Source organism: Ruegeria sp. BB10, from assembly GCF_056535725.1.
Genome location: NZ_JBQFIW010000002.1, coordinates 228,943 through 273,827, shown reverse-complemented (window position 1 = coordinate 273,827; position 44,885 = coordinate 228,943). Strand labels below are relative to the sequence as shown.

41 protein-coding genes and 1 riboswitch (1 of these 42 running past the window's edge) are annotated in these 44,885 nt (G+C 54.7%); of the genes, 11 read left to right on the top strand and 30 right to left on the bottom strand.

Annotated features, from left to right (window positions below):
• Nucleotides 1–326 precede the first annotated feature (326 nt).
• From ACR3EP_RS20250 to ACR3EP_RS20220, 7 genes are all read right to left on the bottom strand, one after another.
• Nucleotides 327–1,340: a FecCD family ABC transporter permease gene (locus ACR3EP_RS20250; RefSeq protein ID WP_480639214.1), complete on the bottom strand. Its 1,014-nt coding sequence runs from the start codon at nucleotides 1,338–1,340 to the stop codon at nucleotides 327–329.
• A gap of 1 nt (nucleotide 1,341) precedes the next feature.
• Complete coding sequence (locus ACR3EP_RS20245) at nucleotides 1,342–2,289, bottom strand: ABC transporter substrate-binding protein (RefSeq protein ID WP_480639213.1); 948 nt, start codon at nucleotides 2,287–2,289, stop codon at nucleotides 1,342–1,344.
• 18 nt (nucleotides 2,290–2,307) lie between these two features.
• Complete coding sequence (locus ACR3EP_RS20240; protein ID WP_480639212.1) at nucleotides 2,308–3,093, bottom strand: ABC transporter ATP-binding protein; 786 nt, start codon at nucleotides 3,091–3,093, stop codon at nucleotides 2,308–2,310.
• Entirely contained in the window at nucleotides 3,090–3,446 is a 357-nt protein-coding gene (locus ACR3EP_RS20235; RefSeq protein ID WP_480639211.1) for a DUF1636 family protein, read from the bottom strand. Before ACR3EP_RS20235 ends, ACR3EP_RS20240 begins: the two co-directional genes overlap by 4 nt.
• Before the next feature lie 102 nt (nucleotides 3,447–3,548).
• Nucleotides 3,549–3,755: riboswitch (cobalamin riboswitch) on the bottom strand.
• A gap of 165 nt (nucleotides 3,756–3,920) precedes the next feature.
• Nucleotides 3,921–4,193 carry a DUF6525 family protein gene (locus ACR3EP_RS20230; RefSeq protein WP_480639210.1) on the bottom strand — a complete coding sequence of 91 codons (273 nt, stop codon included), beginning with the start codon at nucleotides 4,191–4,193 and terminating at the stop codon, nucleotides 3,921–3,923.
• Nucleotides 4,190–4,804 (bottom strand): DUF1826 domain-containing protein, encoded by a 615-nt coding sequence (locus tag ACR3EP_RS20225; protein WP_480639209.1) that lies wholly within the window; start codon nucleotides 4,802–4,804, stop codon nucleotides 4,190–4,192. Before ACR3EP_RS20225 ends, ACR3EP_RS20230 begins: the two co-directional genes overlap by 4 nt.
• A gap of 17 nt (nucleotides 4,805–4,821) precedes the next feature.
• The gene (locus ACR3EP_RS20220) at nucleotides 4,822–6,033 is read right to left on the bottom strand and encodes a GTP-binding protein (protein WP_480639208.1); all 1,212 of its coding nucleotides are present in this window, start codon (nucleotides 6,031–6,033) and stop codon (nucleotides 4,822–4,824) included.
• A 104-nt stretch (nucleotides 6,034–6,137) separates the two neighbouring features.
• Between ACR3EP_RS20220 and ACR3EP_RS20215 the strand changes: the two genes are divergently transcribed.
• From ACR3EP_RS20215 to ACR3EP_RS20200, 4 genes are all read left to right on the top strand, one after another.
• Entirely contained in the window at nucleotides 6,138–6,542 is a 405-nt protein-coding gene (locus tag ACR3EP_RS20215) for an RrF2 family transcriptional regulator (protein WP_170351190.1), read from the top strand.
• Between the two features lie 232 nt (nucleotides 6,543–6,774).
• Nucleotides 6,775–7,860 (top strand): polyamine ABC transporter substrate-binding protein, encoded by a 1,086-nt coding sequence (locus ACR3EP_RS20210; RefSeq protein ID WP_480639207.1) that lies wholly within the window; start codon nucleotides 6,775–6,777, stop codon nucleotides 7,858–7,860.
• Nucleotides 7,861–8,115: 255 nt separating this feature from the next.
• A complete protein-coding gene (locus ACR3EP_RS20205; protein WP_480639206.1) occupies nucleotides 8,116–11,799 on the top strand; it encodes an AMP-binding protein in 3,684 nt (1,227 codons plus the stop codon).
• A 98-nt stretch (nucleotides 11,800–11,897) separates the two neighbouring features.
• Nucleotides 11,898–12,080 carry an AraC family transcriptional regulator gene (locus ACR3EP_RS20200; RefSeq protein ID WP_480639205.1) on the top strand — a complete coding sequence of 61 codons (183 nt, stop codon included), beginning with the start codon at nucleotides 11,898–11,900 and terminating at the stop codon, nucleotides 12,078–12,080.
• A gap of 146 nt (nucleotides 12,081–12,226) precedes the next feature.
• On the opposite strand, the gene ACR3EP_RS20195 is transcribed toward ACR3EP_RS20200, so the two are convergent.
• Nucleotides 12,227–13,081, bottom strand: a complete 855-nt coding sequence (locus ACR3EP_RS20195; RefSeq protein WP_480639204.1) for a Rossmann-like and DUF2520 domain-containing protein — start codon at nucleotides 13,079–13,081, stop codon at nucleotides 12,227–12,229.
• Nucleotides 13,082–13,119: 38 nt separating this feature from the next.
• Between ACR3EP_RS20195 and ACR3EP_RS20190 the strand changes: the two genes are divergently transcribed.
• Nucleotides 13,120–13,515, top strand: a complete 396-nt coding sequence (locus tag ACR3EP_RS20190; RefSeq protein WP_480639203.1) for a hypothetical protein — start codon at nucleotides 13,120–13,122, stop codon at nucleotides 13,513–13,515.
• A gap of 104 nt (nucleotides 13,516–13,619) precedes the next feature.
• On the opposite strand, the gene ACR3EP_RS20185 is transcribed toward ACR3EP_RS20190, so the two are convergent.
• Nucleotides 13,620–14,405, bottom strand: coding sequence for a FadR/GntR family transcriptional regulator (locus ACR3EP_RS20185; RefSeq protein ID WP_170351185.1), 786 nt, complete (start codon nucleotides 14,403–14,405; stop codon nucleotides 13,620–13,622).
• Nucleotides 14,406–14,731: 326 nt separating this feature from the next.
• Here ACR3EP_RS20185 and ACR3EP_RS20180 point away from each other — a divergent pair, with 326 nt between their 5' ends.
• From ACR3EP_RS20180 to dld, 4 genes are all read left to right on the top strand, one after another.
• Nucleotides 14,732–15,781, top strand: a complete 1,050-nt coding sequence (locus ACR3EP_RS20180; protein WP_480639202.1) for a TRAP transporter substrate-binding protein — start codon at nucleotides 14,732–14,734, stop codon at nucleotides 15,779–15,781.
• A gap of 118 nt (nucleotides 15,782–15,899) precedes the next feature.
• Nucleotides 15,900–17,963, top strand: a complete 2,064-nt coding sequence (locus ACR3EP_RS20175; protein WP_480639201.1) for a TRAP transporter large permease subunit — start codon at nucleotides 15,900–15,902, stop codon at nucleotides 17,961–17,963.
• Between the two features lie 12 nt (nucleotides 17,964–17,975).
• The gene (locus ACR3EP_RS20170) at nucleotides 17,976–19,160 is read left to right on the top strand and encodes an alpha-hydroxy acid oxidase (protein WP_480639200.1); all 1,185 of its coding nucleotides are present in this window, start codon (nucleotides 17,976–17,978) and stop codon (nucleotides 19,158–19,160) included.
• Nucleotides 19,157–20,851, top strand: a complete 1,695-nt coding sequence (gene dld, locus ACR3EP_RS20165) for a D-lactate dehydrogenase (protein ID WP_480639199.1) — start codon at nucleotides 19,157–19,159, stop codon at nucleotides 20,849–20,851. Before ACR3EP_RS20170 ends, dld begins: the two co-directional genes overlap by 4 nt.
• On the opposite strand, the gene ACR3EP_RS20160 is transcribed toward dld, so the two are convergent.
• From ACR3EP_RS20160 to ACR3EP_RS20125, 8 genes are all read right to left on the bottom strand, one after another.
• Entirely contained in the window at nucleotides 20,827–22,365 is a 1,539-nt protein-coding gene (locus ACR3EP_RS20160; protein WP_480639198.1) for a M81 family metallopeptidase, read from the bottom strand. The genes dld and ACR3EP_RS20160 overlap by 25 nt on opposite strands.
• Nucleotides 22,365–24,011, bottom strand: a complete 1,647-nt coding sequence (locus ACR3EP_RS20155; protein WP_480639197.1) for an amidohydrolase — start codon at nucleotides 24,009–24,011, stop codon at nucleotides 22,365–22,367. Before ACR3EP_RS20155 ends, ACR3EP_RS20160 begins: the two co-directional genes overlap by 1 nt.
• Nucleotides 24,012–24,022: 11 nt before the next feature.
• Entirely contained in the window at nucleotides 24,023–24,946 is a 924-nt protein-coding gene (locus ACR3EP_RS20150; RefSeq protein ID WP_170362623.1) for an oligopeptide/dipeptide ABC transporter ATP-binding protein, read from the bottom strand.
• Entirely contained in the window at nucleotides 24,943–25,923 is a 981-nt protein-coding gene (locus tag ACR3EP_RS20145; protein WP_480639196.1) for an ABC transporter ATP-binding protein, read from the bottom strand. The genes ACR3EP_RS20150 and ACR3EP_RS20145 overlap by 4 nt, the downstream gene beginning before the upstream one ends.
• Nucleotides 25,920–26,777, bottom strand: a complete 858-nt coding sequence (locus ACR3EP_RS20140) for an ABC transporter permease (RefSeq protein ID WP_480639195.1) — start codon at nucleotides 26,775–26,777, stop codon at nucleotides 25,920–25,922. Before ACR3EP_RS20140 ends, ACR3EP_RS20145 begins: the two co-directional genes overlap by 4 nt.
• Nucleotides 26,778–26,789: 12 nt before the next feature.
• The gene (locus tag ACR3EP_RS20135) at nucleotides 26,790–27,728 is read right to left on the bottom strand and encodes an ABC transporter permease (RefSeq protein ID WP_170351176.1); all 939 of its coding nucleotides are present in this window, start codon (nucleotides 27,726–27,728) and stop codon (nucleotides 26,790–26,792) included.
• Between the two features lie 87 nt (nucleotides 27,729–27,815).
• A complete protein-coding gene (locus tag ACR3EP_RS20130; RefSeq protein WP_170351175.1) occupies nucleotides 27,816–29,381 on the bottom strand; it encodes an ABC transporter substrate-binding protein in 1,566 nt (521 codons plus the stop codon).
• A 21-nt stretch (nucleotides 29,382–29,402) separates the two neighbouring features.
• Nucleotides 29,403–31,379, bottom strand: coding sequence for a CocE/NonD family hydrolase (locus ACR3EP_RS20125; RefSeq protein WP_480639194.1), 1,977 nt, complete (start codon nucleotides 31,377–31,379; stop codon nucleotides 29,403–29,405).
• 128 nt (nucleotides 31,380–31,507) lie between these two features.
• Here ACR3EP_RS20125 and ACR3EP_RS20120 point away from each other — a divergent pair, with 128 nt between their 5' ends.
• Nucleotides 31,508–32,269: a helix-turn-helix transcriptional regulator gene (locus ACR3EP_RS20120; protein WP_480639193.1), complete on the top strand. Its 762-nt coding sequence runs from the start codon at nucleotides 31,508–31,510 to the stop codon at nucleotides 32,267–32,269.
• A 138-nt stretch (nucleotides 32,270–32,407) separates the two neighbouring features.
• Here ACR3EP_RS20120 and ACR3EP_RS20115 read toward each other — a convergent pair whose 3' ends face one another.
• The 4 genes from ACR3EP_RS20115 to ACR3EP_RS20100 all read right to left on the bottom strand — a co-directional run bounded on the left by ACR3EP_RS20115 (nucleotide 32,408) and on the right by ACR3EP_RS20100 (nucleotide 36,540).
• Complete coding sequence (locus tag ACR3EP_RS20115) at nucleotides 32,408–32,608, bottom strand: sulfotransferase family 2 domain-containing protein (protein ID WP_480639192.1); 201 nt, start codon at nucleotides 32,606–32,608, stop codon at nucleotides 32,408–32,410.
• A gap of 1,731 nt (nucleotides 32,609–34,339) precedes the next feature.
• The gene (locus ACR3EP_RS20110; RefSeq protein ID WP_480639191.1) at nucleotides 34,340–34,837 is read right to left on the bottom strand and encodes a hypothetical protein; all 498 of its coding nucleotides are present in this window, start codon (nucleotides 34,835–34,837) and stop codon (nucleotides 34,340–34,342) included.
• 106 nt (nucleotides 34,838–34,943) lie between these two features.
• Complete coding sequence (locus ACR3EP_RS20105; RefSeq protein ID WP_480639190.1) at nucleotides 34,944–35,969, bottom strand: hypothetical protein; 1,026 nt, start codon at nucleotides 35,967–35,969, stop codon at nucleotides 34,944–34,946.
• 223 nt (nucleotides 35,970–36,192) lie between these two features.
• Complete coding sequence (locus tag ACR3EP_RS20100; RefSeq protein ID WP_480639189.1) at nucleotides 36,193–36,540, bottom strand: hypothetical protein; 348 nt, start codon at nucleotides 36,538–36,540, stop codon at nucleotides 36,193–36,195.
• Nucleotides 36,541–36,736: 196 nt separating this feature from the next.
• On the opposite strand from ACR3EP_RS20100, the gene ACR3EP_RS20095 reads away from it, so the two are divergent.
• Entirely contained in the window at nucleotides 36,737–37,093 is a 357-nt protein-coding gene (locus ACR3EP_RS20095; protein ID WP_480639188.1) for a hypothetical protein, read from the top strand.
• 484 nt (nucleotides 37,094–37,577) lie between these two features.
• On the opposite strand, the gene ACR3EP_RS20090 is transcribed toward ACR3EP_RS20095, so the two are convergent.
• From ACR3EP_RS20090 to ACR3EP_RS20050, 9 genes are all read right to left on the bottom strand, one after another.
• Nucleotides 37,578–37,850, bottom strand: a complete 273-nt coding sequence (locus ACR3EP_RS20090; RefSeq protein ID WP_480639187.1) for a glycosyltransferase — start codon at nucleotides 37,848–37,850, stop codon at nucleotides 37,578–37,580.
• A gap of 155 nt (nucleotides 37,851–38,005) precedes the next feature.
• Nucleotides 38,006–38,344, bottom strand: coding sequence for a hypothetical protein (locus ACR3EP_RS20085; protein ID WP_480639186.1), 339 nt, complete (start codon nucleotides 38,342–38,344; stop codon nucleotides 38,006–38,008).
• A 77-nt stretch (nucleotides 38,345–38,421) separates the two neighbouring features.
• Nucleotides 38,422–38,754 carry a hypothetical protein gene (locus tag ACR3EP_RS20080; RefSeq protein ID WP_480639185.1) on the bottom strand — a complete coding sequence of 111 codons (333 nt, stop codon included), beginning with the start codon at nucleotides 38,752–38,754 and terminating at the stop codon, nucleotides 38,422–38,424.
• Entirely contained in the window at nucleotides 38,751–39,851 is a 1,101-nt protein-coding gene (locus tag ACR3EP_RS20075) for a glycosyltransferase (RefSeq protein WP_480639184.1), read from the bottom strand. The genes ACR3EP_RS20080 and ACR3EP_RS20075 overlap by 4 nt, the downstream gene beginning before the upstream one ends.
• Before the next feature lie 344 nt (nucleotides 39,852–40,195).
• Entirely contained in the window at nucleotides 40,196–41,194 is a 999-nt protein-coding gene (locus ACR3EP_RS20070) for an ABC transporter ATP-binding protein (RefSeq protein ID WP_170351165.1), read from the bottom strand.
• Nucleotides 41,191–42,186 (bottom strand): ABC transporter ATP-binding protein, encoded by a 996-nt coding sequence (locus ACR3EP_RS20065; protein ID WP_480639183.1) that lies wholly within the window; start codon nucleotides 42,184–42,186, stop codon nucleotides 41,191–41,193. Before ACR3EP_RS20065 ends, ACR3EP_RS20070 begins: the two co-directional genes overlap by 4 nt.
• The gene (locus ACR3EP_RS20060; RefSeq protein ID WP_170518260.1) at nucleotides 42,183–43,325 is read right to left on the bottom strand and encodes an ABC transporter permease; all 1,143 of its coding nucleotides are present in this window, start codon (nucleotides 43,323–43,325) and stop codon (nucleotides 42,183–42,185) included. The genes ACR3EP_RS20065 and ACR3EP_RS20060 overlap by 4 nt, the downstream gene beginning before the upstream one ends.
• A 5-nt stretch (nucleotides 43,326–43,330) precedes the next feature.
• A complete protein-coding gene (locus ACR3EP_RS20055; protein ID WP_170351162.1) occupies nucleotides 43,331–44,335 on the bottom strand; it encodes an ABC transporter permease in 1,005 nt (334 codons plus the stop codon).
• Between the two features lie 72 nt (nucleotides 44,336–44,407).
• On the bottom strand, nucleotides 44,408–44,885 hold the end of the coding sequence (locus ACR3EP_RS20050) for an ABC transporter substrate-binding protein (protein ID WP_480639182.1). The gene runs 1,562 nt beyond the window's last position; the window shows 478 of its 2,040 coding nt (coding positions 1,563–2,040); its start codon lies off the right edge, out of view — the gene reads right to left on this strand; its stop codon occupies nucleotides 44,408–44,410.

Sequence of the window (44,885 nt, the reverse complement as noted above, 5' to 3'; positions counted from 1 at the left end):
AGTACGGTATTGCGAAATTGAAAGGCTGCTCCTGAAAACTCTGCCATATTCATGTCGAAGCGGGCTCCCGTAGTTGTTTCACTGACCTGCTTTGCCGCTAGGTAACCTCACGCGGCGTTCACAACACTTAAAGGCGCCGATCCGAGTGAACTAGTAAGCCTGCGCGCGATTTGGATCACACCCGCTGACAAGCGCGAGACAGAATTTTCCGTATCTGTGAGGTCATTGAAACAAATTGGATTGTTGGTGGAAAAATGCGCATCCCTCAGCAGGCCGGGTAAAAGCTTTAATCTTGCCCGGGTCGGTTGGTCGGCGGCCTTAAAAAGCTACCTCTGGCTTCTCGATGTTCTGAACAGAAGCAGGAACACGAAAACGGAACCAATCGAGGTGGTAACGATCCCAACGGGCAGTTCTTGCGGAGCCAGCAAAAGGCGGCTGAGAATATCTGAACCTGTCAGCAAGGCTGCCCCGACAATCGCTGCGGTGGGTAATAGATGCCGGTGCAACGGCCCTGCGATCCCACGGGCGATATGAGGGACCATCAGGCCGACGAAACCGATTACGCCTGCCACCGAGACGAACACAGCTGTTGCAAGGGCCGCGACAAAGAACATGCTGAACCGCAGCCCCTGCACCGGCACGCCCAGCGTTGCAGCTGTCAGGTCTCCGGTCAGCAATGCGTCTAGCCAGCGGGCGCGATAGAGCGCGTAGGCCAGAATAAGCAGCAATCCGGCGCAGACCAGCGGGAACGTCTCCCACCGGGCTAGGCCCAGACCGCCCAGCATCCAGAAGATCACCGAATGCGCGGCGCGGCTGTCGCCTGCGAAGATCAAATAGTTGGTGATGGCAGAGAACAAGAAGGACACGGCCAAACCGGCCAATATCAGTTTCTCGGGTGCGCTGGTGCGCAACCCGTGAACCAGCGCCAGCACGATACCCGACGCTACAAGTCCTCCGCAGAACGCGGCCAGAGGTAAGGTCCAAAAGCCCAGAATATCCCCGGTCACTGTGATGACGAACACGGCACCTGCCGCCGCGCCCGAGGACAGGCCAAACAAAAACGGGTCGGCCAAATCGTTGCGCGTTGTGGTTTGCAAAACCACACCGACAATGCCCAGACCAGCCCCGATAACGGCCGCGAACAAGGCGCGCGGCAGGCGCAGGTCAAAGACGATCCGGTGCAGCGGCGACATCACTCCTTCACTCAGCCCCGTTCCCAGCAGTATAGCCGTGACCGTGTCCGTGACAGGGATGGATGTGGTGCCATAGATGGTGGACATCAGTAAGAGGGCGGCCAATACGGCCGCCCCCAGCACAAGTGTCAGGCCCAGTCGGCCCATATCAGTTGAGGCCTGGATGCATGGCCTGAGCCATTTTCGAAATCGCTTCGATATTTGCCGGTCCGGGGGTCAATTCCTCGTACCGCAAACCGATCCAGCGCTCGTTTTTCACGGCTTCAGTCTGCGACATCACTGGATGTTCCTGCAAAAATTTGAACGTGTCCGCAGCGCCATTGCCTGTCTGATAATCAAGCAGCACAAGGAATTCCGGGTTTGCGGCGGCGACCGCCTCCCACGAGGTTCGACCCCAGCTTGTTTCCATGTCGTGGGTCACGTTTTCACCACCCGCGGCAGCAATCATAGCATCGGGGATGGCGAACTTACCTGCGGTGAATGGCGCGTCCGCCGGGCCGTCCAGCAAGAAAACGCGGGGTTTCGCCAGGTCGGCAGTCTGCGCTTCGATCACTGAGAGTTCGTCTTTCCAGCCCGTGACCAGCGCCTCGGCCTTGTCTTCAACGTGCATGACCTGACCCAGGCGCAGGACGTCATTGAACAGCAGGTCCATGCTGGCTTCGGGGCGATCCTTGTCCAGATGCACACAGCTTTCGGTCAGGATCATGGTCTTGATACCAAAGGGCTCCAGCGTATCCGGAGTCACATCTCCGCCCGGCTTCATGCCGTAATACCAGCCAGCAAAGAACAGGTCGGGTTCCACGGCAACAAGGTTTTCGACAGTTGGGTATTTCGGTGCCAGTTCGGGGATATCACCGCGCAGGGTGTCGAATTCCGGGCTGGTTTTGTACCAGCCGGTGATGCCGGTCAGACCGACGATCTTGTCCTGCAGGCCCAACGCGAAGGCCATATCGGTCATGTTCATGTCATGCACAACCAGACGCTCGGGCTGGGTTTCGAACACCAGCGGCGCTCCGCAGTTGTCGACGGTGACCTCGTGGGCGGACGCGCCGCCTGCCATGGCTGTGACCAGCGCCACGGACCAGATGTGTTTCATTGGGGAAGGTTCCTCGGTTTAGGTTGAGATTGTGGATTTTCGGATATCCAGCGCTGGAATCACGCGGCCTTCGTGGTGAAAGCACAGGTATTCAACGCCAAAAGTATCGCGGACCCGCTCGGGGGTCAGCACTTCGGCCACGGGGCCAAATCCCGTCAGCCGCGTTGATTTCATCAGCGCCACGTGGGTGGCAAATTCCGGGATCATGACAAGATCATGGACAATCATCACAACCGTGATGCCGAGTTCGGCGACCAGAGACAGCATCCGACCCTTGGCATCCGGATCGAGATGGTTGGTTGGCTCATCCAGGAACAACAACGATGGGTTCTGTGCCAGTGCCCGGGCGATATGCGCGCGTTGACGTTCGCCCCCGGACAGTACCGCCATGCGCTTGTCTGCCAGCGCGCCAAGGTCGGTCAGCTCAAGAATTCTGTTCAGTTCTCTGGCATGTTCATTCGCCGAACGGTCGGCCCAGATCGGAATCTGGCCCATGGCAACATAGTCCCGCAACAACAGCCTGCCATCCGGCTGCTCTTGCTGACCCACAACCGCGATCATGCGGGCGCGCTCCATGGCGGGCATATGTTTCAGGCTGCGTTTCTTGACCAATACCTGGCCCAGCACAAGCTCAGCTGCCCCGCACAGAAGGTTTAAAAGCGTGGTTTTCCCCGCCCCATTCGGACCGGCAATTGCCAGTATCGCGCCCTCGGCCAATTCAAACGAGACGCCTTGCAGAAGAACGTCACCATTGAGCGCATAATATTCGAGATCACGCGCAACCAGAAAAGATGAGGTCGTCATGATGGCTCCTCCAATTGAATTCGAGGCAAACGAGAAAGGGTTTTTGCAAATAGTGGTTGCGGCCGGTCCGTCGCGTTGGTCCAACCGTCTGCGACGTTGCGGTACTGATGTGCGAATTCCGCCAGCGCGTTGACATCTTCTGCAGTTTCAATATCGCCGAACAGGTACTGAGCTTTGCCAGCGGCCTGAAATCCGACGGTCGTTGGTCGCGCGCAGCCCGCCATGCAGGTAACGGTGCGCACTGCGAACCCGGTCGGCAACCTGCCGGTCAACGCATTGCGCATGACATCAACAGGCAATGCGCCGGTACAAGTCGAGCAGATCAGAAGGAAATGGTCAGGTGTTTCCGGCATTGTCCGCTCCGCTTGAAGCCAAGCGCGGACAGAAGGTGCCGATCATGTACACACGTTTCAGACGTGCCATCAAAGCCTCCTTCCAGGACGCCCCGCCCCGGGTTGGTTGAACATGTGATGGCAGGTCTCCTGACTTGCGGGTCGATGCTTGGCCATCCTTCCCGGCCCAATGGCCAGTGGATTTTGGCGTCGCTCACCGCTTACAGTTGCGGGGGCAGTCACGGATTTGGCGCCAAAGTGGCGAACCGCACCGTATTCCCTTTTCATCCCTTGGGCGTACCATCGGGAACCATCTGGCCCTTGCTTGTCTTAGACTGGGGGCCATGTCAATCACGATTTGAAACAACAACTTTTCGATCGGAACTCAAACGCTCTGGGTTTCGAAATCTGCCGCATGCGTTTTCGCTGCAAGTGCGGCACCCAGTGTCGCATGGGTCGCGACAGCATACTGTGTTAGAGGTGGCAATTTTTTCCTCATGTTTGAGAATTTAATTTGAAAACAGTCGATTGCCGGTCACGCGCGAGCGTTCGGGCTTCGGCCTGGCTGAGTGACGCGAGCGTTTCTTCTGATGAAAGCCCCTTGGCCCGCGATTTTGACCAGATGCGGCGTGCGGATACCGGGGACCATGGCAACGCCGCTTCTGACAACCACTGTCGCAACGGGGCTGGAAGGCCGTCAAACACATCCATCGGATCGGTTGATCGATGCTTGCGGCGCAAGCTGCATTGCCCGAGGTTACGTCTCATGCTTCGGTTTCCGGATTTTCCACTGGGTCCAAAACCAAGACGAGACGGGATTCACTGGTACCTTCGATTGGAGGCGAGCGATGCACCACCCCTGACGATGGTCGCTCGGGCCAGAGTGTTCCCCGTAGCAGGATCGGAGCGCCGGTCTGAACGGTAAACACAAGCGCGGGATCGTTTCCATCAGTCGAGGTGCCGTATTGTGTTCCAGTGCCACGATAGGTGCAGACCAACCGGGCGGTGACAGCATCGGTATGAAATTTACGGCAAGCATTGGTGGTGACAACATCCAGCCGCAGCCGCAGGAAGTTGGCGTTCATCAGCTCGCAGAACATGTCGGCCAGAGAAGTGATATCATCCTGAAGCCACGCTCTTTCAGTCCCGTTAGGCATACCGGAGATATCGCAGAGTTGCCCCACGGTCGTCTTAACGGCGCTTGGTGGAAGAATGACTCGCCCACTTGGCAAAGCCTTGGGATCAAGTTGGTCAAGCCAGCTTTGCATATCCGGCGGGGTTCGCCGGCGCCAAATCAAAGCGGCACAGTTTGGCTGTGCAAAAGTGCGGATTGCCGCCGGATCATCTGCGAAGTTCACACCGGTGACCTTGTCTTTCACGGGCTTTCTAACGAAGTTCATGCGGCATCCTCTGCCCGGCGCCAAATCGGGAAGGGGTCCGGCAGGTTCGGCAAATTGTCGGGCCCTGACGCCGTAACTGCTGGAATAAGGCAATTGTCCAATCGTGCCTTCAAACTTTGCCAGTCGATCCCGGCACCGATGAAAACGATCTCTTGACGGCGGTCGCCCCACGGCTCTTGCCAGTGGGCCTGCATATAGGCGCGGGCGCTGTCATGTGCGGGGCGTCGCTCTTCGGGAACTGATGCCCACCAGGTGCCGAGTGGTTTGACGCTGGACAATGCACCGGCGAGTGAAAATTCAGCCACCCAGTCCGGGCGTGTCGAAATCCAAAAGTGGCCTTTGGCCCGGATCACCCCTGGCAGATCACCGTTGAGAACGTCCAAAATGCGTTCGGGAACGAACGGAAGTCGCGCCCGGTAAACGTATGACGCAACCCCGTATTCCTCAGTCTCAGGCACATGGCCGGCAAAGCCGTACAGTTCCTTTGCCCACATCGGGTGTTCATGGGCTTGCTCGAAGTTAAACAGGCCGGTGTCCAGGATCTTTTCTGCGGCAACTTCCGAATGGTTGGTCTCGATGATCTCGGCATCTGCATTCAGACTGCGGATGATCTTGCGGGCCGCATCAACTTTTTCTGACCCCGCATCATCAACCTTGTTCAGGATCACTACATCAGAGAATTCTATTTGATCCGTAAGCAAGTGGACCAGAGTTCGCTCGTCTTCCTCTCCCATCGTTTCGCCTCGGTCTCGTAGGAAATCGTGGGACGAGAAATCGTTCAGCAAGTTCACCGCATCGACAACCGTTACCATGGTGTCGAGCCGCGCCACGTCCGACAAGCTGTCGCCCGCTTCATCTCGGAAATCGAAAGTTGCTGCCACAGGCAATGGTTCGGAAATGCCTGTGGATTCAATAAGCAGGTAGTCAAAACGTCCTTCCGCAGCGAGGCGCCGGACTTCCTCCAAAAGATCGTCCCGAAGGGTACAACAGATGCAGCCATTCGACATTTCTACCAGAGTTTCATCCGTCCGGCTGAGTTCGGTATCGGCCCGTACCAGATCGGCGTCGATATTCACCTCGGACATATCGTTGACGATAACCGCGACCCGACGCCCTTCGCGGTTGTTCAGGATTCGGTTCAAAAGGGTGGTCTTGCCCGCCCCTAAGAAGCCGGAAAGGACGGTGACAGGAAGTCGGGTATCTGACATGGGTTGCTCCGAATGGTGCCTTGAGAGTCACGTAACTTACGCAGTTACTAGACGAATGCAACAGTTATTGTTACGTGTGATATCTGTTTGGAGAAGAACGACAAATGAAGCGCAATAGCCGCCTATCCCTCGCCCTGCACACGCTCGGCCACATGGCCGGAGATCCGAATCGTAAGCGTACATCTGCGGATATCGCCGAGCATTCAGGGACGAACCCGGTGGTGGTACGCCGCGTCTTGGGACGGCTTCGTGACGCGGGTCTGTTAACTTCGGAAAAAGGCCACGCAGGAGGGTGGAGTCTAGCACGCGAACCAGACAGCATAACCCTGGCGGATGTGTATCTTGCGTTGGACGAAAGTCTGATCGCCTCTGGCAGAGAAGACCATGCCCCCAAATGTTCAGTGGAACATGCGTTGCACCGTCGCGTTTCGAGTATCATGAAGGAGATCGAGCAAAGCCTAGTCGACCGTCTCGGCGAGACAACCATCTCCGAAGTCAGAGGCAAGTAATACCTGATCAAGTATCGCGGCAAGTTTCTCTTCATTCTCACCACATCGTTTGACGCTATGGGTGCAACATTCCTGCTGTTTAAGGGTTGCACCAACTAGGGTGGGGGTACGTCCTTTGGTAAGGCTCAGCTTAAACTTCGGGCTTGTTGGATCTGCCTCATGACCATAAGACGGGTGGACCGCGTTTCTCACAACCCACCGGGAACATGTTGCAAAGCCCTAGGAGTACACAATGAAATCAATATTGACGGCTGCGTCGATGACCTTGCTTTTCACAACCGCGCTGTACGCCGAGGAAAAGGTCTATGTTTACAATTGGGCTGACTATATCGACGAGTCTCTGCTGCAGAAATTCACCACCGAAACGGGGGTCGAAGTCGTCTACGATAACTTCGATTCCAATGACTTGCTTGAAACCAAAATGCTTGCAGGCAAGTCTGGTTATGACGTTGTGTTTCCCTCGGGCACGTTTTTGCAACGTCAGATAGAAGCCGGTGTCTTCCAACGGCTCGACAAAGCCCAGTTGCCCAACTCGGTTAACCTGTGGGATGCTATCGAGCAACGAACCGCGACCTTCGATCCGGAGAATAGCTACTCAGTTAACTATATGTGGGGTTCAACGGGCATTGCTGTGAATGTCGAAAAAGTTCGCGAGGCGCTTGGTGACGATATCCCACTGGATTCGATGGAGCTGCTGTTTAACCCGGAGTACGTGTCCAAGCTGTCCGATTGTGGCGTGAATTTTCTGGATGCTCCGTCCGAGCTTATCCCCGCTGCCCTGACCTATATCGGAGAGGATCCGAATACGCGCGATCTCGATGTTATCGCCAAAGCTGAACCGGTTCTTAACGCGGTTCGTCCTTACGTCAGGAAATTCAATTCGACAGGCTATATCTCGGACCTTGCGACCGGTGAAGTGTGCGTTTCAATGGCCTGGTCAGGTGATGGCCTGCAAGCCCGAAGCCGGGCCGCCGAATCCGGAAACGGGATTGTAATTGAGTATAGCGCTTTCCGAGAAGGTTCGGGCATGTGGTTCGACCAGATCGCGATCCCTGCGGATGCCCCTCATCCGGAACTGGCCCATAAGTTCATCAACTTCCTGATGGAGCCAGAAAACGCGGCCGCAATTTCAAACTATGTTTGGTATGCAAACGGAAACCTTGCGTCGCAAGAGTTTCTGAACGAAGCGATTTTGAATGATCCGGGCCTCTATCCGTCTGAAGAAGGGATGAAGAACCTCTATATGAAGATGCCTTGGGACGCTGAGATGCAGCGTTTCGTGACGCGCATGTGGACGCGGGTTAAATCTGGCGTGTAGGTCGCCTTTTGACGCTAACCTATTCGTCTAAGAAGCACAAAACGACTGATACGTGTAAAATGTTGGGGCTGGGAAAAGCTTGCCTTGCCCCAATGCACTTTGCAGAAGGCCCCAGCCGGTGTCGTAGGTCGCAGTCTGTGCTTTTTTCACATTTGACCCCGGCTGACGACGCAATAAGACTTAGCTTCAAAGCGGAAACCAAGGGTTTGAAAAGGGATCGCGACCAAACAGCTAATTTGGGGCAGGAAAAGTAAGATGACACCGAATGATGGCAGCGCGAGTACGTTAGAAAAAATCCTGTGCGCAATCGCCGTGTGTTTGGATCGACAAGCAGAGACTTCGCCTGAATACCCAAATTCAAACCTCTCCAGCCCAGATTTTGGTTACCAGGTACGACAAAACCAGATTTGCGCAGTCGGTTGGTTGCTTTTTTTGTTTGGCGCAACACCGCGCAGAAGGTTGGGCCGACTTGTTCTGAAATCAATGCGGGATGTGGGTCTTGCAAAAGTCCCCCGTTGGAAATTGTCACAGGCGATTGACGATGCAGCGGGCTCGTTGAACGACCAATACCCAAATGTCGTGAACAAGGCGATTGTCGGCACGCCGGATGATAACTCCGATCGTATTGTGCAAAGAGTTCAAAGCCTTATTGGCTTGCGTGCCTTCGATAGCGCGCGCAAATTGTTGACGCAAAATAAGACCGAACTGCGTGAGAAATATGAACCGCTTCGGACACGCTTAATCAGGCACGAGACTGGGAATCCAATTTCGGAATGCGGTCACAGGCTGGCGGGCCGTCCTGGCGAAGCTTCGGTTGGAGAACCCGGCTCTGAACAACCTTTTGAAACAGAGTGGCGAACCGCCAACCAGGAAATTGTGAATGCCCTTCTGGCCAACGAAGAAGGGAACACTTCAGATATCGATGCGTTGCTTTGCGACATTTCTAATGATCCCCAGCGCGCCCTGTCATTAGTTGTTTTTCTGAACCATGGTTTGGATGCCAGCTACAAATCCACGCTGATTATTTCTGCATCGCGCCTTCCACCAATGGCGCGTTTCGTGATTTTTTCACACTGGCATTGGGTCGATGAAAAGCATCTGGTTAACGCGCTAGATGAGGCAATCTCAGACGGTAGAACCTACTATGTCGAAGCATCGCTTACTCGTGCGATGTCGGGTCGAATATCTCCGCCAAGAAAGAACGCGGCAAAGAAGCGGTTGTTCGACAATCTGTTACGCCTTGCAAGGGGTTGGGCGTCGTTTGGAAAGGACCCACTGATTGAGGTGGCGAAAACCCAAGGTGTGCGCGTGGTTGGTCCAGAATCAATGCCCGCCGCATTTCCAGCAGATCAGGACTATGCAACCTCGTCGAGAGGGGTGGCATACGGTGTCGATTCTGCGCTTACCGATCGGGCGAAATCCTGGCTGGAAAACAATTCTGAAAACGCGAACGGTATCGTAGTGTACTCGCCTCACTCTCAGAACCTGACTTTCGCTTCAAGACGTTTGCAAGTCGCATTGGCGGGAATGGGGAAGCCGGTACAAACACTTGTCGAGGTTGCACCCGAAGTTGGCGACCCTGCTGAACCCTCGGACTTTCTGACCGCCGCGCGTCGCGAAGGCTACGACATCACTTTATCGGGTCGGCGGGTGACGAAACGCAATTCCTACTCAAACCGATACTTGGACCATTTGCGGGCGGGCGCAGTGCTTCAAATTTACTTCGACGGAGAAAGAGCCCCCGGCAAACGGTTGTTGGTACCGTGGCTTTTACGCCCCGGCAAACTGCCCGGATTTCCGGCGCAACTTGCGATTTCCAGCGGTGCGGATGTCTGCTTTGCTGCGACATGGATTGACGAGGATGGCGTGCCGGTCATTGACCTCGTCCCGCTCAAACTGCCGCCTCGTTCGGGTTCAAATCTGGTTCAGCGGTTGTGGCTTACCCAGCAACTGGCCCGCACTTGCCGAAGCTTTGTTTTGACACAGAAAATGCCGGTTCAGCGGCATTTGATCGCCGCTTACGGAGGAGCAATGCCAAGGCGCGAACTGGTTGATCTGGAAACCTGGGCGCGCAGCGACACGGTGCGCCGTAGTAAGTTGTGTTGGCTATCCAATCATGACCCGGACCATGTCGCTATTCGAACAGTGTCTGGGTTTATCACCTATGGGGTTTTGGCAAGCCTGTGTTTGCGCATGTCCAGCATGTTGTTGCATTTTCAGGATACTGCCCCCAATCACTCAGACCCCGTGCGTAAATTTGGGTGCCAACACCGGGTTTTGTGCCTGCTACCGGCCAGCCCTGCGGCAATTGTGACGCAACTGGCCTCGACGGCAATCGGAAGTCTGCTTTGCGTGGGTCTACCAGAGGACTCAGACGAACAGCTTGTGGGTCGCCTGAAAGCGTTTGACCCTGATTTGGTTCTTGTCACGTTTTCACTTTGGAGTCGTTTGATAGCTTCAAACCCAGAGCTTGAGAATGTGAACGCTGTGATTATCGGCGACGAATGCGACGCAACTGCTCTGGACTTTCTTTTAGACAGTTTTTCCGAAGCCCCAGCTTTGCCACCCCTTGATCATCGGTGTCCCGCCTATGTTGTTTACACGTCTGGCAGCTCGGGCGAGCCCAAAGGCGTTGTCCTGGCAGCGGGCATGGCCTCGCGGATGCGGGTGTTCGATTATGATCAGCCGCAAACTTTGCTAACAGTTGTGCGTTGGGACACGGCAACCGCGCTGGAAACACTGCCTGCTTTTGTGGGGGGGCACACGATTGTTCTGCCTCCAATCACCGGGTTCTCCGATCTAAAGCAGCTTTGTGATCTTATGGTCGCAACGTCCACCACGGCTTTGTCCGCACCGTGCAGCGTATTGCACGGTATGTTGCAAAACCCCGATTTCTCACCCGAGTTTTTGCCCGGATTGTTCGTCTTTTACCCCTGGGGGGAACCGAGTCGCGCGCGTCTCATCGGGGATTTAGTGAAGCGTTTTCCCAAAGCTGAACTAAACGCGACCTACGGCGCTTCGGAGTTTATTGAAGTTTCACATGGAAAGCTTCCCGCCGAAGGTTTTGCCAAGTATCAGGGATCTCCGGGTGGAATGTTCTTGGCTGGCGCAAAAGCAGTCAATGCAGACGGTCACGACTTGCAACCCGGCGAAATTGGCCGGGTCAAGGCCGTTGGCTACGACCGGACCCTGGGCAATTTCAAGAATTTGCAGGCAGGTGAGCCGGTTTTTGATCCACTCAAGGATCCCATTCTTCTTGATGATTGGGTGACCATTCTGCCTGACGGGAGTTTAGATGTATTGGGAAGAGTGGACGATGTGGTTAACATCCGGGGGCGTAGACTGTCGCTGAATGCCGTTACCGAAATCGCAGAAAACGTAGCAGGGATCGAGCGGGCCTTTGTCACCGTCGCGCAAATTCGCGAGGCAGATGCGGTTGCCATTGCCATTGAAACCAAACGCAAGGATGTCGACATTCTGAAAAAGGAATTGCGGCAGGCCATTACCGAAAATTTCTTTCCCGCCGCCGCGCCATTGAGATTTGTACACACAGAGGAACTGCCGCGTCTTCCCAGTGGGAAATTGGATCGTAAAAGGCTTCGATCAATATTGGAAAATGGGGGGGCAGACACATCTGGTTTGCCAACGCGGCAACCGAAGGCTGCTACTGTGTCTGAGTCACCTCTGTCCCCTATGCTTGAGGTGTTGCGAAACTTCGCAGATCACGAGGGGTTGGTCCCGCGCGCAGGTTTTGATCCTGACAACACACACCCGTTTCTCGATTCCATTCTTAGCCTGATACTCATGCTGAGCATTGAAGAGAAGTTTGGAAATATCCCACCCGCAAACGTCTTTGATCGTCAGGAATCAGCAACCTGGCGCGAGCTTGCAGAAGCTCTTGGACCGAAAGCCTGTGTTAACTCGCGGTCTGAAAACTGATGTTCCTAGGGTCGGACTTTATTGACGCAGCGCCTGAAACAGTTTGAGGGTCAATAGCCTGCTAGGAATGTTGGAAGGTTCCGGCCCAGAGGAGTGTTTTGGAAGCGTTTGCCAAAAACACGCCCGTCGGTGTTGTGGCACAGGATTTTGGGTACGGCAGTACCAGCGCCTTTTCCGCTACATTCCGCAAAGTTTTCAGTGTCGGCCCGACAGAGGTACTGAACGTCAACAGCAAAGCTGCCCCGAGAGAACGGTTCCCCGATCAGAACACTCCGACATAGCTGAGTTAGAAAACACCACTGAATTTTGACCAGGCCGACGAGGAACCACTGAAATTGAAACAGGCCTTTAGATCACGCGCTGCTCCACCATCTTCTTTTGGTTCTTGCTGGGGCAATGCGATCTCTCGAAAACTGACTATCGAAACTCAACGATCAGATTTGGTTACGCCACTCGTTTTGAGTGACCGGGCCATGTCGCTCAAAATTCGGTAAACCTCCCCAGCATCAGGGTGCCAGTCCGCAACATCTTTGCCCTGCGAGGTGACAACTTCATCGTCTCCTCTGGCTGCTGGACCGGTCAACGCGCGTCGGGGGCCCAGGGCAATGACGTTCTGAGCAGTGCTTTCCATCAGTTTGGCATTCAATGGCGCGATAACATCTTCCGAAACGCCGGCCACCGTCCATGCTTCTTGCGCAATTGCTTGTAATACCACGGCAAAATTGTTCGAAATCACAGCCCCGGCGTGATAAAGACTTTTGGCGTCGGAACGGATCGAAAAACATTCAGCGCCAAGATTGCCCAACAAGGGCCGAAGGAATTCAAGGGCGTCGGCGTCTCCTTCCAGCCCACATAGCGCACCCTTGAACTGATCCTTTGCCTTGTCGGGATCTGCAAAGGACAGAACCGGATGGACACTTGCCAGACGCCAGTTCAATCCGCGCAGCCGAGCCATTTCATCGGCCGCAAAATACCCGCTGCAGTGAAAGGCGATGGGTGGTTTTGGTGTGCCATCTGTCGCGGAAAGCTTTGTTGCCAGATCAGAGGCAACCGCTGCTATCTGAGTATCAGGGACAGCGATGACCCAAAGATCGGCGGGGCGTAAATCGGAAATGCTTTGCACGGCATGACCGGCGTTTGCCCTCTCAACGGCTTCCTGAGCGGAAGCGAAACGCGCGCTCAGGACGTCTTGAATTTGGCAATATGGTAATGAGTTCAACAGGCTCAGGAAGGTCTGGCCGACCCGGCCCGCGCCGATCAGGTTTGCTTTGATCTGGTCCATATCCACTCGGTCCAATGCGAAAATTCGATAGGTGCAATATGCCACGTGGCTTCCCGGTCCGCCTCAAAGATTTTGGGACCGCGCAGTTTTACATTCAGGGCTTGCAGCTTCAGATGGTGGTTGCCGCAATCGATCATCCGTCAGGAAGGATCAGACATGTCACAGATGATTTTTGCGATTGTAAAAATTTGCAAAACCCTGCTCGACATCCATCATTTGCGAAATATGAGAACAGCTATGAGAATACTTGGCTTCTATTTGAACAGTGCGAATGTCGCCGGTGGCTAGATGCGACTAGCCCCAAGTTGAAAAGCGCGCAGGGCTATCTTTATACAACGGTCGACAAATTCGCTGATCCACTAGACTTTGTTATCGCGCAGTTTTGCTCCGGCCTGAGCCAGATGTTCGGCAATCCACGGGATCGATTGTTGTGACCCACAAACAACCAGCAGCGGAATATTCGGCTGCGCTGCCTTGGGCAACAGATCGCATTTTCCTTAGGCAAAGATGTGTGGCCCATCCTCATGATCTGAAAGCGCTACGAAGGTTTTTGATCCGACAGCAGACGGCGTTTTTCAGCCATTGCTTCCCTGCGGCTGCGTTCGATCCCCAACCTAAAGGACTCCTCGACGAAATCGATGTGGTCGGTTGCGGCCTTTTCTGCACGTTCCTCGTCGCCGTCGATTACGGCCCGGCCAAGCTCCATATGTTGATCCAGCAGCTTCTTGCCGGTGCCATCGATCGTCTTAAGAAAGTCGCGATTGTAGAATACGCCCTTGCGCGTAAGTTCGTAGATTGAAGCCATGATATGGATCAGTGTTGCGTTCTGGCTGGCGTCGACGATTGCAGAGTGCAGCGCAAAATCTGCCTCTTGAGAGGCTTTGGTGTCGTTTTCACGCCAGGCGCGTTCATTTTCGACCAAAATCTCGGCAATCCTCTCTTGATCTGCTTTTGTCGCGCGGCGCGCTGCAAGGCGGGCGGCAAAGCCTTCCTGTTCGCGCCGATATTCCAGATAATCGAAAAAGGCGGGCTCATGTCTCTCATAAAGTGCGAGTAGTGCCGGCATCATGGCCTGACCTGTCAGAGCCGCGACAAAGGTTCCTTCACCATGTTGCGTCGTGACCAAGCCGCGCTCTTCCAGAACGGACAGAGCCTCGCGCAGTTTCGGGCGCGAAACACGCAGCATCTCCGCGAGGTCTCGTTCCGAAGGCAGTTTGCGACCCTGTTTCAGAATGCCCGAGGCGATCAAATCTTCGATCTGAGACACAACAGCCTCGGCCAGTGATTCGTGTCCAACCGGTTCAAATATCGCTGTGGGGCTCATGGTGCTGTGCCTCTGTTCGATGTCTTAAGTAAAGATCACTGGTAAATAAATATAACCATAATCTGTTTAGATTCAAGCAGTGAGACCCGGAAGATCACCGTATAACAGGTGACTGTTTTTGAACGTAATTTGATCGATTTTCTTTTCTTCTTTGCGAGTGACGTATGTAGCTGAGGTGACTGCGTTGTTTCGTCGACTTAATTCCAGTGGTAAATAAAGTTGTTGACTGGTTTTTATTGGTAAAGTTAGTTTACCACCGGAATGGTGTGGGAGGGACCTGCGCCGCTGATCAGGACAATGTTCCGACCTACCCTGGAGGAGAATTCATGAAGAAGACCCTGACGAGCCTCGCCGTAGCTGCCAGCCTGCTGGCCGCACCTGCAGTTGCCGCAGACAAACTGTTGCTGAAAACCCCGATTGCCTTTTCGACCGAGCTGCCGGGCCTGGGTTCACCGATCCCGCGCGTTGCCGAACAGCTTGAGTTGATGTCGGGCGGTACGTTGAAGATGAAAGTCTACGAGCCAGGCAAACTGGTTCCGCCGTTTGAAATTCTGGACGCTGTGTCGACCGGCAAGATCAATTCTGGCTACACTACGGCCGGATATTGGGCGGGTAAAATCCCTGCCGCGCCGCTGTTCTCGGCCGTTCCTTTTGGCCCCGAGGCGGGCGAATACATGGCTTGGCTGTATTACGGCAACGGCCTGACTCTTTACCAAGAGATGTATGATCAGGCGGGCTTCAACGTCAAAGTTCTGCCCTGCGCGATCATTGCGCCTGAAACTTCGGGCTGGTTCGCATCCGAGATCAATTCACCCGAAGACCTGAACGGCCTGAAGATGCGTTTCTTTGGTCTGGGTGGAAAAGTGATGCAGAAACTGGGCGTGGCGACCTCGCTGCTGCCAGGTGGTGAGATTTTCCCTGCGCTGGAAAAAGGCGCGATCGACGCGACCGAGTTTTCGATGCCTGCCATCGACGCGCGACTGGGGTTCCACAAGCTGGTCAAATACAATTACTTCCCTGGCTGGCATCAGCAGGCAACTGTGTTCGAACTGCTGATCAACAAGGACGTCTGGAACGAAACCAGCGACCAGCACAAAGCGATCATTGAAAGCGCCTGTAAAGCTTCGATGGCGGACAGCTTTGCCGAAGGCGAAGCCATTCAGCACGCTGCGCTGATCGACAACATTGAAAACAACGGTGTCACCATCAAACAGTGGTCGCCTGAGATGCTGGATACCTTCCGCGCAACTTGGGATGAGGTTGCTGCTGAAGAAGCTGCTAACGACGCCTTCTTCGCACAGGTACTGGCCGACATGAACGAGTTCCGCGACGGCTATGACCTCTGGAAAACGAATGCGTTCCTCCCTCGTCAGTAATCTCCCTTGCTGACGCAACCGGGGCGGCGGTATCCGTCGCTCCGGTTCTTATTTCCTGATCTTCGGAATTTCTATCCTTTCACTGCCCGCGCGCCGGGCTGCTGAGCGAGGTATGACCATGACCACACAGAACAACCTTACCGATCCGGTCGAAGCCTATGAAGGCATCCTGGAACATCCCGAAACTGACCGTCAGAAGATCGCGGTCGCGATAGACGCAAGCGTCAAGGCTGTCGGCCATGTGGTCATGTGGGCAAATGTCCTGCTGATGGGGGCAATTTTCACCCAGGTCGCTCTGCGCTATTTGCTCAGCCAGAACTACCCCAAGTTGGACGAGATCCAGTGGCATTTCTACGGCATCGTGACGATGATCGGCATCTCTTATGCTTTGATCACCGACAGTCACGTGCGCGTCGATGTTCTGCACATGCAGCTGTCACGCCGGGCTCAGCGGGTCATCGAGGTGATCGGTATTCTTACCCTGCTGACCCCGTTCATCTATCTGATGATCGATCAGGGGTACGACTATTTCTACGAAAGCTTCCGGGTCAATGAACGCTCGGACAGCCCAACCGGCCTGCCTGCCCGCTGGGCTTTCAAGGCAGTAATCCCGATCAGCTTTGTTCTTCTAGCACTGGCGGCGCTTGCGCGACTGATCCACGATGGGCACGCGCTTTTGTATGGACCGGCCTCAGAGCGCGAAGGTGCATCTTTGCGTCGTATCCTGCTGGTTCTGGCCGTGTTTGCCGCTGTTTGCGTCGGCTTGACCTTCCTCGTGGAAACTACCGAGGAAAAGCTTGTCATCGCCATGTTCCTGACCTTCATTGCGCTGTTGTTTACCGGGTACCCGGTGGCCTGGGTTCTGGCGGGTGTCGGCGTTGCCTATTGTGGTCTGGCCTATCTGTTCGACAACGATCTGATGCTGTGGACCGGGTTGGAGAGCACCTTTACAGGGCTCGACTATCTGACCCTTGGTGCGGTTGTGAACCGTGTTTATGCGACGATGTCCAATGCGGTTCTGGTTGCGTTGCCGATGTTTATTTTCATGGGTCTGATGCTGGACGAATCCGGTGTTGCGGAACGTCTGATGTCCTCGATGCAGCGCCTGTTTGGTACAGTGCGTGGAGGATTGGCCATCACCGTTACCCTGATCGGTATCATTCTGGCGGCCTCGACCGGTATCATCGGTGCATCAGTGGTGTTGCTGGGCGTGCTGTCCCTGCCGTCAATGATGCAACAGAAATACCAGCCGACGCTTGCGGCGGGCGTGGTCTCGGCATCCGGTACGCTGGGTATTCTGATCCCGCCCTCAATCATGCTGGTGATCATGGCCGACCAGATGGCGCTGTCGGTGGGTGACCTGTTCATGGCCGCGGTCTTCCCGGGTGTGATCATTGGTGGCCTTTACCTGACATACATCTTCATACTCGCACTGGTGAAACGTGACGCGGCCCCCGTGCCTGAAGGCGCGAAGGCCCCCGACTGGGCTGCGGTCAAAGACGTAATGATCGCCGTCATTCCGACGCTAATGTTGATCCTTGCGGTTCTGGGTTCGATCTTTGCTGGTTTGACCACTCCGACCGAAGCCTCTGGCATCGGCGCACTGGGCGCGACGCTGTTGGCCCTGGGCTATCGCAAGCTTACCTTCCACAAGTTGTGGAACGTGCTGGTGTCGACCTTCAATACCACCGCCTACATCTTTGCCATCTTCCTTGGTGCAACCGTGTTTTCGTATGTCCTGCGGGAACTGGGCGGCGACGAGTTGATTGAACATGTGGTGCAATCCACCGGATTCAGTGCAAACGGTACCATCCTCTTTATCCTGTTCATCGTCTTCCTGCTGGGGTTTGTGTTGGACTGGATCGAAATCACGCTGATCGTGTTGCCCCTGATGCGCCCCATCGTGAACGGCCTTGGCATCGACATCCCGGGCTTTGGCGTTTTGGACGAACCCGCGCTGGTGTGGTTCGTGATCCTGGTCGCGGTAACGCTGCAAACCAGCTTCCTGACACCGCCCGTGGGTTTCGCGCTGTTCTATCTAAAAGGCGTCTGCCCGCCCGAGATCAAGCTGATGCATATCTACAAAGGGATCATTCCCTTTGTGCTGCTGCAGCTTACCGGTCTGGCCCTGGTCTTCTTATGGCCGACCCTTGCCACCTGGTTGCCTTCGGTCGCCTATTAAGGAGTTCGCGTGATGCGTCTGAGCCAATGCCACAACTTTCATGACTTTCGGCGGCTGGCTAAAAAGCGGCTGCCGGGGCCCATCTTCAACTATATCGATGGCGGTGCGGATGACGAGGTGACGTATCGCGAGAATACAAACGCATTTGACCGCTGCGATCTGCTGCCCTCGGTTCTGCGCGGGGTATCGGATGTTGATATGTCGGTCACAGTGATGGGTCAAAAGCTGGACATGCCCGTCTATTGTTCGCCCACAGCACTGCAGCGCCTGTTCCACCATCAGGGCGAACGCGCGGTGGCCGCAGCGGCCGAGAAATACGGCACCATGTTTGGCGTATCGTCACTGGGTACCGTATCGCTTGAAGAGCTGCGGCAAAAGCACAAGAACCCGCAAGTCTATCAATTCTATTTCCACAAGGACCGCGGCCTGAACGCCGCCATGATGCAGCGCGCCAAAGAGGCCGGTGTCGAAGTCATGATGCTGACCGTCGACAGCATCACCGGCGGCAATCGCGAGCGTGACCTGCGCACCGGCTTTTCGATCCCGTTCCGGCTGACGTTGGGGGGTATGATCCAGTTCGCAATCAAGCCGATGTGGGGGATCAACTATGTGACCCACGAGAAATTCCGCCTGCCGCAGTTAGAGGAACATGTAGACATGGGTGGAGGTGCCAGTTCGATCGGCGGGTATTTCACCGACATGCTGGATCCGTCGATGACCTGGAATGACGTCGCTCAGATGGTGCGGGATTGGGACGGTCAATTCTGCCTGAAAGGGATCATGACCGTTGAAGACGCGCGTCGCGCGGCCGAGATCGGATGCACCGGGATTATCCTGTCAAACCATGGCGGTCGTCAGTTGGACGGCTCGCGCACGCCGTTCGACCAACTGGCCGAGATCGTCGATGCGGTCGGTGACAAGCTGGACGTGATGATGGACAGCGGTATCCAGCGCGGAACCCATGTGTTGAAGGCGCTGTCGCTGGGGGCAAAGGCCGTTGGGGTAGGGCGTCACTATTTGTATCCGCTTGCCGCTGCGGGGCAGGCAGGTGTCGAACGCGCGTTGGGATTGATGCGGGCCGAGATTGAACGCGATATGAAACTGATGGGTGTGACCCGTATCGACCAGTTGAACCGCAATAATGTTCGGTTCAGGGACACTGCGCCCACTTTGAATGTACAAAGGGACGCAGCATGACCAATGAGGACCTGATCGGGACGTTCCGCGCCATCGTCGGCTCTCGCCATGTCCTGACCGACAAACGCGCGACTGAACGGTTTTGCCGCGGCTTTCGCTCGGGTGAGGGCGAGGCATTGTGTGTCATTCGACCGGGTACGCTGTTGGAACAGTGGAGGGTGCTGCAAGCCTGCGTCGCGGCGGATAAAATCGTCATCATGCAAGCGGCCAACACCGGCCTGACCGAGGGCTCGACCCCATCCGGCCACTATGACCGAGATGTGGTCCTGATAAACACTCGCCGGATGGACACCCTGGTTACTTTGAATGACGGCGCGCAGATTGTCAGCTTTCCGGGTGCCACACTTTTCGCACTGGAAAAACTGTTGGCTCCGCTGGGACGCGAGCCGCATTCGGTAATTGGGTCGTCCTGTATCGGGGCGTCGATTGTTGGTGGAGTCTGCAACAACTCGGGAGGTTCCCTGGTCGAACGCGGCCCAGTTTACACCGAACTTTCGGTCTATGCCCGGATCACCGAACAGGGTGATCTAGAGTTGGTCAATCATCTGGGTATTGATCTGGGCGAGACGCCCGAAGAAATTCTGACCAATCTGGACGCCGGAACCTTCAACCGGACACCAGAATCCTCTAACAAACGCGCCTCGGCCAGTGACTATGCGCAGATCGTGCGCGATGTGGATGCTCAAACGCCTGCGCGGTTCAACGCCGACACGGGAAAACTGTTCGAATCCGCCGGGTCTGCTGGAAAGTTGGCCGTATTCGCCGTGCGCCTTGATACCTTTCCCCAGAACGATGCTGAGAAGGTGTTTTACATCGGTGCCAACGATCCCGGTGATCTGGCCGCCCTACGCCGCCATATTCTGTCCGAGTTTAAATTCTTGCCAGTGTCCGCAGAATACATGCACCGCGACGTGTTCGATATTACTGCGCGCTATGGCAAGGACACGGTCGTGATGATCGATAAGCTAGGCACTGACCGCCTACCGATGTTTTTTGCCATGAAAGGGGCTGTGGATGCGCGGTTGCGACGGGTTCCGTTCCTGCGTAATTTTACCGACCGCTTCATGCAAATGGCAGTGGCGTTGTGGCCACGAGTTCTGCCCAAAAGAATGCTGGGTTTCCGCGACCGATTTGAACATCACCTGATCCTTAAAATGAAGGATGCCGGGATAGATGAAGCGGCCAATTGGTTGCCCGGCTTTCTGGAAGATCGTGACGCCGATTTCTTTGAATGCACAGCGCGTGAGGCCAAGATTGCGGGGCTTCACCGTTTCGCCGCTGCGGGGGCCGCCGTGCGCTATATGGCCATTCACGCAGATGAGGTCGAGGACATCATCGCCTTGGACGTCGCCCTGCGACGCAATGATCAGGATTGGCTGGAAAACCTACCACCCGAGATAAGTAATCAGCTTGTCCACAAGCTCTATTATGGACATTTCATGTGCCACGTGATGCATCAGGACTATGTGGTTCGAAAAGGGGCGGACCCTAAGGCATTGAAGGCGGCGATGCTCAAGTTGTTTGATGCGCGCGGCGCGGAATATCCGGCCGAACACAATGTGGGCCACCTGTATGCCGCGAAACCCGATCTGGCGGCACATTACAAGTGTTGTGATCCCACCAATTCGTTCAACCCCGGAATTGGAAAGATGTCCAAAGCACGGAACTATGCCGGGGTTGCACCCGAATAGCCAACAGTGTCGGGACCGTCGTCAGCAGCAGACCCAGCAGCAATGGGCAGCCTTCTGGTGATACGGGTGTAGGGGATTTTTTCCAGGTCGCAGAGAAAGGTACCTGGTGAAGAAACCGCAAAAACCTCTTCTGCAATAGGTTCGAAATCTGCTCGGAAATGGGCTGTACTCTTCACGCAAATCACCGAATAACTCGTTGGATTTAAACCAATATGCGTGAAATGCGCGCGATCCAGGCATTGGTTGCGTATACTTGTGACGACAAGATCAATCTCGGCCTTGTGCCCAACCAACCGAAGGGCCGCCGTCTTGCCGAGCGTTGCAAAGCCACCACCATACATTTCACCCGTATAGCGACATGTGCCATCACCCAATGCCAGAACTTCAAACTCTGCTTTGACCGGAACGTGACCCGCCAAGTTGGATTTTGCACCAATAGCCAGATTGACCAATGCACCTTCACCCGCCGCATGGGCTTGCTCTGCGCTTTCGGGATCATTGAATAGGCCCATCAAAACGCTTGTGACTCCACCCTCTATCAGGGCTGCCAGCAATCCAGTGGTGTCAGACGTCCCACCCGCACCGGCGTTGTCCTGAACATCAGCCAATACAACCGGCTTTTCCCGTCTTTGGCGGCCTGTCAAAATAGCCTCTTCCAGAGACAGCATGGAACAATCAAGGCGGGTTTCCTGGGCCACAAACAAGTTGACGATATCTTCAACGGCAGCGGCCGCTTTATTCGCTGTGGTTGCGTAGGCAACGCAGGACGGGCCGGTGTCGGGAAAATCCGCCGCCGTAAAGCCAAGCGCGATTTCTGTCAGTACATCCTGCTGCTCGAATCTTGCTGGCAATTGATAGATTTCGTCGAATGGCGCAGAGCCGGTATATTGTGCATGCAGCGGAATAAGATACGGCACCGCTTGAAACGCTTTGCTCAGTGTTTCACCTGCCAGCAAGCGCTGTAGTACAGGAACGCACCTTGCGCCTGTTTCCGCCATATCCAGATGAGGGTAGGTGCGAAAGATCGACAGGTAATCTGCGTGTTCAACCATCTGAGCCGAGATGTTGGCATGCAGGTCTAAACTTGCCACCACTGGAATTTCTGGGCCCACGAGATTGCGGACGCGACGCAGAACCTCTCCCTCGCCATCAGCTAGGCTTTCGGTGACCATCGCACCGTGCAGATCAAGATACACGCCGTCAATCTGACCCGCAGCGCGGATTCCATCCAATAACATCCCGCAAATCGTTTCGAATGCGTGATCGGTTACATGAGCAGATGGCTCTGCCGAACACCACAGTATCGGCACGACTTCAAACCCTACTGCGGTAGCCGCTGCAGCAAAACCTGCGGCGGGTAGGTTCATGCCAGCCGTTTCCGAAATAACCTGCGCGCCCAGCAGCATACTAGGCCAGGAATCCGCCATCTCAAACTCGGCCAGACCAGCCTTTGTCACACCATAGCAATTGGTTTCATGCTGAAACCCCGCGATCGCGATACGCTTGGCCGTCATTAGGTATGCTCGACTTCTTGTTCGGTGGGCAGTGCTGAAAATACTATTTGACCGTTGCGAATTGTTTCCAGCACCCGTGTGTCTGTCAGGTGATCCGGGGCGTGCAAAGGGTTACGCGAAAGAATGGCGAAATCAGCGACCTTACCCGGCTCGATAGACCCGCGCTGATCCTCTTTGAAGACTTGCCAGGCCGCGTCGATAGTTTGTGCGCGCAAGGCCGACAGAACGCTGATCTTTTGATCCTCGCCAAGCATACGGCCCGAAGCGGTTTTGCGATTTACCGCGCAATGGGCCAAGTGGATCGGACGTGTCGGCGTGACCGAGGCGTCGTTGTGGATCGTGTATCGCACGCCGAACTTTTCCGCTGACGCCGCAGGGGAAATTCGCGCAGACCGCTCTGGCCCCAGGAAGGTGTCAAAGTGGCGATCCCCCCAAAAATACACATGAGCGGGAAAGAAGCTGACGGTCAGGCCAAGTTGGGCCATACGCCTTAGCTGATCATCCCGCAGGGCCTGACCGTGGATAATGGTATGGCGATGATCTGCGCGGGTGTGCGCCTGCAGGGCTTTTTCAACCGCATCAATGAACATCTCGGCGCCGGCATCGCCATTGCAGTGGCAATGAATTTGCAGACCTTTTTCATGAAGCTTGCGAACGTCAGCATCCAGCTGCTGTTGCGAGGTGTAGACCATTCCGCATGGATGATCCGAATCTATCGGTCGATAATAGGGGGCCGACAGATAGGCGGTCTGCAACTGAAACGCCCCATCCGTGAACAGCTTGCGCGGACCCAGTGTAAAATGTGGGTTGCCGGGCCAATTCGCGCCGATCCAATGCGTGCTTAGTTCGGGCTCCAGTCTTGCGATGGGCAAAAGCTCAATGTCTATTCCCGGGTCCTGATCTGCGGGCAAACTGGCAAAGTGATCCAGCATGGCTTGCGACGTCCAGGCATTCTGCGCATAGGTCACGCCATGGGCCAGGTATTCGTCACGACAGGCATCAAAGCCCTGCCAGAATCTTTCCCGGTTGATAAGGAAATCTGTGTCGCCCATCTCACCCATGGCCGATAGCCCTTCGATCAACCCCGTTAAGGCGCCGGTATCGGGATCGCGACCAAAGCGGCCACCTTCCGGGTCAGGGGTTTGACGGTTTATCCCGCGCCTCTCGAGTGCAACAGAATTTGCGGCCCCGTTGTGACCCGACGCATGGATAACCCAGATGGGATGGCGTAATGATACGTCGTCCAACTCGGCCCGTGTGGGCATTCGGTGTTCTAGAATGGACGTATTGTCAAACGACACCCCCATGACCCATTCACCCTCGGGCGTCACGTCGGCTTTTTCTCGAAGTCTGTCCAGCGCCTGGGCCATTTGTGTGCAATCCCCCAATGGGGGCGGGGACAGGTCAACACGGAACAGTCGGATAAACCCCGGATCCGGGAAGTGCCCGTGTGGGTCGATAAACGCAGGAATCAGAGTGCGCCCCTGCAGGTTATGCTCTTGGACATCAGAAGGCATGCGCGCGCGCAGGTCAGCTTCGGACCCTACCGCCTGGATTCTGTCACCTGCAGTCAAAACTGCCTCAGGCGAAGAGTTCTGTGCATCCATCGTCAGGATTGTGCCATTGAAATAGAGTGTGCTTGGCATTGGACTACCTATTAGGACAGCGGGGCCAGACAACGCAGGCCGTGGCCTTCGCCCACTTCCCATTCAGGTGTCTGGGTGCAGATATCCTTGGCAAAAGGACAGCGCTCGCGGAATTCGCACCCGGAAGGGCGCTTGAGCAGGCTGGGGGGTTCACCTTTAAGGGCGATCCGTTCCAATCGCGCATCCGGGTCGGGTTCTGGATTGGCACTCAGAAGACAGCGCGTATAAGGATGGCGCGGGTCGTTGAAAATCGTCTCGGTTGTGCCTTCTTCGACCAATCGGCCCAGATACATGATGCCCATCCTGTCGGCCACGTGGCGCACGACGCTGAGGTTATGTGTGATGATAACCATCGCCAAACCCAGCCTTTCACGCAGATCGTTGAGCAGGTTCAGCAATTCGCCCTGCACCGACACATCAAGGCCAGCGGTTGGTTCATCCGCCAGGATCAGCTTGGGCTCCAGCGCCAACGCACGGGCTACGCCCACACGCCGTGCCTGACCACCAGACAGCTGGTAAGGATAACGATCCGCAAAATGCGTGGGCAGGTTGACCATTTCCAGCAGGCGCTTGGCCTCGGCATCCAGATCGCGGTCTTTCATGCCCTGAATGCGATAGGGTTCTGTGATCAGGCTGCGGATTGTCAAGCGTGGCGAGAGGCTGCCGACCGGGTCCTGAAACATCATTGCCATGTCCTTGCGAAGCGGACGCATGACCTTTTCCGGCGCGCCTCGAATTTCCTGGCCTTCAAAAGTGACCGAACCATCCTGCGCCGGGGCAAGTCCCGCAATGGCGCGAATAACCGTCGTTTTGCCAGAGCCACTTTCACCAACCAGCGCGTAGGTCTCGCCGGGTTCTACGGTAAAGCTGACGCCCGCCAGAACATTGACCGGTCCATAGCTGGTTTTAAGGTCCACGACGTTCAGCAAGCTCATGTTGTGGCCTCCTCATGGTTCAGCCAGCACGCAGCATGATGGCCTTCTTTTAGTTGATCCAAATGGGGCACCTCACTCGCGCAGCGTGCCATCGCTTGATCGCAACGATCTCTGAAAATGCAGCCACCTGGCAGGTTGGCCAGATCGGGCACTTCACCGGGGATGGTCGGCAAAATACGGGCACGTTCCTTGATGTGACCGGGGTCGCATTCAATCAGACGACGCGTGTAGGGATGTTTGGGATTGTGGAAAATCTCACGCACGTCACCGCTTTCGACGACCGCGCCAGCATACATCACAACTACCCGGTCGCAGAGTTCCGCAATCACGCCCAGATGGTGCGAGATAAACAGGATGGCACAGTGAAATTCGCGTTGTAGTTCTTGCAGGCGCTCAATGATCTGCACCTCAAGCGTTGCGTCCAATGCAGTTGTCGGCTCATCCGCGATCAACAGGTCAGGTTCGGACATCAACGCCATCGCAATCGCGATCCGCTGGCGCATCCCGCCCGAGAATTCGTGGGGATATTGTTTCAATCGCGCTTCGGGATCGGGAATGCCAACGGCACCCAGCATCTTGGCTGCGTGGGCCAGTTTGTCCGCTTTGGATTGCTTGGATCGGTGCTGAATGTCCAGCATCTGCTGCCCGATGGTCAGAACCGGATTATGCGTTTGCATCGGATCCTGAAAGACAATGGATATATCCGCCCCACGCAGGTCACGCATCTGACGCTCAGAGGCTTGCAGCAAGTCCTGCCCCTTGAACCTAACCTCTCCTTCGCGGAAGCGCGTATTGGGTGCGGTCAAACGCAGGATGGATGAAATCAAGGTGGATTTGCCACAACCGGATTCCCCAACGATGCCGACAATTTCACCCTTGTTGACGTTGAATGTGATGTCCCGCAGGGCCTTCAGATCGCCGCGTCCTGTTTCGTAGTCGACGCTGAGGTGGTCGATTTCCAGAAGTATATCGGTCATCTCTGTTTCCTCAGTTTCGGGTCAACCACGTCGCGCAGGCTTTCACCCAGGAAGGTGAACCCAAGCGTTGCCAGAATGATTGGCAGGCCGCCGCCCACTACCAGCCACGGTGTTTGGCGGATCAGCGAATAGCCATCCTTGAGCAATGCGCCCCAGCTGGGGGTTGGGGGTTTGACACCCAGTCCCAAGAAGGAGAGGCCAGCCTCAAGCGCGATAACTGTGGGGATGTCCATCGCCGCCAGTACCGCCAGAACGCCAATGATGTTGGGCAGCATATGCACACCCAAGATGCGCGCCATGCTGGTCCCCATCGAGCGTTCGGCCAGTATGAACTCGGAGTTGCGCAGCGTCAGCGTCTGGGTCCGCGCCACTCGCCCGTATGTCGGGATCGAGGTCGCCATGACCACAAACACCACGGTCTGAAGGCTCGGCCCGACGAGGGCCACAACAGCAAGCGCGAACATCACGGTCGGAAAGGACCTGATGGTGTCGAAAAATAGCATCAGAAGATTGTCGAGCCATTTCGGCCCGTACCCTGCAATCATACCCAGCGTCAGGCCAATCGCCATGGCACCAAACACAGCAGGCAAAGCCACCTTGAGCGCGACTTGGCCTCCGGCAATCACACGCGAAAACGTATCGCGACCCAGCTGGTCGGTCCCCAGCAAGTGCGCCGCGGACGGTCCTTGCATGCGGGATTTGATATCCATCGCAATCGGGTCATAAGGCACGATCCAGGCCGCGAATATCGCGCAGAACACGATGATGCCAACGATGATCAAGCCCATTAGGCCAAGCGGGTCGCGAGCGACACCGACTATGATCTGGCCCAATTCAGAACGAGATTTTTCCATAACTCCCCCTCCTCAATGAGCGGTACGCGCACGTGGATCGAGCAACGCATTGATCAGATCAGCCAATGCGGTCGACACCACGAACAGCGCGGTGGATACGAGGACCGAACCCATGACAATCGGGTAGTTGCGGGTCGTGATGCTATCGATCACCAACTTTCCCAGCCCGGGGCGGGCAAAGACGATTTCTGCAAAAACGGCCGAGCTGAGAAGAAAGCCCATCCCGACACCGATCACAGTAACCACCGGCAGAATGGCGATCCGCAACGCGTAAACCATGACTACGCGACGTTCGGCGATACCAAAGGCCCGGGCCGTGCGTACATGGCTTTCGCCCATAACTTCCAGCATCGAAGCCCGCACAAGCCTGGCAATATAGCCAACCCAGCTGAGCCCGATTGCAAAGGCCGGCAGGACCAGATGGTCCAGTCGATCCCAGAACCCTTCGCCCGCGCCAATGGCAGGGAACCATTGCAGATGCACGGCAAAAACAAGCAGCGCCAACAGTGCAACAACAAAGGCCGGCGCGGCAACAAAGCTGACGGATACTGCAGCAGCGATCCGGTCGATCAAGGTGTTAGGATGCGCAGCCGCATAGGCACCAAGCGCAATGCCCAAGCTTGCAGACCACAGGATAGACGCAAAGATCAGCTCCAGAGTGAAAGGCAATTGCTGAAACACAATCTCGGTCACGGAACGGCCCGAGAAGACGTCAGTGCCAAGGTCACCCTGCAGGAGGTTTCCATAGAAGATCAAAAGTTGTTTCCAGATCGGTTGATCAAGCCCCAGCGCCGCGGTTAGCTGAGCCTGAAGCTCGGGCGTGGCGCGTGGGCCCAGCATGATCTGGACCGGATCGCCTGGTACGGCGCGGATCATCAGGAACATGACGGTCACCGCCACGAAGAGGATAAGCAGCGACAGCCCGAAGCGACGGGTTGCGAAATTCAGCATGGCCAACTGGCTCCTTGCGGCTTGGTGGCTTTGTTTTTGGTACGGCGAGCGTTACGCGCCCGCCGCACCTCGGTCGACCTGGGGAGATCAAGTCGCCTTGCCGAAATAGCGAAGCAGGGACAGGCCATCCGGCCGAAGCGCAGGAATGACACGTGCGCTGTGGATGACCGGTGTCGCCTCGTGGGTGATAAAGCGATAGGCACCGCTATCTTCCATCAAGTCCTGCGCGCGCTGATACATTTCAGCCCGTTTTGCGATATCCGTTTCCGCAGCCGCGGCTTCATGGATTTCGTTGAATTCAGGACTATTGAAACGCTCCCAGTTCCACTTGCCAATCTGTTCGGGCGTAAACCACGACGTCGCATAGTACGGATCAGGGGTCATGGAATAGCGATTCAGTACAAGCTGAAGGTTCTCATTGTCGCCAGACGCCCAGAACGCCCCGGATTCTAGCACATTCACCTCAACCGTGATCCCGATCTGCGCCAGTGTCGCCTGAATGATCTGGGCAGTTGTCGTAAAGGTCGTCTTGTTCAGTGTATCGAGGGTCAGCGTGACATTGGTTTCACCGGATTCCGCCAGCAACTGCGCCGCTTTTTCAAAATTCGCCTCGGGTGGCACAAGCGAAGAAGGTCGATGTCCGGCAAGACCCGGTGCAATGATGCCGGTCGATGGATCAGCGGCACCAAAATAGGCGGCCTCTAGAATGCTGGGTACATCCACCGCGTGCTGGATCGCCTGCCGCAGTTTTTGATTTTGCAGCTTCGGATGCTCGACGTTCATTCCCAACCAGACATAATAAAGCGAGGGTTTTTCAACCAGCGATCCGCCATTCGGAACACCGGCGCGGTACCGCTCGACCGAGCCCAGCGACACACGGGTTACATCCAGCTCACCTGCCTCAAACGCAATCTCGGCGGTGTTTTCATCGTCAATTGGATAAATCTCGACAGTATCCCAGGTCGGCGCATCCCCTTTCCAATCAGGGTTGCGCTTAAGAACCGTCTTTTCCTTGGGTGACCAACTGTCCCGCAGGTACGGCCCGGACTCTGCAACCGGATCAGCCCCGATCCGGCCACCAGCGGCTTCGACTGCCGCTTTTGAGACGATGTTTCCGGTGATATAGGGCAGGGCGATCGACCAGATCGGTGCGAACGGTTTGTTCAGAACAATTGTCCCTTCGCGTTCACCAGTTACTTCAACATGGCTGAATGGCCCCAAGTCGGGCTTGTTCGGACTGTCGGTCGCGTCGTCCACGACCCGTTCCATGCTGAATTTGACATCCTCGGCAGTCATGGCACCAAAACCGTTGGTGAACCCGATATCGTCACGTAGTGCGAATTTGATGTGGGTCGGATCAACCTGCTCAATCATCGTTGCGGCATCCAGCTGCCAGCCCCATTCCTCGCCCGGTTTGTACTGGATCAGCTTGTTGTAGATCGAAGCATGTACTTCCTCTTCAACAACACCAACGGAATGGGCCGGATCCATGTTCTGTGCATCACCATAAGCCCGCACACGCAAAACACCGTCATCTGCTGCAAACGCGCGGTCCGCCCACCCCATCGGAAGCGCGGTTGCGGCCCCAAGCGCGGTTGCGCCTTTCAGAAACCCTCGGCGACCGACATTGGCCTTCGTCCATTCGATCTTCATAGTATCCTCCCTTGGATTAATTCACAGAAGCCCGCGCGGAACGGTTTCCGACCATTCCTTTGTCAGAACTTCGATTTCCTCTGCGCCTTCGGTGGCGCGTAGTTTGCGGTAGAGATAGAAATTTTGCGCATCGCAGGTCATGCGGCACTCGGTCGAGATGGCCACCTGCCAATCCGCCCGCTCAAAGGTAAAATTCCAGGCGGTCTCGAAGACGGCGGTGGCGGGATCATCGGGGTGGATACCATAGTGCATTCGCACATCGCTGCCGACAATCAGATCATGATAAGGATCGCGCGTCTTGCCGTAGTCATCGAACGTTTCCAGAACCACTCGACCATCGTCGGTCATCATGCGTTCGGATTGGGCTGAAGGTGTACGCAAAGGTTCAGCTTCCAGAACCGGATATGTCTGTGCCGGTCCCGGTTCCGAGGCATGAATTTCGCGTGTGACCTCGCGCACCGGAAGATGAAGGGCGCAATCTTGCAAGTGCAATGTCACCTCGGCAGAATTCGGCGCCGGCCAGACGATCGGCCAGTAAGATGTAGACAGGGCCAGCCGCAACACATGGCCCCCGCGTAAGTGATGCGCGCATTCATTCAGGGCTACCTCGGCCTCGTAAATCTGACCTGGCTCCAGCGTTTGTGGCGTCTCATGACTGTGGTAGTGACACAGGTTCAAAGATCGATAGCTGATCCGCTGCGATACACCGTCAGGCGAGACGTCGCACAACCGCGCGACCAGTTGTGCCACTGGTTGATCCACTGAAAATTGAAACTTCAGCTTTGCGCGCCCCAGTAACTCTAACGGAGCTTGCAGCGGCGCGCTGTCAAAACAAACCGACAGGGCATCGTCCCTGGCCTGGTCGCCCGCAAGTTCGTTGTCGATCCGCATGCCTGCACAGAAATACCCCCCATCGGCACCAATATGACAGGGCGACGCGATAGCGACCGTACCAGACGTCGACTCCTGCGAAAAACCGCCCTTTGTCAGATGCCAGACCTGTTCAGAGACATGAGGCGAAGGCCATGTCGCCTCAGCGATCCAACGACCTTGCCGAGGGCTGTTATGCGCTGTTGGGTTGAAGTGTTCCTGCATATAGGTCCGATACGCAGGCAAATCCTCGGCGCCATTTTCTTGCCCTTTCAGCCAGCGATCAAACCAGCCGATGACTTCTGAGTGAAAATCCGCCGGATCAAGTTTCGAGATATGCGCGTAGCGATGTTCCCAAGGTCCAATGACGGCTTTGGCGGGCACGGTTAGGTTCGCGACCAAAGCCGGGGGTGCATTGACATAAGCATCTGCCCAGCCAGTGATTGCCAATACAGGGGTCTGGATCGCGGACCAATCCTCGCAAACTGAGCCGTGCTTCCAGAAAGAGTCCCGTGTCGGATGACGCAACCAATCCGCAGCGGAAAATGGGACGTTTTGCAGTCGGGCAAGCCAATCCTCTCGCCAATCCGCGCGAAGTTCAGGATCAGCAGGGCGGGTCAGGTACGCAAACATCTGACTGCCCCAGTTCATATTGTCACTTAGCAGGCATCCACCCATAAAATGGATGTCATCCGCAAAGCGATCCACAGTCGAAGCGACACTGACCACGGCTTTCAACGCAGGTGGTTGTCGAAAGGCCAGCTGCAGACCGTTAAACCCGCCCCAGGATATTCCAATCATCCCGACAAACCCGTCACACCAATCCTGCGCGGCAATCCAAGCTATGACCTCCTCGCCATCACGCAGTTCCTGCTCGGAATACTCGTCGTCGAACTGCCCTTCGCTGTCTCCGGTGCCAGCAATGTCGACGCGGATGCAGGCATATCCCGCCTCTGCAAATACGGTGTGTGTTGTTTCATCTCTTGGCGCAGTGCCATCGCGTTTGCGATATGGCAGGTATTCCAGAATGGTCGGGGCTGGCCCCGTGCCGGGCAGCCACAGCCGTGCTGCAAGCCGCCGCCCGTCCGCAAGGGTGATCCATGTGTTTTCGATGGTTTCGATTGGCATCTGAGACTTATCTGTTGTGGGCCGATACCGAAGAAGAAACGGATTTGCAGACAAAACAAATTGTGCGATCTTATGCGGGTTGACGCTATTTGCAGTGATATCGCGTCAGAATGCGAAAGGTTTTGCCTATGTCTGAGAATTTTTCTGCCAACCTGCGGTCGTTATGCGCAGAACATGGGAACATTTCGCAGATTTGTCGCGATATCGGCGTCAACAGACAGCAATTCAATCGTTACTTGAATGGCTCCAGTCTGCCTTCCGCGTACAACATGCGTCGCATTGCGCGTCATTTCGACCTGACAGAAGCCGATTTATTCGCTGAAACCGGCGTCTTCGAACTGATGCTAAAAGGCGCCCTGTCACATACCGGAACAACGCCAACGGATGCTTTTTTGGAACCTTTTCGAAGCCAACAGAAAAACCTCAGGCGATACGTGGGGTTCTATCATTCCTATTTCTGCACACCTTCATGGGAAGGAAAGATCTTTTGTTCATTGATCCGAATTCAGGAAGTCGATGGGCTGTTCACGATCCGCTCCCGAGAAATTGCTACGTCTCCAGACAAAAGCACGCACCAGATTTCACGCTATGCCGGTTTGGTGACAATGCGCGGAAACAGGATATTCGTGACCGAGCACGAGCTTACGCGCGAAGGTAGCGTTGCCAATACGATTTTGTATTCCGCACACCGTCAACAGCTGAAATATCTGCGAGGCATGACAATGGGCGTCGCATGGCGCCCTTACCCGCATCCCTACGCTGCCAAGGCAATCTGGAAACGATTGCACGAGCGTGTAACCGCCCGTGAGGCAATTGCTGCTTGTGGAATCTATCCTGCCCAAAGCAATAGGATTGATCCAACCGTCAGAAAGCACCTTCACGAGGCTTGAGGCGGTCGCTGAACCCAAAAGCTAGTTTTTTTTGTGATCGTTCGTTGCGGAGCGCGAAATCTACAGCCTTGAACTTTTAACGCAACTTTCTCGAAACGATCTGGGCGCGATACCTGGGTCATTGCTGTCTACTGCCACTCAGAATACGTAACCAAAGGCTTCGATGTCTTTGGCGTAGGTGCGATGAACAAGATCCCGCGTCTGAGGTGTAAAGGCTTCTCTATAGGAATGAGTATTTCTTGACGTGTTAAACCGCGGCAATTGGCATTCTATACCCACCTGTTCGCAAATTTCCTGAAAGCTGTCTTCGATCGTTTCGAACCGCCCTACATATTTCACTAATTTCTGCCCACTCCTGTTGAAGACGAACTCTGACTGAAATGGGATGTTGCCTCGTCCGCAATGCCATTCTGCAAATGCAGAAAAATCACCTAGGGACTTCGCGAATGAATGGTTCCAATGGCGAGGGTTTGACAAAGTATAGCTATAGGTAGAAAAAGCCGATCCCAAGGGTTTCTAACAAATGTAAAAGAAAATAGGTCGTCAAAAATTTCTTGACCTAGCTTGTCTACGACTTCGTCAATCCGAACGTGGTCTTTGAACGGTTGGGCCACTGTTCGAAGTCCCGTTCTTTCGTGAAGCTTTGTTTGTATTTTCAGTTGCTGCCTATAGGGCAACAAGGGCGATAACATTCTTTGCACAGGCCCCGCGGCAAAGGGATCAAGGCATTGGCGACCGATTGGCCAGCTGCTTTGGGAATGTGGAAGAAAATAAATTTATGCCTGCGAGAAAGTATCATTACTTTTCCTTGATAATTTCTTGAACTTGGCCGCAACCAAGTATCTATTCCCGGTGCGCTGCATTCGCAATCTCGTCTCAGGTTTCAGATTTTCCAATTAGTTGTGGTCAAATATAGCGTCAGCTGCCGAGGCACTGTGTTGACTTTTCAGGTCCTTTTGCCAAGGTCAACTGCTTTGTTTATGGCCGCATAGCGGGTTGCGTTTATGAAGATTTGTAAATGGTCTGGGGCGGGCACTGACTTACCCAAATGACTGTGAATTGAACAGTTTATACGCAAGCATTGGCTCAAACTATCGGCGGTCAAGTATCTGACAGAGGCGCACCATACAACTGCGACCGCAGTGCTGTTTGGTTTGCTGTCCGATTTTTCCAAGGCAACATGTGTTGGCATGCATGCGGAAAAATCCAAAAAACATCGCCCAAAGGAAACAGATTTGCGCTACGAAACTGAACTCGTTTCTCACCCAAATCAATAAGGTAAAAAGAAGACTGCGGAAAATGCGATTGCGTGGGTCGAAATATTTGGCGTCCAAATATTATAGTGCATTCTGGTAAGTATCCGACCTAAGATTGCATGTCCCGCTGCGATCCGAAAACATGGAAGTTCAAATACATCTCTGAAATCGCCATGAATCCGGGCCACCTTTGCGGCTTGGGATAAGATACTGGTGTATTTGATTGCTGTTATTTGGCGCAGCTCCTGAGTTGAAGGGGATCGCCGCCAGTATATTGCCCAAGTAATCACTGCCAAGCCGCAGCATTTCACCATCCGCTACACGCATCCGTGTCCCCATAAGGGTCATGAGCGAGGGCGAAAAGGACCAAGCGAAGTTAGAAGCGTGCTATCTGCAAATTTCTCTTTTGTTCCTGACAGATTTCGTGCGGTCTCCAACATGAGACTGAGGGACCAATCTGCAGCAGCTAGCCCTCTCATTACCTCCATCAAGGGGACAAAGACCATGACGGCACATGCAACGATGAGCAGCTTAACCGGGGTGACATTACGGCAAATCGCCTGATGAATGATCAACCAACCTGCAAAACACGCAAGCAGTGTTCCTCGATCCCCTGCAACCAAGAGAATGCTCATTAAGCAAAGAAATAGAAGATCTGACCAACCGAGACGCCGAACTCGGCTTTTGATCATTGCGTTGCACGTCAAGGCGGCGATGGGCAGAAACCACGTCATCGAAGCAATGAAAAGCCTGCTTTGAGAGCCACCTGTTCTTGCGTCGGAGTAATCATGATAGTTACCCGAAAGCATCGGTTTCAAACCAGCCCTCTTGCGGTGTCCAAAGCGATGATCAGAAACGAAAGGCCAATCAAACAAAGCGCTAAAAGTGTGGTAGTGACCTCAACCCGCCTTCTGTTTGCAGGCAGCTTTGTCCTGTTGAAACCTGTTCGCCGGGAACAGGTCAGAACACCCCAAGAAAAGGCTGCGACGGCGATCATGATTAGTGGCAAGCAACCGGTTAGATAACCGTAGTCAATCGCCCTGAAATAAACCAAACCCACAGGACCAAGTTCAAGATAAAGAATGTACGGCCCCAACAGGTAGAGCGATAAAGAAGCGAGATAAAGGAAAGGCATGGATACGATCCCGACCCCCGCCGTCAGCGCCAAAACAGCCAGATGAACGAAAAATACCGCAATGCATATCCAAGCTAGAATTGGCAAATAGACGGGATCAATATCCGGTCCCCACAATAGGGCCGCGGCGCTCCAGAAAACGACTTCGCAAGCAAAAAATACTACAAGCGTTTTCATATACACTTTCTCAGCGCATCTCTTTGCTAATCTTTGCAGCTACGTGGATTGATCAGGCCCGAGCCAGCCGCTGTCACGCAAGCCATGACACGTTAACTCGATGTGTTCAATCAAGTTGCTGTCCCCTTTGATCAGGCCCTGAGCTGTTTCTCAAACCGTGCAATGCACTCCTGATTTTGCAGACCAGTCCAATAGAAGTTCCCGCGGAATAGAATAGTACTACAATAGCCGAGAGGCGCACGTCCCCGATCAAGCCGGCGACGATCAGTCCGGCTGACAGACACAACAACATGAGGATGTTGTAGTTTCTTACAAACCGTTCCGCGTGAAGCAAGACAGCCGTAAGCTGCCCAGGCCCAGCTGCCGCGCGACACAGTTGAGCGAACGCAATGGTCACAAAAACCCAAAGCAAGAGATCTTGATCCGCAAGATCTGCCACCGGTCCAAGCCCGAAATACCCAAGGACCAGCAAAAGGATTGCTACACCAACTGCTGCCAGAACACTGATAAAAAGCGAAAACAGGATTGCGATCCTGTAATCGTGGCGAATTGCGCTGGGTTTATTGGCTTTGACGTGGCGATTGATCCTTGCGCCAAAGACCGCTCTTGCTGCTTTGACTCCAAAATTTAATGGGCCCGCCAGCCGTATTGCAATCGCGAGATACGCCAAAGTGTCGGGTGTTAAAAAGAACCCCGAAACAAAAATTGGCATGTGATTTCCAACACTCCGAGACAGGGACACCTGAAAATGTGCTCCGTTCGTCTTTACCAATCCAGCCCCCCGCCAATTGCGCGCGGCCTGCAAGGTAAGTGGGCACAAGTAATAGATCGAAGCAAAAGCCGTACAAACTACAAAGATCAGCAAATAAAAAATTGGTTCCTTAACCTCTGCCACCCACAGCAAAATAAAGCCACCGAACAACGCGATGGGCCTAAGGAAGTCACGGGCGAACTGTGCTCGCACGCCGCGCTCGGCGGCACGTAAGATCGCGTCAGAAATGTTCAGTGCTGTCAACGCAAAGGCCGCTGGTGCAATCCAAGCCAGCTCATTGCTTGTAACCAAGGAGGTTGCAAAGGCAATTGTGAGTGTTACCAATGCCCCAAGCAGATAGAATAAATAAGTATTGCCCATCTCAGAAGGCGCCTTGACCTTAGCAAGGTCGAGCGGAGCATGCTTTTTATAAGTGTCGTGGGTTGGCCGCGTTGCAAAACCAAGCTGCCGATACCGGCAGCCGAAATGATCCAGATATATCGCCCATAACCATCCGCACCCAAGGCCGAAGTAAGTAGGATCACAGTCGCCAGCGCGAACGTTGCTCCAAGGGCCTGTAGAACAACTATTGATGAAAGCGCTCTCAGCATGGCCATTTCAATGCGACTGCCTGCTCAAACAGTTCCAGCGCTTCTAGGTAACGCGGCGAGGCTAATATCTGATCATAGTATTTTTGTTTCAAACGATCTTTCTCGGCATTGGGCAATGAACTGCGTGCTTTTTCTTTTCGTTTGTCCTGCGTCGCCTTTTCGATCAACCCAGTTGTTACGGTGACATCATGACCAATTTTCTGCAAAATAGCCGATGAAATGTTCGCGGCATCTTCAATCACATCATCGAAAGTAACGATATGAATCTGAGGCGCGGAAATGTGTGCCAAAGTGGTTTGTGCGAACCCGATATACTGCTTTAGGCTGTCTGCTACCTCCAAATCTGGCTCACGCACTAGATAGGATGCAATGCACTCCAAAGGGTGCCGGAACAGGATAAAACACGGTATACTGTATCGTACGGCCATGCTGATTTGTTGCCGACGATGAACGTGGTTTGCTATCCGCAGGTCCTTTGGCCCGGCAGCGCGCACTATGCGGTGCAGATATGTGTTAGCCGATCGCGGGTAACCTTCTATGACAAGATCGCTTTTGGTGTCACCCAAATATGGCGTCCCAATTGTGCATTGCGCAGGGTTGCTGCCGCTGCAAAAGGATAGGTTTATCAAGAAAATTCATGGTACCCGTTTCGTATTACGGTTGGGTCGTGTGACCCACAATTGGCTTAAGAGCTGGCCAAAGTCATTTTGTAAAGAAGGCGATCAGGAGCGGTCTTGGAAGTGGCCCGCCGGCATCGAAGGATCCGGTAAAATTGGGTGTGCCGAACATTTCAGCGCGCACATACCCTTGTTCCGCACCACGCGGCGCGAAGCCAAGATCAAGATCGCTATCCAAGTTATCCAGGCGCTCTTGTTTGACATGAATATAAGGTAGCTTTGTCGTCCAGCGCCTGTGGCGAAGATTCACCGAAGATACGCAAGTAGCAGGCGCCAACGAGAGACATAAGGTAGTTGATGGCGTTGATTGTACCCCTGCATTGATGTGGCCCAGGTAGAGAAGGAACGTTGTGTATGTATAACCACAACCTCGCAACCAAGCGCGAGGTATCGCTCAATCCCTTTGTCTGTTTTCGAACAATCGACCATCCCGTTTCCAATAATTTTTGCTTGCCGAATTAGGGACTCGTATGGAGCTAAATCGATTTCAGAAATGACCACGCTCGCGCTCTTCTGTGCGCGCCCACCGTCCGCCACTCTTTTCAAAGCCGACATCACTCACGAACCCCAGTGAACGAAAGGTTTGCCATACTTCACCCGCATTTAAGATGCGCCGATCCCTTGCGATCCAATCTCCGACAAAGGTACTGCCCGACCGCGGCTGCCCCACTACATAATAAACCGTGAACTGCGACACATTCTTAGACATCTGCGCCCCTTGGTAAATCGGGATCCATGGGACCCTGAAGGCTGAGAGCCTCCAGAAGCTGAGACTTGATGCTCTGTGGGCTAAAATCCTGCTGAAACAACTCGGCTCCGGCCTGTCCCATGCCCGCAATATCCGCGCGAGCGCATTCCTGCAACGTATCGGCAAGACGATGTGGATCCTGCCCGTCAATCAAAAAGCCGGTTTCACCAGATACGGTCCGGAATACTGCGATACCGGTTGCAACTATGGCGCACCCATTGGCCATAGGGGATCGATCTTGGCTGTGCCTCGGCGGCATAACAGGTGGGTAGGCAAAATATGTGGTGTTGCGAATGCAATCGCTGCACCTCGCATCTCTCCACAACAGTGTCTCCAATATCCACGTTTAGGCCATGTACGGAGAGCTCGGCTGCACGGTTCTCAAGGCGCACCTGTCTTCGGCAGACAGCCATTTGCCGCGAAACGTAAACGAAAACTGATCACCCATTCCTCGCTGACACAGTATTTCGCCCGCTTCAAGCAGCGCAAGATAGCCTTTTCCTTGATGAAGTTCGACAGATAGAGAACTTTCAGCGGCCGTGGCGGCGAAGGTTTTACCGGAACTTGCTCTGGAATGAGCGCCGCATCAATCGTGTTCGGCAAAATACACACCTTCTGCAGGTCAAAACCACAAGCGGCCGGGTCTTCCGGCAGCAGGCTCGGACTAAGGACCAATATGTTGTTGGCTTGCTTATTCACATAGCGGTGCAAGTAAGCCATTAACCCGGTCATAGATGCAAAATAGTTTCCGTTCCGAATATGGAAGACCAGGGCGGCGTTACGAAAAAGCTGCCGAATTACAAAACGGTCACCGCATTGCGCATCATCCCCATCTTCGAAGCGGCAGGCAGAAAATAGACATAGTCCACTTTCGCACGCTGCAGTCCGCGCATTGCAAGCCGGGTTAATAGATCAACAGACATGATAGTGGCACCAACCGCACTGCGCAGGCGCTCGAGCGGGGTAACTGCCGCCAAATTTCCCAAACCGTTGGTCTTCAGCTCGATGAGTTCTATCCTGCAATAAGGCAGAAGAATGTCCAGTACGACCTCGGTACCAATCGCGGCGCCTGTTACGCCACCTTGTGCAGAGTTGGTCGCTGCCAGGGCGAGAAATGTAGGCCGGGTCATGAGGTGGCTTTTTTCAGTGATAGTTGATCATAAATACCGTCATAGGAGGCCGCCATCCGCTCAACACTGAACTCCACAAGATCACACTGCATACTACGCAAACGGGTCTGGATGCTCTCTATTGGACTAGCGTTAGTAATTCGAAGTTGCTCCACCAATGTGTTGAGGTTTTCGTGGTCAAACGTAACCGGCTTGTGTTTCCACCCGCTGAGCAGTGCATCAAGCTCTCTGCTCTGGCTGGTTAACGCAAAATATCCCCAGGAGATCGCCTCAAACAACGTGTTGGACATGCCCTCGGAAGCGCTGGGAAGCACCAGCATATGCGACTCAGGGCTGAAACACTCGCCCCAATCTGTAAGGCGGCCATGCAATCGGACGTTATCTGCAAGCCCCAAAGTCTTTATGCTGTTGCGGATGGCTGCCTCTTCCGGCCCTTCACCAACGATGTCGAGACCTTGGATCCCTGTTTCTGCCAGAATGCGTGGCATTTTTTCGACCAAGGGTTGAACGCGTTTTTGTTCGACCAATCTCCCAACGAACAACAGGCGGGTTGGGTGACTTGAGATCGGGACCTCGCGGGCCTTCAGCGCTAGGCCATTTGCAATGGTCTTTGTTTTGCGCGGCACGCCCAATACCCGACGCAATGACAAAGGCGGTGGGAAATGGGGATAATTAGGCACCACCAGATCCGCAACCACATGGTTGATATACGGCAGCCGGTCGCGGAAGGCGCCCCCACCGTAATTACGTACCTTACGACGATCGCCACTGATTATTCGACATCCATTGGATTTCGCCGCCAACATTGCCGGAATTGTAATCCGGTCAGGCAGCCATAACTGCACAATATCAATGCTATACTCCCTGATAACAGTTTGGATTTTGGAGAATATCTTCACTGGGTTGAGATTTTCCAACAACACTACTGGAGTGTCACTCGCGACTTCGTTTCCCTTGAGGACTGCAATGACATGGCTATGTCTGGAAGCTTGCGTCAGCAACATCATTTGGCGCTCAGCTCCTCCTTTCTCCATATGCGCGATAACATGCATAACTTTGGCAGCATTCAATTTTGTTCGTTCAAAATGTTCAGGCATTAGTAATTTTCATGAAGCCGGAGAAATAATCTATAATTGAGCGTCCCGTAGCAAACTTCTCACTTCACCAAAACCCACAACGAGAGGTAGTCATGCCTTTTTCCCAAGCCTACCTCAATTTGGGTCACTTTCTGGGTCAAGGACTATAGGTCAGGGTAGATTTTCGCGCGCAGACAACAGTTCCGCGGAACGAGACGGGCTTTTAATTTTCCTGAATTGTTGATGCGACTGCACGGGGAAACAAAAAGCTTCACGTGTCTTCCCAAGCCATTTTGCAATGTAATGGCCTTTATCGCCTCAAAGGCGCTGGACTAAATTGACAGTAGTTAACATTTTGACCCGGATTAACCCGCCAACTGCAATTCACGCCATCGGTGGCAGCTTACTGCGTGTCCAGCCTCGCAGGTCTCCAAATGCGGCTCTTCCCGCTTGCACAGGTCAGTGGCAAAAGGACAACGTGTGTGAAACTGACAACCACTGGGGCGATTGGTTGGCGACGGGATCTCACCTTCAAGTTTCTGCGCTTTGCCGCGATCATCCGGGTCCAGAGACGGGATCGCTGAAAACAGTGCTTTGGTGTATGGGTGACGCGGCGATTGGAACAGCTGGCGCGTTGGCGCGCTTTCCATGATCTGCCCCAGATACATCACGGCGACATGATCGCAGGTATGGGCCACCACCGACAGGTCATGACTGATGAACAGATAAGTCAGCCCCATCTCATCCTGAAGCGACTTTAACAGGTTCAGGATGTCGGCCTGAATTGACACATCCAGTGCCGCGACGCTTTCGTCTGCCACCACAAACCGGGGTTTGGACACCAGAGCGCGGGCAATGGAAATCCGCTGACGCTGACCGCCAGAAAAAGCATGTGGAAACCGGCGCAAATGTTCCAGGTTTAGCCGACACAAGCTGGCGATTTCGCGCACACGCTCGTCCACCTCTTCGCGCGAGTTGCACAGACCCATAACTTCCAGAGGTTCGGCAATGATGTCGCGAACGGTCATACGCGGAGACAGCGCAGCATATGGGTCTTGAAAGATCAGCTGTGCACGGCGGCGGTATTCCTTCAGGTCGGCCCCGGCCAAATTGCCCAGATCATAGCTGACCTCTCCATCGTCATAATGGGCGGTGCCACCGGTGATGGGGGCCGCATTCAGCAGGGCACGGCCAAAGGTTGTCTTACCCGAACCGCTCTCACCTACCACACCGAAAAAAGACCCTCGGGGGATCGACAGCGAAACTTCGTTGACCGCCATCAGGGTACGCTTGTTGAAAATCTTCCCGCCGACAGGGAATCCAACCGACAGGTCCTGGGTTTCGATCAGATTGTCGTTGCTCATGCGGATTGTCTCTCGTCACAAAGGTGGCAGGCTGTGCGATGGTTTTCACCGGTGTCCGACCAGCCCGGCACAATCGTTCGACAGACATCGCCAACGATTTTGCTGCAACGGGTATGGAAAACGCAGCCTTCAGGCCGTTCTAGCGGCGAAGGGATATCGCCTGGCACCGGCATCAATGGCTTGTCCAGATCGTCCAGCTGTGGCAGCGCGTCGATCAGCCCTTGGGTATATGGGTGATAGGGGTTGCGGATCACCTCGCGGACCGGGCCTTGTTCGATCATCTTGCCCAAATACATCACCGCCACCTTGTCGGCTGTCTGTGCGACCACCCCAAGGTCATGGGTGATAAAGATGATGCCCATCCCGAATTCATCCACCAGATCCTTCATCAGGTCGATGACCTGAGCCTGTATCGTTACGTCCAGCGCCGTGGTGGGCTCGTCCGCGATCAAAAGCTTTGGCTTGGTCGATAACGCCATGGCAATCATCGCCCGCTGACGCATGCCGCCCGACATTTCAAATGCGTATTGCCCAAATCGGGTGGACGCATCGGAAATACCGACGCGGTCCAGCATCTCGATCGACAGTTCACGGGCCTGTTTTTTGGACATATCCGTGTGAATCAACAACTGCTCGACCATCTGGCTGCCGATTGTCATTGCAGGTGCGAAACTGGCCATCGGTTCCTGAAAGATCATGCTAATCGCCCCGCCACGCACAACTTCCATCTCTCGCGGGCGCTGCAAGGCAAGGACATCCACCGGTCCGCTGTCCAGATGAAGCGTGATACGGCTTTCCGGTGCGTAGACTGCATTGCCCGGATTAAGCTTCATCAGCGATTTCGCGGTCACGGATTTGCCCGAGCCGCTTTCACCCACAAGGCCCATGACCTCGCCCGGTGCCAGCGAAAATGACACGTTGTCGACCGCGGTGATCAGCCCTTCGTCGGTCTTGAATTGCAGCGTCAGGTTTTCGACGTTGATCAGGCTCATTTACGGGTCTCCGAATAGGGATCGGCAGCATCGCGCAGCCCGTCGCCCACAAAGACGAAGGCCATGACAAGCGCGATGAAGAAGAGGACCGGGATGAAGTACCAATGATAATTCAACAACACATCCGCTTTGGTCACGTTCTGCAACATAACACCCAATGAGTTCACCGGGTCCTTGAGGCCCAGCCCAATAAAGCTGAGCGCCGTTTCCGACAGGACCACGTAGGGGAACGAGATGACCAAGTCGACGATGATATAGCTGGTAAAGCTTGGCAGAAGATGCCGCCTGATGACGTGACCGGCGGGTGCCCCGCACAATTGCGCGGCCAGAACGTACTCCTGATTGCGCTCGGTCAGCAGATGGGTCCGTACCCGTCGGGCCAAGGTTGGCCATCCCACCAGCCCGAGGATCAGGGTTATGACGAAAAATCGGGTTTCAGCCGACCATTCGGGTGGAATAAAGGCGGCGATGGCCATGAAAAGGGGGATAGACGGTACTGTCCTGACCGCGTCGGTGATCATCTGGATCACACTGTCTATGGCCCCGCCATAATATCCAGCCACGCCACCAATTATCAAAGCCAACACGAACGAGATCACCACGCCTAACGTGCCCACCTGAAGTGACGTCCAGACCGCGTGCAGTGTGCGTGAAAAGATGTCTTTTCCTGCGCTGTCAGTGCCGAAAAGATGGACATAGCCCTGATCCATGCCAAACAGATGGATGTTGCCCGGAATGAATCCAAACAGTTTGTAGCTGTCGCCGTGAACGAAAAACTGCATGTAGCGGCGTTCATCCTCGTTTATCTTTTCGACCCAGCGAAAGTTAGTGGCAATCGACCGCTCGCGCGTCACCGTGTGCAGAAACGGGCGGATCGAACAGCCGTTCTTGTCGCAGAATTTCGGTATCTGAGGGGCCCCGTTCAGGTAATCCTTGTCCCGTCCTGCGACCGTTGGATCGTATGGCGACAAAAACGGCGCAAAGAGGCCCGACAGGATCAGAACAACCAAAACGGTGGCCGCGATCATCGCCGCGCGCTGCTTTTTGAACCTGGCCCAGATCAGCTGTCTTTGCGACGCCGTGAAATACGCTTCCTTGGCCTTCTGATCGTCGATTTTCGTGGAGGATTTTGCAGACATGGATCTTACCTCAGAATGCTCTTGCGCACACGCGGATCAATCACGGCCAACAGGATATCCGTGGCGAAATTGAGTGTGACGATGGCGGCTGTTAGCAGGAAGATGATGGCGCCTGCCAGTTGTTGGTCGTTCGACCGTGCCAGAGCCTCCAGCAGCAGCGACCCTGCCTCGGTCAGTGTCAGGATCAGGGCGACAATGGGCAGTTCGTTGAAGATACGGTTCAGGTCAAATCCCAGCGAGTTGACAATTGGCCCAAGCGCATGACGGGCGGGATAGCGCCACAACAAACGCGGGCCATAAATCCCACGCGCCGCAGCTGCGGTTACGTAAAGCTTGCCGATCTCATCCGACATCAATGCGCGCACGGTCTGCAACGCAAAGGCAGTCGCGGACCAGCCCAGAATGAATATGGGCAACCAGGCATGTTTCAGCAGGTCCACGAATTTGGCCCATGACCAAGGGGCCTCGCGATATTCTGGGCTGAACAAGCCGGTGAGTGTCTCGCCGAAATAGATGGTGGAAAACAGCATTACCATCAGCGCCAGCAGAAAGTTGGGCATGGCCAGACCCAGATAGCTGATCAGGCGCAGGGAATTGTTGAGGAATGCGTTCTTGGAAGCCGCCGAGATAATGCCCACGGGCAGCGCGATCATATAGGCCAGCGTCAACGATCCAAGGCAGATCCACAACGAGATCCAAAACTTGTCGCCCAATAGCTGCGCGATATTCACGCGCAAGATGCAGCTTTCGCCGAAATCACCGCGGAAGGCACCGCTCAGCCAACTGGCCCAGCGTGTCAGGAACGGGCGATCAAGCCCTAGTCGGGCCCGTTCGGCCTCGATATCCGCCAGTGTGATGGCCGAGCCTTGAGTATTTTTATAGGCAAGATAGCGTTCGGCACAATCGCCCGGCACAAGCTCCATCAGCGTGAACACGATGAGTGATACCAATACAAGTGTGACCACAGCCATCACCGCGCGCGTGGCGGCAAAGCGGGCGAATTGGAGCATGTCTTTGTTCCCGGCTAGCATATGGAACGGGGCGCGGGCGCCCCATTCCGTCATCTCAGATCGAGGATCGGATCACTCGGACAGCCACCATTGTGCGGGGCGGTACGGGTAGGTCCGATAGAACTCGTAGGACTGCGTCTTGAACTCGGTGAAGTTCTGCAGATTGTTCGAGTGGTAGATCGGTGCCGGCGAGTTGACCGTACCAATGAACAGCAGTTCGCTGGTCATTATCTCAACCATTTTCTGAGCGGCAGCAATGGATGCGTCCGATCCAGGTGCGCTGGATTGATAAGTATCCAGAGCGACTTTCAGATCGGCAACCCACGCAGGCGGTTCCACACCGTTTTCACCGTTCGAGCTGATGTATTCCGCCCAGAGCATCCCGGTTCGAACATCGAAGTACCCGTCAAACGGGGGAACCCAGATTTCGCCATCGCCCAGAACCGAACCGGCAGGCTGGCTCTTGAGCCACATCCCCATATCCAACGTATTGGCCGATTGCGCCGCGCGGAACTCATCCGAAGTAACCTCTTTGATCGCGGTATTGACG

Excerpts from the sequence above, each read along its gene's own strand:
- ACR3EP_RS20250 (WP_480639214.1), bottom strand. The coding sequence starts at position 1,340 with ATGGGCCGACTGGGCCTGACACTTGTGCTGGGGGCGGCCGTATTGGCC.
- ACR3EP_RS20245 (WP_480639213.1), bottom strand. The coding sequence starts at position 2,289 with ATGAAACACATCTGGTCCGTGGCGCTGGTCACAGCCATGGCAGGCGGC.
- ACR3EP_RS20240 (WP_480639212.1), bottom strand. The coding sequence starts at position 3,093 with ATGACGACCTCATCTTTTCTGGTTGCGCGTGATCTCGAATATTATGCG.
- ACR3EP_RS20235 (WP_480639211.1), bottom strand. The coding sequence starts at position 3,446 with ATGCCGGAAACACCTGACCATTTCCTTCTGATCTGCTCGACTTGTACC.
- ACR3EP_RS20230 (WP_480639210.1), bottom strand. The coding sequence starts at position 4,193 with ATGAGACGTAACCTCGGGCAATGCAGCTTGCGCCGCAAGCATCGATCA.
- ACR3EP_RS20220 (WP_480639208.1), bottom strand. The coding sequence starts at position 6,033 with ATGTCAGATACCCGACTTCCTGTCACCGTCCTTTCCGGCTTCTTAGGG.
- ACR3EP_RS20215 (WP_170351190.1), top strand. The coding sequence starts at position 6,138 with ATGAAGCGCAATAGCCGCCTATCCCTCGCCCTGCACACGCTCGGCCAC.
- ACR3EP_RS20210 (WP_480639207.1), top strand. The coding sequence starts at position 6,775 with ATGAAATCAATATTGACGGCTGCGTCGATGACCTTGCTTTTCACAACC.
- ACR3EP_RS20205 (WP_480639206.1), top strand. The coding sequence starts at position 8,116 with ATGACACCGAATGATGGCAGCGCGAGTACGTTAGAAAAAATCCTGTGC.
- ACR3EP_RS20195 (WP_480639204.1), bottom strand. The coding sequence starts at position 13,081 with ATGGACCAGATCAAAGCAAACCTGATCGGCGCGGGCCGGGTCGGCCAG.
- ACR3EP_RS20190 (WP_480639203.1), top strand. The coding sequence starts at position 13,120 with ATGCCACGTGGCTTCCCGGTCCGCCTCAAAGATTTTGGGACCGCGCAG.
- ACR3EP_RS20185 (WP_170351185.1), bottom strand. The coding sequence starts at position 14,405 with ATGAGCCCCACAGCGATATTTGAACCGGTTGGACACGAATCACTGGCC.
- ACR3EP_RS20180 (WP_480639202.1), top strand. The coding sequence starts at position 14,732 with ATGAAGAAGACCCTGACGAGCCTCGCCGTAGCTGCCAGCCTGCTGGCC.
- ACR3EP_RS20175 (WP_480639201.1), top strand. The coding sequence starts at position 15,900 with ATGACCACACAGAACAACCTTACCGATCCGGTCGAAGCCTATGAAGGC.
- ACR3EP_RS20170 (WP_480639200.1), top strand. The coding sequence starts at position 17,976 with ATGCGTCTGAGCCAATGCCACAACTTTCATGACTTTCGGCGGCTGGCT.
- dld (WP_480639199.1), top strand. The coding sequence starts at position 19,157 with ATGACCAATGAGGACCTGATCGGGACGTTCCGCGCCATCGTCGGCTCT.
- ACR3EP_RS20160 (WP_480639198.1), bottom strand. The coding sequence starts at position 22,365 with ATGACGGCCAAGCGTATCGCGATCGCGGGGTTTCAGCATGAAACCAAT.
- ACR3EP_RS20155 (WP_480639197.1), bottom strand. The coding sequence starts at position 24,011 with ATGCCAAGCACACTCTATTTCAATGGCACAATCCTGACGATGGATGCA.
- ACR3EP_RS20150 (WP_170362623.1), bottom strand. The coding sequence starts at position 24,946 with ATGAGCTTGCTGAACGTCGTGGACCTTAAAACCAGCTATGGACCGGTC.
- ACR3EP_RS20145 (WP_480639196.1), bottom strand. The coding sequence starts at position 25,923 with ATGACCGATATACTTCTGGAAATCGACCACCTCAGCGTCGACTACGAA.
- ACR3EP_RS20140 (WP_480639195.1), bottom strand. The coding sequence starts at position 26,777 with ATGGAAAAATCTCGTTCTGAATTGGGCCAGATCATAGTCGGTGTCGCT.
- ACR3EP_RS20135 (WP_170351176.1), bottom strand. The coding sequence starts at position 27,728 with ATGCTGAATTTCGCAACCCGTCGCTTCGGGCTGTCGCTGCTTATCCTC.
- ACR3EP_RS20130 (WP_170351175.1), bottom strand. The coding sequence starts at position 29,381 with ATGAAGATCGAATGGACGAAGGCCAATGTCGGTCGCCGAGGGTTTCTG.
- ACR3EP_RS20125 (WP_480639194.1), bottom strand. The coding sequence starts at position 31,379 with ATGCCAATCGAAACCATCGAAAACACATGGATCACCCTTGCGGACGGG.
- ACR3EP_RS20120 (WP_480639193.1), top strand. The coding sequence starts at position 31,508 with ATGTCTGAGAATTTTTCTGCCAACCTGCGGTCGTTATGCGCAGAACAT.
- ACR3EP_RS20110 (WP_480639191.1), bottom strand. The coding sequence starts at position 34,837 with ATGAAAACGCTTGTAGTATTTTTTGCTTGCGAAGTCGTTTTCTGGAGC.
- ACR3EP_RS20105 (WP_480639190.1), bottom strand. The coding sequence starts at position 35,969 with ATGGGCAATACTTATTTATTCTATCTGCTTGGGGCATTGGTAACACTC.
- ACR3EP_RS20095 (WP_480639188.1), top strand. The coding sequence starts at position 36,737 with ATGACAAGATCGCTTTTGGTGTCACCCAAATATGGCGTCCCAATTGTG.
- ACR3EP_RS20090 (WP_480639187.1), bottom strand. The coding sequence starts at position 37,850 with ATGGCCAATGGGTGCGCCATAGTTGCAACCGGTATCGCAGTATTCCGG.
- ACR3EP_RS20085 (WP_480639186.1), bottom strand. The coding sequence starts at position 38,344 with ATGGCTTACTTGCACCGCTATGTGAATAAGCAAGCCAACAACATATTG.
- ACR3EP_RS20080 (WP_480639185.1), bottom strand. The coding sequence starts at position 38,754 with ATGACCCGGCCTACATTTCTCGCCCTGGCAGCGACCAACTCTGCACAA.
- ACR3EP_RS20075 (WP_480639184.1), bottom strand. The coding sequence starts at position 39,851 with ATGCCTGAACATTTTGAACGAACAAAATTGAATGCTGCCAAAGTTATG.
- ACR3EP_RS20070 (WP_170351165.1), bottom strand. The coding sequence starts at position 41,194 with ATGAGCAACGACAATCTGATCGAAACCCAGGACCTGTCGGTTGGATTC.
- ACR3EP_RS20065 (WP_480639183.1), bottom strand. The coding sequence starts at position 42,186 with ATGAGCCTGATCAACGTCGAAAACCTGACGCTGCAATTCAAGACCGAC.
- ACR3EP_RS20060 (WP_170518260.1), bottom strand. The coding sequence starts at position 43,325 with ATGTCTGCAAAATCCTCCACGAAAATCGACGATCAGAAGGCCAAGGAA.
- ACR3EP_RS20055 (WP_170351162.1), bottom strand. The coding sequence starts at position 44,335 with ATGCTCCAATTCGCCCGCTTTGCCGCCACGCGCGCGGTGATGGCTGTG.